General features: G+C 61.2%; 51 protein-coding genes (2 of these 51 cut by a window edge). 23 read left to right on the forward strand and 28 right to left on the reverse strand.

Annotated elements, in window-relative coordinates:
• From A4A58_RS05850 to A4A58_RS05870, 6 genes are all read right to left on the reverse strand, one after another.
• Window positions 1–107 carry the start of a tripartite tricarboxylate transporter TctB family protein gene (locus A4A58_RS05850; RefSeq protein ID WP_068730530.1) on the reverse strand. Its footprint begins 391 nt before the window's first position, so 107 of the gene's 498 nt are visible here — the first part of the coding sequence; the start codon lies at window positions 105–107; the stop codon falls past the left edge of the window.
• A 90-nt stretch (window positions 108–197) separates the two neighbouring features.
• A complete protein-coding gene (locus A4A58_RS05855) occupies window positions 198–1211 on the reverse strand; it encodes a Bug family tripartite tricarboxylate transporter substrate binding protein (RefSeq protein ID WP_081421748.1) in 1014 nt (337 codons plus the stop codon).
• Window positions 1212–1710: 499 nt separating this feature from the next.
• Complete coding sequence (locus A4A58_RS31060; RefSeq protein ID WP_192855889.1) at window positions 1711–1848, reverse strand: hypothetical protein; 138 nt, start codon at window positions 1846–1848, stop codon at window positions 1711–1713.
• Between the two features lie 234 nt (window positions 1849–2082).
• Window positions 2083–3360 carry a formyl-CoA transferase gene (gene frc, locus A4A58_RS05860; RefSeq protein ID WP_068730531.1) on the reverse strand — a complete coding sequence of 426 codons (1278 nt, stop codon included), beginning with the start codon at window positions 3358–3360 and terminating at the stop codon, window positions 2083–2085.
• Between the two features lie 82 nt (window positions 3361–3442).
• Window positions 3443–5182, reverse strand: a complete 1740-nt coding sequence (oxc, locus tag A4A58_RS05865) for an oxalyl-CoA decarboxylase (protein WP_068730532.1) — start codon at window positions 5180–5182, stop codon at window positions 3443–3445.
• Window positions 5183–5267: 85 nt separating this feature from the next.
• Window positions 5268–5999, reverse strand: coding sequence for a GntR family transcriptional regulator (locus A4A58_RS05870; RefSeq protein WP_068730533.1), 732 nt, complete (start codon window positions 5997–5999; stop codon window positions 5268–5270).
• A 187-nt stretch (window positions 6000–6186) separates the two neighbouring features.
• Between A4A58_RS05870 and A4A58_RS05875 the strand changes: the two genes are divergently transcribed.
• Window positions 6187–8349 (forward strand): acetate--CoA ligase family protein, encoded by a 2163-nt coding sequence (locus A4A58_RS05875; RefSeq protein WP_068730722.1) that lies wholly within the window; start codon window positions 6187–6189, stop codon window positions 8347–8349.
• A 75-nt stretch (window positions 8350–8424) separates the two neighbouring features.
• Here the strand turns inward: A4A58_RS05875 and pncB are convergent, their stop codons facing one another.
• On the reverse strand, window positions 8425–9726 hold the full coding sequence (gene pncB / locus A4A58_RS05880; RefSeq protein WP_068730534.1) for a nicotinate phosphoribosyltransferase: 1302 nt from the start codon (window positions 9724–9726) through the stop codon (window positions 8425–8427).
• Between the two features lie 295 nt (window positions 9727–10021).
• On the opposite strand from pncB, the gene A4A58_RS05885 reads away from it, so the two are divergent.
• On the forward strand, window positions 10022–10870 hold the full coding sequence (locus tag A4A58_RS05885; RefSeq protein ID WP_158005655.1) for a cyclase family protein: 849 nt from the start codon (window positions 10022–10024) through the stop codon (window positions 10868–10870).
• Between the two features lie 173 nt (window positions 10871–11043).
• Here the strand turns inward: A4A58_RS05885 and A4A58_RS05890 are convergent, their stop codons facing one another.
• From A4A58_RS05890 to A4A58_RS05900, 3 genes are all read right to left on the reverse strand, one after another.
• A complete protein-coding gene (locus A4A58_RS05890) occupies window positions 11044–11826 on the reverse strand; it encodes an ABC transporter ATP-binding protein (RefSeq protein ID WP_086936991.1) in 783 nt (260 codons plus the stop codon).
• Window positions 11823–12566, reverse strand: coding sequence for an ABC transporter permease (locus A4A58_RS05895; RefSeq protein WP_158005656.1), 744 nt, complete (start codon window positions 12564–12566; stop codon window positions 11823–11825). Before A4A58_RS05895 ends, A4A58_RS05890 begins: the two co-directional genes overlap by 4 nt.
• Window positions 12567–12627: 61 nt before the next feature.
• A complete protein-coding gene (locus A4A58_RS05900; RefSeq protein ID WP_081421749.1) occupies window positions 12628–13608 on the reverse strand; it encodes an ABC transporter substrate-binding protein in 981 nt (326 codons plus the stop codon).
• A 186-nt stretch (window positions 13609–13794) separates the two neighbouring features.
• Between A4A58_RS05900 and A4A58_RS05905 the strand changes: the two genes are divergently transcribed.
• From A4A58_RS05905 to A4A58_RS05945, 9 genes are all read left to right on the forward strand, one after another.
• Entirely contained in the window at window positions 13795–14655 is an 861-nt protein-coding gene (locus A4A58_RS05905; protein WP_068730538.1) for an alpha/beta fold hydrolase, read from the forward strand.
• 3 nt (window positions 14656–14658) lie between these two features.
• Window positions 14659–15447: an enoyl-CoA hydratase-related protein gene (locus A4A58_RS05910; RefSeq protein WP_068730539.1), complete on the forward strand. Its 789-nt coding sequence runs from the start codon at window positions 14659–14661 to the stop codon at window positions 15445–15447.
• A 52-nt stretch (window positions 15448–15499) separates the two neighbouring features.
• Window positions 15500–16309 (forward strand): SDR family NAD(P)-dependent oxidoreductase, encoded by an 810-nt coding sequence (locus tag A4A58_RS05915; protein ID WP_068730540.1) that lies wholly within the window; start codon window positions 15500–15502, stop codon window positions 16307–16309.
• 305 nt (window positions 16310–16614) lie between these two features.
• Window positions 16615–17835, forward strand: a complete 1221-nt coding sequence (locus A4A58_RS05920; protein ID WP_068730724.1) for an ABC transporter substrate-binding protein — start codon at window positions 16615–16617, stop codon at window positions 17833–17835.
• A 70-nt stretch (window positions 17836–17905) separates the two neighbouring features.
• Window positions 17906–19804: an ABC transporter permease gene (locus A4A58_RS05925; RefSeq protein WP_068730541.1), complete on the forward strand. Its 1899-nt coding sequence runs from the start codon at window positions 17906–17908 to the stop codon at window positions 19802–19804.
• A complete protein-coding gene (locus A4A58_RS05930) occupies window positions 19801–20568 on the forward strand; it encodes an ABC transporter ATP-binding protein (RefSeq protein WP_068730542.1) in 768 nt (255 codons plus the stop codon). Before A4A58_RS05925 ends, A4A58_RS05930 begins: the two co-directional genes overlap by 4 nt.
• Window positions 20568–21296, forward strand: a complete 729-nt coding sequence (locus A4A58_RS05935) for an ABC transporter ATP-binding protein (RefSeq protein ID WP_068730543.1) — start codon at window positions 20568–20570, stop codon at window positions 21294–21296. The genes A4A58_RS05930 and A4A58_RS05935 overlap by 1 nt, the downstream gene beginning before the upstream one ends.
• A 69-nt stretch (window positions 21297–21365) precedes the next feature.
• Entirely contained in the window at window positions 21366–21827 is a 462-nt protein-coding gene (locus A4A58_RS05940) for a MarR family winged helix-turn-helix transcriptional regulator (RefSeq protein ID WP_068730544.1), read from the forward strand.
• 228 nt (window positions 21828–22055) lie between these two features.
• A complete protein-coding gene (locus A4A58_RS05945; RefSeq protein WP_068730545.1) occupies window positions 22056–23120 on the forward strand; it encodes a hypothetical protein in 1065 nt (354 codons plus the stop codon).
• 1 nt (window position 23121) lies between these two features.
• Here the strand turns inward: A4A58_RS05945 and A4A58_RS05950 are convergent, their stop codons facing one another.
• The 5 genes from A4A58_RS05950 to A4A58_RS05970 form a co-directional block, all read right to left on the reverse strand.
• Entirely contained in the window at window positions 23122–25437 is a 2316-nt protein-coding gene (locus A4A58_RS05950) for a xanthine dehydrogenase family protein molybdopterin-binding subunit (protein WP_068730546.1), read from the reverse strand.
• Window positions 25434–25913 (reverse strand): (2Fe-2S)-binding protein, encoded by a 480-nt coding sequence (locus A4A58_RS05955; protein WP_068730547.1) that lies wholly within the window; start codon window positions 25911–25913, stop codon window positions 25434–25436. The genes A4A58_RS05950 and A4A58_RS05955 overlap by 4 nt, the downstream gene beginning before the upstream one ends.
• The gene (locus A4A58_RS05960) at window positions 25910–28264 is read right to left on the reverse strand and encodes a xanthine dehydrogenase family protein molybdopterin-binding subunit (RefSeq protein ID WP_068730548.1); all 2355 of its coding nucleotides are present in this window, start codon (window positions 28262–28264) and stop codon (window positions 25910–25912) included. The genes A4A58_RS05955 and A4A58_RS05960 overlap by 4 nt, the downstream gene beginning before the upstream one ends.
• Window positions 28261–29118, reverse strand: coding sequence for an FAD binding domain-containing protein (locus tag A4A58_RS05965; protein WP_068730549.1), 858 nt, complete (start codon window positions 29116–29118; stop codon window positions 28261–28263). The genes A4A58_RS05960 and A4A58_RS05965 overlap by 4 nt, the downstream gene beginning before the upstream one ends.
• A 157-nt stretch (window positions 29119–29275) precedes the next feature.
• Window positions 29276–30568, reverse strand: coding sequence for an NAD(P)/FAD-dependent oxidoreductase (locus tag A4A58_RS05970; protein WP_081421750.1), 1293 nt, complete (start codon window positions 30566–30568; stop codon window positions 29276–29278).
• A gap of 276 nt (window positions 30569–30844) precedes the next feature.
• Here A4A58_RS05970 and serA point away from each other — a divergent pair, with 276 nt between their 5' ends.
• A complete protein-coding gene (gene serA / locus A4A58_RS05975) occupies window positions 30845–32113 on the forward strand; it encodes a phosphoglycerate dehydrogenase (RefSeq protein WP_433993611.1) in 1269 nt (422 codons plus the stop codon).
• Window positions 32114–32186: 73 nt separating this feature from the next.
• Entirely contained in the window at window positions 32187–33182 is a 996-nt protein-coding gene (gene dusA / locus A4A58_RS05980; RefSeq protein ID WP_081421751.1) for a tRNA dihydrouridine(20/20a) synthase DusA, read from the forward strand.
• 109 nt (window positions 33183–33291) lie between these two features.
• Here the strand turns inward: dusA and A4A58_RS05985 are convergent, their stop codons facing one another.
• The 5 genes from A4A58_RS05985 to A4A58_RS06005 form a co-directional block, all read right to left on the reverse strand.
• Window positions 33292–33804: a GNAT family N-acetyltransferase gene (locus A4A58_RS05985; protein ID WP_204378166.1), complete on the reverse strand. Its 513-nt coding sequence runs from the start codon at window positions 33802–33804 to the stop codon at window positions 33292–33294.
• Between the two features lie 220 nt (window positions 33805–34024).
• Complete coding sequence (locus tag A4A58_RS05990) at window positions 34025–34537, reverse strand: TIGR02281 family clan AA aspartic protease (RefSeq protein ID WP_068730552.1); 513 nt, start codon at window positions 34535–34537, stop codon at window positions 34025–34027.
• 10 nt (window positions 34538–34547) lie between these two features.
• A complete protein-coding gene (locus A4A58_RS05995; protein ID WP_068730727.1) occupies window positions 34548–34766 on the reverse strand; it encodes a DUF1289 domain-containing protein in 219 nt (72 codons plus the stop codon).
• Window positions 34767–34811: 45 nt separating this feature from the next.
• Window positions 34812–36413, reverse strand: coding sequence for a sensor histidine kinase (locus A4A58_RS06000; protein ID WP_068730553.1), 1602 nt, complete (start codon window positions 36411–36413; stop codon window positions 34812–34814).
• A 184-nt stretch (window positions 36414–36597) separates the two neighbouring features.
• Window positions 36598–37467 carry an NAD(P)-dependent oxidoreductase gene (locus A4A58_RS06005; RefSeq protein WP_068730554.1) on the reverse strand — a complete coding sequence of 290 codons (870 nt, stop codon included), beginning with the start codon at window positions 37465–37467 and terminating at the stop codon, window positions 36598–36600.
• 313 nt (window positions 37468–37780) lie between these two features.
• On the opposite strand from A4A58_RS06005, the gene apbC reads away from it, so the two are divergent.
• The 4 genes from apbC to A4A58_RS06025 all read left to right on the forward strand — a co-directional run bounded on the left by apbC (window position 37781) and on the right by A4A58_RS06025 (window position 42387).
• The gene (apbC, locus tag A4A58_RS06010) at window positions 37781–38962 is read left to right on the forward strand and encodes an iron-sulfur cluster carrier protein ApbC (protein ID WP_068730555.1); all 1182 of its coding nucleotides are present in this window, start codon (window positions 37781–37783) and stop codon (window positions 38960–38962) included.
• 204 nt (window positions 38963–39166) lie between these two features.
• A complete protein-coding gene (locus A4A58_RS06015) occupies window positions 39167–40255 on the forward strand; it encodes a TRAP transporter substrate-binding protein (protein ID WP_068730556.1) in 1089 nt (362 codons plus the stop codon).
• A 165-nt stretch (window positions 40256–40420) separates the two neighbouring features.
• Entirely contained in the window at window positions 40421–41509 is a 1089-nt protein-coding gene (locus tag A4A58_RS06020; protein WP_068730728.1) for a TRAP transporter substrate-binding protein, read from the forward strand.
• Between the two features lie 134 nt (window positions 41510–41643).
• Window positions 41644–42387, forward strand: coding sequence for a 2-keto-4-pentenoate hydratase (locus A4A58_RS06025; RefSeq protein WP_139069788.1), 744 nt, complete (start codon window positions 41644–41646; stop codon window positions 42385–42387).
• A gap of 14 nt (window positions 42388–42401) precedes the next feature.
• Here A4A58_RS06025 and A4A58_RS06030 read toward each other — a convergent pair whose 3' ends face one another.
• The 5 genes from A4A58_RS06030 to A4A58_RS06050 form a co-directional block, all read right to left on the reverse strand.
• Window positions 42402–43811: a TRAP transporter large permease gene (locus A4A58_RS06030; protein WP_068730558.1), complete on the reverse strand. Its 1410-nt coding sequence runs from the start codon at window positions 43809–43811 to the stop codon at window positions 42402–42404.
• Between the two features lie 75 nt (window positions 43812–43886).
• A complete protein-coding gene (locus tag A4A58_RS06035; RefSeq protein ID WP_068730559.1) occupies window positions 43887–44423 on the reverse strand; it encodes a TRAP transporter small permease subunit in 537 nt (178 codons plus the stop codon).
• Window positions 44424–44657: 234 nt separating this feature from the next.
• Entirely contained in the window at window positions 44658–45689 is a 1032-nt protein-coding gene (gene moaA / locus A4A58_RS06040) for a GTP 3',8-cyclase MoaA (RefSeq protein WP_068730560.1), read from the reverse strand.
• Between the two features lie 112 nt (window positions 45690–45801).
• Window positions 45802–46011: a hypothetical protein gene (locus A4A58_RS31745; protein ID WP_349509571.1), complete on the reverse strand. Its 210-nt coding sequence runs from the start codon at window positions 46009–46011 to the stop codon at window positions 45802–45804.
• A gap of 383 nt (window positions 46012–46394) precedes the next feature.
• Window positions 46395–47108 carry an HAD-IA family hydrolase gene (locus A4A58_RS06050; RefSeq protein ID WP_244499685.1) on the reverse strand — a complete coding sequence of 238 codons (714 nt, stop codon included), beginning with the start codon at window positions 47106–47108 and terminating at the stop codon, window positions 46395–46397.
• A 170-nt stretch (window positions 47109–47278) separates the two neighbouring features.
• Here A4A58_RS06050 and rpiA point away from each other — a divergent pair, with 170 nt between their 5' ends.
• Genes rpiA through gor form a run of 3 tightly spaced genes read left to right on the forward strand, consistent with a single transcriptional unit; the run spans window position 47279 to window position 49980 of the window.
• Complete coding sequence (gene rpiA / locus A4A58_RS06055) at window positions 47279–47977, forward strand: ribose-5-phosphate isomerase RpiA (protein WP_068730562.1); 699 nt, start codon at window positions 47279–47281, stop codon at window positions 47975–47977.
• A 23-nt stretch (window positions 47978–48000) separates the two neighbouring features.
• Window positions 48001–48540 (forward strand): DUF2059 domain-containing protein, encoded by a 540-nt coding sequence (locus tag A4A58_RS06060; protein WP_068730563.1) that lies wholly within the window; start codon window positions 48001–48003, stop codon window positions 48538–48540.
• Between the two features lie 54 nt (window positions 48541–48594).
• Window positions 48595–49980 (forward strand): glutathione-disulfide reductase, encoded by a 1386-nt coding sequence (gene gor, locus A4A58_RS06065; RefSeq protein WP_068730564.1) that lies wholly within the window; start codon window positions 48595–48597, stop codon window positions 49978–49980.
• Between the two features lie 128 nt (window positions 49981–50108).
• Here gor and A4A58_RS06070 read toward each other — a convergent pair whose 3' ends face one another.
• The gene (locus tag A4A58_RS06070; protein WP_068730565.1) at window positions 50109–51029 is read right to left on the reverse strand and encodes an alpha/beta hydrolase family protein; all 921 of its coding nucleotides are present in this window, start codon (window positions 51027–51029) and stop codon (window positions 50109–50111) included.
• 159 nt (window positions 51030–51188) lie between these two features.
• Between A4A58_RS06070 and A4A58_RS06075 the strand changes: the two genes are divergently transcribed.
• Genes A4A58_RS06075 through A4A58_RS06085 form a run of 3 tightly spaced genes read left to right on the forward strand, consistent with a single transcriptional unit; the run spans window position 51189 to window position 54727 of the window.
• Window positions 51189–52577: a class II 3-deoxy-7-phosphoheptulonate synthase gene (locus A4A58_RS06075; RefSeq protein WP_068730566.1), complete on the forward strand. Its 1389-nt coding sequence runs from the start codon at window positions 51189–51191 to the stop codon at window positions 52575–52577.
• Between the two features lies 1 nt (window position 52578).
• Window positions 52579–52932 (forward strand): diacylglycerol kinase, encoded by a 354-nt coding sequence (locus A4A58_RS06080; protein ID WP_068730567.1) that lies wholly within the window; start codon window positions 52579–52581, stop codon window positions 52930–52932.
• Window positions 52933–52975: 43 nt separating this feature from the next.
• Window positions 52976–54727 (forward strand): NAD+ synthase, encoded by a 1752-nt coding sequence (locus A4A58_RS06085; RefSeq protein ID WP_068730568.1) that lies wholly within the window; start codon window positions 52976–52978, stop codon window positions 54725–54727.
• 97 nt (window positions 54728–54824) lie between these two features.
• Here A4A58_RS06085 and A4A58_RS06090 read toward each other — a convergent pair whose 3' ends face one another.
• Both A4A58_RS06090 and A4A58_RS06095 read right to left on the reverse strand, forming a co-directional pair.
• Window positions 54825–56840, reverse strand: a complete 2016-nt coding sequence (locus A4A58_RS06090) for a DUF1217 domain-containing protein (RefSeq protein ID WP_068730569.1) — start codon at window positions 56838–56840, stop codon at window positions 54825–54827.
• 110 nt (window positions 56841–56950) lie between these two features.
• On the reverse strand, window positions 56951–57671 hold the 3' portion of the coding sequence (locus A4A58_RS06095) for a DUF2865 domain-containing protein (RefSeq protein WP_068730570.1). Its footprint extends 464 nt past the window's final position; only the last 721 of its 1185 coding nucleotides appear in the window; the start codon falls outside the window, past its right edge; the stop codon is at window positions 56951–56953.

The following is a 57671-nucleotide window of genomic DNA, read 5'->3' on the forward strand; positions in this document are numbered from 1 at the left end:
ATGCTGCCATAGACGACGATGGCGCCGAACAGGCCGATGACAGTGGTGACGCCGGCTTCGACGGATTTGTGAGACGGGCCTGCGGCGCGCGTGTGCTGAGTGGTCATGAAAAGCTCTGTGTGAGAGTTCTGCGTCGGTCAGCGTGCGATGTGCGCCGGACCTGATGTGCGATCAGGTCCGGCGTCGTTGCGCCAGCGTCAGTTGCCTTGCGCGAGGAAGCCCGCTTCCTTCATCAGCGTCTCGTGGCGCTTCTCTTCGGTGCCAACCCAGCCGGCATATTCGCTGCCGGTCATGAAGGTCGTATTGAAGGCGCCGCTCTTCATCAGGTCCTGCCACTCGGGTGTCGCGCGGACCTTCTTGAACAACTCGACATAATAGTCGATCTGATCCTTCGTCGCTTTCGGCCCCATGAAGATGCCGCGCAGCATCACATATTCGATGTCGAGCCCCTGCGACTTGCAGGTTGGAATGTCCTTCCAGCCCTTGCCGTCGGCGACCTGTTCGTCATAGGCCATCGGTTTGCTGTCGAAGACGCAGAGCGGACGCACCTTGCCGCCGCGCCACTGCGCAACAGCCTCGATCGGATTGTTCACGGTTGAATCGACGTGCTGACCGACGAGCTGCACGGCGACTTCACCGCCGCCCTTGTAGGGGATGTAAGTGAACTTGCTGCCGATCGCCTTCTCCAGCGCGACCGTGATGATCTGGTCTTCCTGCTTCGAGCCCGTGCCGCCCATCTTGATCGTGCCGGCCGGTGCGGCCTTCACGGCGTCGATATATTCCTTCACCGTCTTGTACGGTTTGTCGGCATTTACCCACAGCACGAACTCGTCGAGCGCCAGCATCGCGACCGGGGTGAGATCCTTCCAGTTGAAGGGAATGCCGGTGGCGAGCGGTGTCGTGAACAGGTTTGACAACGTGATGATGATCTTGTGCGGATTGTTGTTCGCCGACTTCACGTCGAGGAAACCTTCACCGCCCGCGCCACCCGACTTGTTGATGACGACAAGCGGCTGCTTCATCAGACTGTGCTTGGTGATGATGCCCTGAATGGTGCGCGCCATCTGATCGGCGCCGCCGCCGGTGCCCGCGGGAACGATCAATTCGACGGGGCGCGTCGGCTCCCATGCAGCAGATGCCGGGAGAGACGCTCCCAGGCAGAGAATGGATGCAGCGGCGGCCAGCGTGAGACATGAACCTAGGTGTTTCATTGTTTCTCTCCCATTCGTTTTGATAGCGTCGATCGTTCGTCGACTTTGAAATCGTCAGTGCGTGGTCGGGTCTTCCTTCGAATGTCCTGACTGCAGATGTTCAAACGCGCCCTTGCGCGCGCCATATGCGCACGTCAGACTGTCGAGCAACGAAGCGGCTCGCCTGCAAAAAGGATGGGTGGATCTGGATCGCTTTGTCATGGCGCGTACGGCATTGCGTGCCCGCGAGGGCAGCGCAGCCTTTGTCCTCCCCAGGTATGCTTTCTGTTCAAACGTGAAGCATTACCCGTTCGCGCATTTTGGTATGCGATATGCCAAGCGGCAAGCGATTAGAGCCGTTAAAAGCCGGGGAGGCTGAAATGTCGCAGGGAGCGCGAGACGTCGCTGCGATGCAACTACACAAACAAAAAAACGGCCCCGGAAATCCGGGGCCAGTCGTCGGGAGGAACGCAGAGAATTTTGCGCGGGCCGGCCGCGCAAAAGTAGTGAAGTCGCAGCCTTACAGGCCGAAGCGGGGCAGGTCGCCGTTGCGGGCCGAGATGCGTGCGCTGGCCATCAGCGCGCGATCGAGCGAGGCCATGAAGCGAGCGAAGAAGCTGGTGGACGTGGTGAGGCCGAGAGAAGCAGTCTTCGACATGATCTGATCCTTTGCTGGAGGCCGCCGCGTCTTGGCGCCTCATCATCTGGGATCAATTTACGTATACCAGATGCCAAGGACAATTGTCTTGTTTGCATGGCAGCATGAGGATTCTGCAGTGCGATATGGATCGATTTGATTTTCTTATTAAAGTTCCGCATTGGCCACCGTAAATGAAAAAAGGCCGCCAATCGGCGGCCTTTCGCATCTAATTATATGAAATCGCTTCCGAAATTACTCAGCTGCGACCTTCCGCGGCGGATCGAGTGCGCCGGAGTCGTGGATTTCGGCCACCTGATGATCGCTGAAGCCCAGCACTTGCCTGAGGATTTCGTCGGTATGTTCGCCGAGCAGCGGCGAGCGCGTCACTTCAGTGGGGCTGGCCGATAGCTTAATCGGATTACCAACCGACAGATACTTGCCGCGCTCGGGGTGATCGACCTCGACCACGGTGCCGGTGGCGCGGAGCGACTGGTCTTCGGCCAATTCCTTCATGGACAGGATCGGGCCGCACGGGATGTCATCCTTGTTGAGGATTTCCATCGCCTCGAACTTGGTCTTGGTCATCGTCCACTGTTCGATGCGCGCGAAGATCGCGTTGAGCTTGGGCAGGCGCACCGCCGGCTTGGCATAGGCCGGGTCGGTCTTCCAGGTCGGTTCGCCGATCACGTCGCAGATCTTCTCCCACACCGGCGCCTGAGTGATGAAGTAGATGTAAGCGTTCGGGTCGGTTTCCCAGCCCTTGCACTTCAGGATGCGACCGGGCTGGCCACCGCCGCTGTCGTTGCCGGCACGCGGCACGGCATCGCCGAACGGAATGCCTTCGCCGAACTGGCTGTATTCCTTGAGCGGGCCATGGGCGAGGCGCTGCTGGTCGCGCAGCTTGACGCGCGCGAGATTCAGCACGCCGTCCTGCATCGCGGCGGTGACCTTCTGGCCCTTGCCGGTCTGCGTGCGCTGATACAGCGCGGTAACGATGCCGAGTGCGAGATGCAGACCAGTGCCGCTATCGCCGATCTGTGCGCCGGTGACGAGCGGCAGGCCGTCGCGGAAGCCGGTGGTGGAAGCTGCGCCGCCGGTGCACTGCGCGACGTTCTCATAGACCTTGCAGTCCTCATAGGGACCAGGACCAAACCCCTTGATCGAGGCGACGATCATCTTCGGGTTGATCTGCTGAATCTTCTCGAACGGGAAGCCCATGCGGTCGAGCACGCCGGGTCCGAAGTTCTCGACAAGAACATCGCACTCTTTCATCAGCGCGGTGAGGACTTCCTTGCCCTTCGGGTTCTTGGTGTCGAGGGTGATCGAACGCTTGTTGTGGTTCAGCATGGTGAAATACAGGCTGTCCACATTCGGCACGTCCTGTAGCTGGCCGCGGGTGATGTCGCCAACGCCGGGCCGTTCGACCTTGATCACATCGGCGCCGAACCATGCCAGCAACTGCGTGCAGGTTGGGCCGGATTGAACGTGGGTGAAGTCCAGAATGCGAACGCCTTTGAGCGCTTGTGTCATTGTTTTGCTCCCGTAACTATTTTTTGCCGGCTCGGCACATGGAGAAAAGGGGCGGGGCCTCACGACCCCGCATGGTCAGGTGTTATTTCTTCTTGCTCAGAACGCTCTGCGGATTGAGGTTGCCGATGCGGCCGCTCTCGCTGCCGGCCGCCGGATCGATCACCGCATTGATGAGCGTCGGCTTGCCGGAATCCATCGCCGCATTGACGGCGCGCTTGAGTTCGTCGGGCGAGGTCGCGTTGGTGCCGACGCCGCCGAAGGCTTCCATCATCTTGTCGTAGCGCGAACCCTTGACGAAGACCGTCGGTGCCACGTCGGAGCCGCCGGTCGGATTGACGTCGGTGCCGCGATAGATGCCGTCATTGTTGAAGACGACGATGCAGACCGGCAGATTGTAGCGACAGATCGTCTCCACCTCCATGCCGGAGAAACCGAACGCGCTGTCACCTTCGATCGCGAGGACAGGCTTGCCGGTTTCGACGGCCGCGGCGATGCAATAACCCATGCCGATGCCCATGATGCCCCAGGTGCCGACATCGATGCGCTTGCGCGGCTGATACATGTCAACGATGCCGCGGGCGAGGTCGAGCGTGTTGGCGCCTTCATTGACGAGCATCGCGTCGGGACGTTCGGCGATGATGGTGCGGAGAACGCCGAGCGCGCCGTGATAATCCATCGGAGAGTTGTTGTTCATCAGGCGCGGCGCCATCTTGGCGACGTTCTCTTCGCGCTTCTTGGTGACCGCATTGGCCCAGTCCACCGGCGCCTTCTGCCAGCCCTTGCCCATGCCATCGAGTAGAGCGGCGACGCAGGAGCCGATGTCACCGACGACAGGTGCGACGATCTCGACGTTGGAGTCCATTTCCTTCGGCTCGATGTCGATCTGGATGAACTTCTTCGGTGCATCACCCCAGCTCTTGCCCTTGCCGTGCGACAGCAGCCAGTTCAGGCGTGCGCCGATCAGCATGACGACATCGCTGTCTTTCAGGACCGTCGAACGTGCAGCACCCGCACACTGCGGATGGGTGTCAGGCAGAAGACCCTTGGCCATGCTCATCGGCAGGAACGGAATGCCGGAGGTTTCGACCAGCGCCTTCACCGCGTCGTCAGCCTGTGCATAAGCGGCGCCCTTGCCGAGGATGATCAGCGGCTTCTTCGCCGATTTCAGCACGTCGAGCGCGCGCTTGATCGAGTCCGGTGCAGGGATCTGCGCCGGTGCAGCATCGATCACCTTGACCAGCGACTTCTTGCCGGCGTCGGCATTCATCACCTGACCGAACAGCTTGGCGGGCAGATCGAGATAGACGCCGCCCGGACGGCCGGACACCGCAGCGCGGATCGCGCGCGCGAGACCGATGCCGATGTCCGCCGCATGCAGCACGCGGAACGCGGCCTTACACAGCGGCTTGGCGATCGCGAGCTGATCCATTTCTTCATAGTCGCCCTGCTGCAGGTCGACGATCTCGCGCTCGGATGAGCCGGAGATCAGGATCATCGGGAAGCAGTTGGTGGTGGCATGGGCCAGCGCCGTAAGGCCGTTGAGGAAGCCGGGTGCCGACACGGTCAGGCAGACGCCAGGCTTTTTGGTGAGATAGCCGGCGATCGATGCGGCATAGCCGGCGGCCTGTTCGTGACGGAACGACAGCACCCGGATGCCCTCGGCCTGCGCCATGCGGCCGAAGTCGGTAATTGGAATGCCCGGCACGCCATAGATTGTGTTGAGGCCATTGAGCTTGAGAGCATCGATGATCAGATGGAAGCCATCGGTCAATTCCTGCTCGGCGGCTGCGTTGGTATCGATGCTCTGGACTACTGCGGACATCCCGCTCTCCCTGACTTTTCTTGTGACGGTTGGTCGTTGCTCAATTGGACGTGGTGCGGAGTAGTGAACCGTCGCGAGACGGCGCTTACGTAAACAATTCCTGGCCGTGGGCTTCGACATAAGAAGCCAGACCCAGTGTGTGATCGCGTGCGCGCTTCTCGGCGAGCTCGGTATTGCGCTCCTCGAGCGCTTCGATGATGGCCAGATGCTCGGGCAGGGACGTCGCGGTACGGTCGGTGCGTCCGATCGTCAACTGACGATAGCCACGCACATGCAGCAGAATATCGTTGGTCATATCGACCAGTACCGGCGACTCGCTGAGCGAGATCAGCGCCTGGTGGAAAGCGATATTCGCTTTCGAATATTCCTCAACGTGGTCCTGCGGCAGACGGTCCTTGTTGAAGTCCTTGAAGAAGTCGCGCAGCGCCGAGATATCTTTCTTGCGTGCGGTAGTCGTGATCAGACGCGCGGCCATGCTTTCCAGCGCCGCCCAGGCGCGGATCATGTCGACGATCTCGACCTTGGTCTTTCTGACAACGACGATGCCGCGGCGTGGCACGGTCTTTACGAAGCCATCCTGCTCCAGCATCGCAATGGCTTCGCGGATAGGTGTGCGGCTGACACCAAGTCGTTCCGACAGCGCGCGCTCGTCAAGCATCACCGGATCGGGCGAGGTGTAGATGTCCATCTTAAGAATGGCTTCTTTCAAGGCTTCATAGGCCTTGGTCTTGAAGCTGGTCTCCGGTGCAATCCGAACGATCGCGATATCGGCTTCAGACATGACGGACGGCGCCTTGGTTTGTTTTCGCGTGGGCATGAATCATCTCCAGTCGAGATGTCCTACCACAGAAATAACGTCAAGAATTTTTGGCATACCAGATGCCAGCATGTCAAGATGACAGCTATTTCAGCAATTTTGCGCTGCAACGCGGCTTGACAATCAAGTTTCTGGCATACCAAATGCCATCAATCCGTCTATTGGAAAAGACGTGAAGGAGGAAGCCATGTCCCAATCGAATCTTGCCGTCAAAGAAGCAACACCATCGGCGAAACAGGCCGTCCGCAAAGTTCTCGATGCGGTCAAAGCCGACAAGCGCACCAGCCTGACCGCCCCCGAGGGCAAGCTTGTGTGTGACGCCTACGGCATTCCCGTGCCGAAGGAAGGCGTGGCCACCTCAGCCGCTGACGCTGCCAAGATGGCAAGCGGCATGGGCTTCCCGGTCGTGATGAAGATCGTCTCGCCGGACATTCTCCACAAGACTGAAGCGGGCGGCGTCATCGTCGGCGTCAAGACCGCCGAAGACGCGCAGAAAGCTTACGACACTATTCTGGCCAATGCCAAGAAGTACAAGGCCGACGCCAAGATAGAAGGTATCCAGGTTCAGCAAATGCTGATGGGCGGCACCGAAGTGATCATCGGTTCGATCACCGATGGTTCGTTCGGCAAGCTGGTGGCTTTCGGCCTCGGCGGCGTGCTGGTCGAAGTGCTGAAGGATGTGACATTCCGTCTCGCCCCCGCGACCAATGAAGATGCGCTGTCGATGCTCGATGGCATCCAGGCCGCCGAGATGCTGCATGGCGTGCGCGGCGGCGATCCCGCCAACCGCGAAGCGCTGGCCGACATCATCGTCAAAGTATCGCAGCTTGTCAGCGATTTCCCGGAGATGGTCGAACTCGATCTCAACCCTGTCTTCGCCACCAAGAAGGATGCGATCGCCGCCGACGTGCGCATCGTCGTCGATTTCGACTACCAACCGCGCCCGGCGCCGCGCTCCAACGCCGAAATCGTCACGGCGATGAACCGCATCATGATGCCGAAGGCCGTCGCTGTGATCGGCGCCTCCGCCGAAGATGGCAAGATCGGCAATTCGGTGATGAAGAACCTCATCAACGGCGGCTACAAGGGCGACATCTACCCGATCCATCCCAAGGCGGAAGAGATCATGGGCCGCAAAGCCTATAAGAGCGTCAAGGATGTTCCGGGTGTGATCGATACCGCGGTATTCGCGATTCCCGCCAAGTTCGTTGCAGGTGCGCTGATCGAGTGCGGCGAGAAGAAAATTCCGGGCGCGGTGCTGATCCCGTCGGGCTTTGCCGAAGCCAATGAGCCTGCGCTGCAGGAAGAGATCGTCGAAATCGGCAAGAAATACGACGTCCGTCTGATGGGGCCGAATATCTATGGCTTCTATTATACGCCGGCCAATCTCTGCGCGACTTTCTGTACAGCCTATGACGTGAAGGGCTCGGCGGCATTGTCGTCGCAGTCCGGCGGTATCGGCATGGCGATCATTGGTTTCTCGCGCTCTGCCAAGATGGGCGTGTCGGCGATCGTCGGCCTCGGCAACAAGTCGGATATCGATGAGGACGATCTGCTCGCCTTCTTCGAGCAGGATCCCAACACCACGATCATCGCGCAGCACTGCGAGGACCTGAAGGATGGCCGTGCCTTCGCCGAAGCCGCCAAGCGCGTCTCCAAGATCAAGCCGGTTGTCGTCCTCAAGGCTGGCCGCACCTCGGCCGGCGCCAAGGCGGCGTCGTCGCATACCGGCGCACTCGCCGGCAACGACAAGATCTATGAGGACGTACTGAAGCAGTCGGGGGTCATTCGCGCCCGCTCGCTGCGGCAATTGCTCGAATTCGCCCGTGGCATTCCCGTGCTGCCGACGCCGAAGGGCGAGAACGTGCTGATCATCACCGGTGCTGGTGGTTCGGGCGTGCTGCTGTCGGATGCGGTGGTCGATAACGGCATGTCGCTGATGGCGATGCCGCCGGATCTCGATGCGGCGTTCCGCAAGTTCATCCCGCCGTTCGGTGCCGCCGGCAACCCGGTCGACATCACCGGTGGCGAACCGCCCATCACTTACGTCAACACTGTGAAGCTGGGCCTCACCGATGATCGCATCCACTCGCTGATCCTCGGCTACTGGCACACGATCGTGACGCCGCCGATGGTGTTCGCGCGCAACATGGTCGAGATCAAGAACGAGATGAAGGCCAAGGGCATCGAGAAGCCGATGGTGGCTTCGCTCGCGGGCGACGTGGAAGTCGAGGAAGCCGCCGAATATCTCTACCAGAACGGCATTCCGGCTTACGCCTATTCGACCGAATTGCCGGTCGAAGTGCTTGGCGCCAAGTACAAGTGGGCGCGCGGAGCAGGCCTGCTGTAAGCAGCCTCGATCTATACACAAAGCAAAGCGCCGTCCGGGAAACCGGGCGGCGCCTTTTTGCGTCTGCAGTTTTGATTAGACGATCACCGGTTGCTCAGCCACGCCCTCGCGGCCGAAGATGCGCAGATAGCGTTCGATCTCCGCAGGGCTGCTACCGGTGGTCTTGGCCGGATTGTCCGACAGCTTCACGGCCGAGCGGCCGTTGGCATAGGTGACCTTGCAGACCAGACTGATCGGGTCGAGTGAATCGAGCCCGCGCGGATGCGCGCCGCGGAAGTCGTTGGTGGCCATGGTGCCCCAGCCGAAGCTCTCGCGGATGCGGCCGCGGAAGCGCTGATGCAGATCGATCATCAGATCGACTTCGAGACCGTCGCTGAACATTGCGCGCTTCTTGCGCGGATCTTCGCCACGCATGGCATACCAGGCGATCATCTCTTCGCCCGCCGCAACCGGTTCCTTGCTATCCATGCGCATACCGGTCCATTTCGAGGCCCAGGCCGGCGCATCGCGCAGGAACTGCGTCATGCCGAATGTGTCGGGCAGGATGATCAAGAGCTCGCCGTCATAGACCTCCTGCCACTTCGCCAGCACGTCATATTGTGCGGTCTTCAACTGGTCGTCGTTTTCGGCGAGGCAGGCGAACACCATCGGCAGTTCGTGCGAATTGGTGCCGATGGCCTCGAATGAATGCTTGAAGGCGAGCAGGGCGTTCGACGTTCCGACGAAGCTGCGGCCAAGCTCGTTGGCCATCGCGTCCGTCACCCATTCCTGCCACAGGAAGCCGTGGCGGCGACGGGTGCCGAATTCCGCGAGCCGCATGTCCGGATAGGATTTCAGCTTCTTGATCTTGTTCCAGATCTTGGTCTTGGTCTGGGCGTAGAGAATATCCAGCTCGAACTTGTCCAGCGTGGCCATGGCGATCCGCGACCGCAATTCGCTGACGATGGCGAGGGCGTAGATCTCCCACATCGTGACTTCGGCCCAGTCACCTTCGAAGGTGAGCACATATTGACCATCGATGGTCTCAAGCTTGTAGTCAGGCAACCTGAAACTGCGCAGATATTCGATATATTCCGGACGGAAAATGTCGCGGCGGCCATAGAAGCGGTTGCCGGCCAGCCAGATCAGTTCGTTCTCTCGGAATGAAAGCGTGCGGGCATGATCGAGCTGCGCGCGCAGCACCGCCTCCGGAATGATCTCGGCAAGGCGGACGGTCTTGGTCCGGTTGATCAGGCCGAAGGTCACGGGCACCTTCGGATAGAGCATCCAGATGAACTGATGCATCAGGAATTTGTAGAAGTCGGTGTCCAGCAGCGACCGGATGATCGGATCAAGCCGGTAGTTGTGATTGTGGACTCGGGTGGCGAAATCCATCATGGCAACGCCACTCCTGGTAACGTGCCTGATCGTGGCACCTGCACCGAAACGGCTGTGGCCGCATCGCTGACGCTGTCTTTGCAGCAGTTCATTAAATTGGCGTATCCGCCGGGTTTATCGATGTCAACGCAAGCGCTGAACGGCGCTTTCACAATCGAGGATTGTCGTGGCAGCCCAGCGTTTGCCGGTCTGTTTCTGGCCCTGATCCTGCATCTGCGGGCATTGCGCAGAATTGTTTGTATGCTTACGATTTCCACCTGCCGGTGGGCGCCCCGAAACGATGAAGGATAGCACCATGAAAGTCGTCGATCTCTCCCACGTCATGAACATCCACACGCCCGGCTGGGTCGGCTATGCCGGCAACAAGATGTATTATGCGCAGAACCTGCAGACACAGATGATCGTGGCGCAGCGGATCGAGACGGCGCTGCATGCCGGCACCCATTTCGACGGCGCGATGCACGCCACCGACGGGCGCAAGGGCGACATGGCCTCACTGCCGCTGGATTACCTGTTCAATCGCGGCGTGGTGGTCGACATCTCCAGCCAGATGCATGACTGGGCGGTGATCACACCGGAGATGCTCGAGAAGTCCGGCGCGGATATTCGCGAAGGCGACATTCTGATCCTGCACACCGGCTGGCACAAATATTACGAAGGCCAGGCGCAGCAGGATCTGGTGAAATATTTCTGCTATCACCCCGGTCCGAATCTCGACACGCTGCACTGGATGCTGGAGAAGAAGATCAAATGGTTCGGCATGGACACCGGCTCCTGCGATCACTCGATGAACACCTCGATCCGCAATATGCGGCCGGACATCGCTGCGCAGTTCACCAAGAAGCACGGCAAGACGCCGGCTGAATTCTTCGGCACCTTCGAATACACCCACAAGCTCTCGGGCCGGCATGTCTCCGCCGACATGTTCCCGTTCCACAACTACGCGTTCCAGGAAGGCCTGTTGCATGCCGAGAATATCGGCGGCGACATCGAACTGATGCTGAACCAGCGCTGCCTGATCGGTGCATTCCCGTGGCGCTATGATGGGCTTGAGTCATGCCCGTGTCGTATCCTGTGCTTCACGGATACGGGCGATGCCTCGGTGGAAGCCATGGGCAATGCCGCCAAGGCGATCATGGGATGATGTAGTTTAGGCTCGCAGCCAGCGCTCCCTCGCCCCGCGCTTGCGGGGAGAGGGCGGGGTGAGGGGCTCTTTCGATCCGCAATGTTGTCGTTGATGAGAGGACTGTGCCATGCCCCTCACCCGACCGACTTCGCCAGTCGACCTCTCCCCGCGCAGAGCGGGGAGAGGTTAGATCAGCGTTTCAACCGCGCATCTGGCGCGTTTGCCTGCAGCGTATTCTGAATCGCCTCGCGGAGCAGGGGATAGTCCGCGCGATCCCAGTCTGACGTTCGCACGTCCGCCAAAAGCGCCGCCGACTTGCCGAACACAACAATGCGATCGCCCACGGCCATCGCTTCCTCGAGCTGATGCGTAATCAGGATCGCGGTGGATTTGAACTCCCGTGCCAGTTCTACAAAAGTCTTTCGCAGCTCATTGGCCGTAACTTCATCGAGCGCGCTGAAGGATTCATCCGCCAACAGGATCTCCGGCTGTACGGCAAAGGCGCGCGCAATCGCCACGCGCTGGCGCATGCCGCCGGAGAGTTCGCGCGGATAGGCATTGGCGAACTTCTCCAGACCGAGCCGTTTCAGCCACGTCAGCGCGCGCTCCTGCTGAACATCTTCGGCGATGCCGATCAGTTCGAGCGGGAGCTTGACGTTGTCGAGGGCCGAACGCCATGGAAACAGCCGGTCCTGCTGGAAGATCGTGGCGATCTTGCCGCGGAAGGCGTTGAAGTCGTCATAGGGTGTTTTTCCGCCGATGGTGATGCTGCCGGCGGTGGGATGTTCGAGCCCGATTAATAGATCGAACAGGGTCGATTTCCCGCAACCGGTCTTGCCCACGATGGCGATGAGTTCGCCGGGCTCGATCCGCAGCGACAACTGATCGATGGCTGTGATCGACTGGCCGGATGTGGTCTGGCGAAACACTTTGCGCAACTGCGCGATCTCGATGGGCGCTGAAGCTCCGGTCATGCCCGCCACCGCAATACGTGCGTTTCGAGCCTGACGAGCAATGCTTCGAGGAAGAACAGCAGCACGACCAGCACCAGCGTCCAGGCAAATACGTCGGCCACCGAGAACAATTCCTGGGCCACCGAGAGCTGATGCCCGATGCCCGTGACTGCGCCGACGAGTTCAGCGATGGTCACGACGCGGATGGCGAGGCTGAGAGTGATCTTCCAGCTCGTGATGATGCCTGGCGTGATCGCGGGCAGCATCAGCTTGTGAAAGAACTGGAAGGGCGTCGGCCGAAAGGAACGGATCATCTGCTTCAGGTCGCGTGAGACCTCGCGCATATTGTCGAGGGCATCGACGGTGAAGACCGGCGCGCAGACCACCACCAGCACGAAGACGATGCGGAATTCGACGCCCTTGAACCACAGCACCGCGAACAGGATCCAGGAGACGACCGGCACGGCCATCAGGATACGCACCATCGGACGCAGATATTTCTCGACGCTTTCGGACAGATACATCAGCACCGCTACCAGCAGTCCGATGACGAAGGAGACAACCAGCGACAGCAGCACGCGGCCGAGCGTCACCGCGACGTCGAGCAGGGTGATCTTGGTCAGGCTTTCGGCAATACGGCCGAGGCCCGGGATCGCGAAAGCGGGAATGCCCAGCGACGGCGCGAGATAGGACATGACCTGCCAGACCGCTGCGAAGAGGACGATCGATATGATCGTCTCGCGCGGCAGGCTGGAGATCATCAGGCTTCGCGGTGACCTTTCGAAGATCGGTTCTTCGAATGGCGTGGCAGGTCTCGGCTCGTCAGGGGGCATAGATGATCGCTTCGTCAGGCAGCTTTGGATGGAAGCCGGCGGCGACGGCGCGCTCGAACGTATCCCAGATGCTCTTGCGCTCGGTGGCGTCCCAGGCTGGCTTGGCGTCGAAGTCCCAGCGCTTGGCGAGCACGGCCTCCTTCAAAATGCCGGGCGGCAGCTTCACGGTCTCGACTGCGATCTTGTCGGCACCGTCAGGATCGCTGCGCAGATATTTGGTGACGTCCGCAAGCGCCGCGACGAACTTCTTCGGCGCATCCGGGGCTTTCTTGATGGTATCCTCGCGCATGGCATAGACCAGCTCCCAGCCGGTGGTGCCTGCTATCTCTTTCCATCCGTCATTGGCGTTGAAGATGATCTTCAGCGACGGATCGTCCTTCATCATCATGGTGGCGATCGGCTCGATGATCATCGCGGCATCCACGCGGCCGGCGGCGAGCTGGGCGCGCGCCACCGCGAAGTTGGCATTGACCAATGTCGTGTCTTTGGCCAGGTCCATCTTTTTGGATTTTGCGTAGATCGACAGGATCTGGAATTGCCCGCTGCCCATGTCGGCGGCGAGTTGCTTGCCTTTCAGGTCGGCCAGCGACTTGATGGCCGGGTCCTTGGTGATGATGACGAGATCGGCGAGCGTGGCACCTGTTGCGACGATTTGCAGCGGCACGCCTTCGAGGCGCAGCTTCTGGAAGTAGGTGGGCCCGCCGATCAGCGTGTCGATTTCGCCGGTGGCGAGGCCCGCATAATAAGAGGAGAAAGAAGGGTAGACCTGAACTTCGGCCTCGAAACCGTTCTTGGTATCGAACTTCTGCGCCTTCATGATGTTGACGATGATCGGCGCGAAGACGGGAAGTGTCAGGCTACCCACGCGGATTTTTGTCGACGCCTGCGCCGGCGAATTTGTTGCGAGCGCGCTGCTCATCAGCGTAGCAGCGGTGCCCATTGTGAAGGCGCGTCGCGAAAGTCCGGTCATGACATCTCCTCAAGAAACGTTGTGGCGCGTGGCTTTTCGATCGGTTTATGCGGCGGTGCGATATTTGTTTGTAAGCAAATGATATGCCAAAATTGAATCCACTAAATCCTCTTGCAGTCCCGAAATAACGCTACTAGCATTTCGTTTGTGTGCAAATGAAATCTGCTCTGACTGCAGGAGGCAACGATGCCGCACGTGACGACAGCCGACGGCGCGAAACTCTATTATGAGGAAGTCGGCACCGGGAGTCCTGTGGTTTTCGTCCATGAGTATGCGGGGGATTACCGCACCTGGGAGCCGCAGCTTCGTTACTTCTCGCGCTCCTATCGTTGCGTCACCTACAGCCAGCGCGGTTATCCGCCATCGGACGTGCCGACCGATCCAGCACGCTATGGCCAGGATATCGCGCGCGACGACGTCGTCGCACTGATGGACGCACTGAAGATCGATAAGGCGCATATCGTCGGTCATTCCATGGGCGCGTCGACGGCGCTGCATGTCGGTATTCATTATCCCGATCGTTGCTTGTCGGTGACGGCTGCCAGTTGCGGCTATGGCTCAAGCCCGGATCCTGCTTTCGTCGAACAGGGCCGCGCAGCCTCGCGCGAAACCGCGAAGATGTTCGAGACGGTCGATTTCCCGACCGCTGCGGCGCGTTACGCTGATGGTGCGACGCGTCAAACCCACAAGAACAAGGATCCGCGTGGTTTCGCCGAGTTTGCGCGGATGCTGGCGGATCACTCCCCGGTCGGGCACGCGCTGACCATGCGCGAGCTGCAGGCCAAGCGGCCGATGCTGTGGGAGATGAAGCCGCAACTCGAGAAATTCACGCCGCCACTGCTGATCATCGTTGGCGACGAGGACGACTGGTGCCTCGATCCCAGCATCTTTCTCAAGCGCACGGTGCCGACGGCAGGTCTTCTGGTATTGCCGCGCGCCGGCCATACCATCACCAGCGAAGAGCCGGCGGCATTCAATGCGGCGCTGGCTGAGCTTTTCCCGGCGGCCGAGTTCGGTCGCTGGATGTCGCACAAACCGGCGGCCTGAGCGATGAGCACGCCCGGCGATATCGTCATTGATATTGCGGACAGCATCGCGACGCTGCGTCTGGCCAATCCGGCACGACGTAACGCGATCTCCACGGCGATGTGGAACAAGATCGCCGCCTTTGCCGGCGACGTCGCCACCCGCAAGGACATCGGTGTCGTGGTCATCCGCGGCGAGGGCGACCTGATGTTTTCCGCGGGCGCAGACATTTCCGACTTTGCTACGGCGCGCAGCGGCGAGGGCAATGCCCGTGCCTATGACGACCTGGTCGAGAATACCTGCCTGGCGATCGAGGCGATCCCGCAGCCGACCATCGGCCTGATCTATGGAGGCTGCATGGGTGCTGGCTCGTCTGTGGCGGCGAGTTGCGACATGCGCGTTGCTGCGGATGATGCCTTCTTCGCAGTACCCGCCGCCAAGCTAGGTCTGGGCTACGATCCGCGCGGCATTGCGCGCTTCATCCGCGTGTTCGGCGCCGGTGCGACGCGACAAGTCTTGTTTACGACCGATCGTCTGCCTGCCATGCGCGCTCATGCGCTGGGCGCGGTGCATGTCATCGCACCGAAGGCTGACATTGAATCGCTGGCTGGCGAGCTTGCAAGGAAGATCGCCGGCAATGCGCCGCTGACCATCAAGGCGGCCAAGGCTGCCATTCGTGCGCTGAGCACGAGTAATGCCGAACTCCTGGCTGAAGCCGAGCAGTTCTATGCCGCGGCCGACGCCAGCGCCGACTACGCCGAAGGCCGCAAGGCCTTTGCCGAGAAACGACCCCCGCGCTTTACAGGAAGCTGATCTACCGACGAATTTTCGTTTCCATTTTCGCCAACCTCAGAAGGACACGCACATGGATCTCCAACTCAAAGGCAAATGCGCTCTCGTCACCGGCGGTAGCGAAGGTATCGGCAAGGCGATTGCCATGACGCTGGCCAAGGAGGGCGTCAATGTCGCCATCTGCGCCCGCCGCATGGAGCCGCTGGAGAAAACCGCTGAAGAAATCCGCAACGCCTACGGGGTGACGGTGGTCGCGATTACCGCCGACCTCACCAAGGATGCGGATGCCAAGGCTTTCGTCGAGAAGGCTGCCAAGGAACTCGGTAGCGTCGACATCATGATCAACAATGCCGGCTCGGCGCCGGGCGGCGTGATCGAGACGCTCACCGAAGCCGACTGGGAACAGGCGCTCCAGCTCAAATTCATGGGCTATGTGCGCTGCCTGCGCTACGCGCTGCCGATCATGGTCAAGCAGGGCGGCGGCCGTGTCGTCAACCTGATCGGCAATGATGGCGTGAAGCCGTCCTATTGGGAAATCGCGCCGGGCGCGGCGAACGCTGCCGGTCAGAACATGACGCTGTCGCTCGCCGGCCAGTATGGCCGCCACAACATCTCGTTCTGCGCAGTCAATCCGGGCCCGGTTCGCACCGAGCGCTGGGCTGGCCTCGTCAACGCCATGTCGCGCGACATGAAGATCTCCTACGAGGAAGCCGACAAGCTTGCGCCGGCCTCGATCCCGCTCGGCCGCATCGCCGAAGTCGAGGAAGTTGCAAACCTCGTGGTCATGCTCGCGTCACCACTGGTGCAGATGGCGAACGGCACCATGATCGAAATCGATGGCGGTCAGGACAAGGCGCTGATGGATCGCTTCCGCGACCGGTAGTCGTCAAAACAGAACGCGCGGCGGCGGAATATCGCTGCCGCGCAGCTCTGCGAAATTCGGTCGCAGATGCGCGTGCATTGGCCGACATCAGATGATCAAAACTTCGGCGATGTGCTAGGCATGTTGCACCAAGACCGGTCTTGACAACGAAGAGGGTGCGCCGGACTATTTGCGTACAAACTAATTCGCGTTGCAAACATGGGGCTGCAAGCGACGCAAGGGCGAACGGTTGATCCGTTTCTTGCGAAGGCTTCGGCGAGAATCACTTCTATCGCAAACGTCGATCACAACGGAGTTCGATCATGATGACGGCTCGTTCCCTTCACTCACTCGCGATTGCCGGCACAATGGCCGGCGCACTGACATTGTCGTTCGGCCACGCGGCGCGCGCGCAGGACACGATCAAGATCGGTGAGCTCAACAGCTACAAGACACAGACCGCGTTCCTCGATCCCTACAAAAAGGGCTGGGAGCTGGCGATCGAACAGATCAATGCCAAGGGCGGCGTGCTCGGCAAGAAGCTTGAAGTGATTTCGCGCGATGATGGCTCCACGCCGGGTGATGCAGTGCGCGTGGCCGATGAGCTGGTGACGCGCGAAGGCGTCAACATCATCGCCGGAACGTTCCTCTCGCATATCGGTCTCGCGGTGACCGAATTCGCCGGCAAGAAGAAAGTGTTCTTCCTCGCTGCCGAGCCGCTGACCGACAAGATCACTTGGCAGAACGGCAACAAGTATACGTTCCGCCTGCGTGCCACGACCTATATGCAGGTCGCGATGCTGCTGCCGGATGCGCTTGCTGCCAAGAAGAAGCGTTGGGCACTGGTCTATCCGAACTTCGAATACGGGCAGGCCGCGGTCGCGACCTTCAAGGAAATGATGAAGGCCAAGCAGCCTGACATCGAATTCGTCACCGAGCAGGCGCCGCCGCTCGGCAAGGTTGACGCCGGCGCCGTCGTGCAGGCCATCGACGATGCTAAGCCGGACGCGATCTTCAACGTGCTGTTCGGCGCGGACTTCTCCAAGCTGGTGCGCGAGGGCACTACACGCGGCGTGTTCAAGGATCGCACCGTCGTGAGCCTGCTGTCGGGCGAGCCGGAATATCTCGATCCGGTGAAGGAAGAAGCGCCGGTCGGCTGGATCGTCACCGGCTATCCCTGGGACAAGATCAAGACCCCGGAATACCTGGCCTTCCTGACGGCCTATCAAAAGAAGTACAATGACTATCCGCGTCTCGGTTCGATCGTCGGCTATGTGACCATGACCTCGCTCGCGGCCGGCATCGCTAAGGCAGGCTCCACCGACACCGACAAGCTGATCGCGGCCTTTGAGGGCTTGAAACTCGACAGCCCGTTCGGCCCGTTCATGTATCGCGCTAGCGACCATCAGGCGACGATGGGTGCCTATGTCGGCAAGATCGCGCTTGAAGGCGGCAAGGGCACCATGAGCGACTTCAAATATGTCGATGGTGCATCTGTGCTGCCCAGCGACGCTGAAGTGAAGAAGCTCCGTCCCGCGACCGAGTAAGAGGAAGTACGACGATGATCGCCGTTGATACTCTCCCCGCGCGCCCGTTGCGGGGAGGGGGATTCCTCCGATGAGTTTCAACGCGTTTCTGTTTCAGGCGCTGAACGGCCTGTCTGCCGCCTCCGGCCTGTTCTTCGTGGCTGCCGGGTTGTCGCTGATCTTCGGCGTCACCCGGATCGTCAATATCGCCCACGGGTCCCTCTATATGATCGGGACCTATATCGCTTACAGCATCGCCACCAAGGTCGGCGGTGCCGTGGGTTTCTGGGGCGGCATTGTTCTGACCGCCTTGCTGGTGGCCCTGATCGGCGCTGCCATCGAGATCCTGCTGCTGCGGAGGATCTATAAGGCGCCCGAACTGTTTCAATTGCTCGCCACTTTCGCGCTGGTGCTCGTTATCAACGACGCGACGCTGTGGATCTGGGGTCCTGAGGATTTGCTTGGCCCGCGCGCGCCAGGCCTGACCGGCTCCATCGAGGTGCTCGGCCGCCGGCTGCCCACTTACGATATCTTCCTGATTTTCGTCGGCCCGTTCGTGCTGTGGATGCTGCATCTGGCGCTGGCCAAGACCCGCTTCGGCCGTCTGATGCGTGCGGCCACGCAGGACCGTGAGATGGTGGGCGCGCTCGGCGTCAACCAGGCCATGCTGTTCACGGGCGTGTTCGCGCTCGGCGCATTGCTCGCTGGCCTTGGCGGCGCGCTGCAGATCGCGCGCGAGCCGGCGACGCTGGCGACCGATCTGATCGTGATCGGCGACGCCTTCGTCGTCGTCGTGGTCGGCGGCATGGGGTCCATTTCTGGTGCCTATCTCGCTGCAGTCATCATCGCCGAGGTCAAGGCGCTGTGCATCGGCCTCGGCGTCGTGAATTTTGGCGGCTTCACGGTGAATTTCTCCAAACTGACGCTGGTGGCGGAATTCCTCGTGATGGCTGCAGTGTTGATTGCGCGACCATATGGTCTGCTCGGTCGGGAGCAGGTAGCCGTGCGCAGTGTCGCCGAGCCTGAAGAGCCGCTACGTCCGGCGACTGCGGCCACGAAGATCGCTGGCCTCATCCTTCTTGTCGTTCTCGTGTGCCTGCCACTGATCGCCAAGAACTCGCCCTATACGCTGGTGTTGGGTATCGACGTGTTGATCGCCGTGCTGTTCGCGACCAGCCTGCATTTCATCATGGGGCCGGGCGGTATGCATTCCTTCGGCCACGCGGCCTATTTCGGCCTCGGTGCTTACGGCGCAGCGCTGCTGGTGAAATGGTTTGCTGCGCCGATGGGACTCGCACTGGCAGCCGCGCCAGTGCTGGCGCTGTTCGGCGCGCTGCTGTTCGGCTGGTTCGCTGTGCGACTGTCCGGTGTCTATCTGGCGATGCTCACGCTCGCCTTCGCCCAGATCGTATGGGCGGCCGTGTTCCAGTGGGAAACACTCACCGGCGGCTCCAACGGCGTACTCGGGGTGTGGCCGTCGGCGCCGTTCGACAGCCGTGGGGCATTCTATTTCCTGACACTCGCACTGGCGGTGCTCGGCGTGTTTCTGCTCCGCAAATTCCTCTTCGCGCCATTCGGTTACGCGATGCGGGCAGGGCGTGACTCCCCCTTGCGCGCTGAAGCCATCGGTCTCGACGTCAAGCGCGTGCACTGGCTCGCTTTCGCTATTGCCGGTGCAGTCTGCGGCATCGCCGGCGGGCTGTTCGCCTTCGCCAAGGGCTCGATCTCGCCGGAAACCATCGGCGTCAGCCGCTCCATTGATGGTCTCGTCATGGTTCTCCTCGGCGGCATCCAGACCCTGACCGGCCCGATCGTCGGTGCGTCGGTCTATGCGGTGCTGCAGGATTTCATGATGCGTTCGACAGAATACTGGCGGGCCTTGCTCGGCGGCATCATCCTGCTGCTGGTACTGGCGTTCCCGAGTGGCATCGTCGGCGGTTTCGTCAAGCTGATCTCGCGACGAAAGACAACATCGAAGGCCGCATCATGAGCGACCTCGCCATTCGTTCCCTGTCGAAAACCTTCGGCGGCGTTCGTGCCGTCAACGAGGTCTCGTTCGACATCAAGCGTGGTGAATTCCTCGCGCTGATCGGCCCCAACGGCGCCGGCAAGTCGACCTGCTTCAACATGATCAACGGCCAGCTGCCGCCGGATTCCGGCGAGATCTTGTTCGAGGGCGCCAAGCTCAACGGCAAGAAGCCACGCGATATCTGGCGCCTTGGTATCGGTCGTACCTTTCAGGTGGCCGCGACGTTCAATTCGATGACGGTCATCGAGAATGTGCAGATGGCACTGATCTCTCACGCCAATCAGGTCTATCGGCTGTGGAAGCCGGCGTCGTCGCTGCATCGTGAACGCGCGCTGGAGCTGCTCGCGCAAGTCGGCATGCAGGATGCGGCCGACCGGCCGAGCCGTGAACTGGCTTATGGCGACGTCAAGCGCGTCGAGCTGGCGATTGCGCTCGCCAACGATCCCCGCCTGCTGCTGATGGACGAGCCGACGGCCGGCATGGCGCCCAAGGAGCGCAACGACCTGATTGCGCTGGTGAAACGTCTGGTGATCGAGAAGGGCATCTCCGTGCTGTTCACCGAACATTCGATGGATGTGGTGTTCGCCTTCGCCGATCGCATCATCGTGTTGGCGCGGGGCCGGCTGATCGCCGACGGTGACGCCAAGTCGATCCGTGACAATCCGCAGGTGAGGGAAGTGTATTTCGGCACCGGCAAGACATTCCAGAAATCGGGGGCCCACTGATGAGCGCTCCGATGCTCTCGGTCGAAAATTTCGGCGCCTCCTATGGCGCCGCGCAGATCCTTTACGACCTCAGCCTGCAGGTCGGGCGCGGCGAAGTCGTCGCACTGATGGGCCGCAACGGCGCCGGCAAGACCACGACCATGAAGGCCATCATGGGCCTGATGGCGCAGTCCACTGGCAAGATCCGGTTCGACGGCCACGATATCTCCGGCAAGCAGCCTTACGAGATCGCGCGGCTCGGCCTCGGCTTCACGCCGGAAGACCGTCGTATCTTCTCCGATCTGACGGTATTGGAAAATCTCGACATCGGTCGCCAGCCGCCGCGCAAGTTCAGCGACGGCGTGCCGGCGCCGGTCTGGACCGAAGAGAAGCTGCTGGCGCTGTTTCCCAATCTCGGCGAAATGCCGAACCGTCCGGGCGGTCGGATGAGCGGTGGCGAACAGCAGATGCTCACGGTGGCGCGGACGCTGATGGGCAATCCGCTGCTGATGCTGTTGGACGAGCCGTCCGAGGGCGTCGCCCCCCTGATCGTCGAGTTGATGGCCAACACCATTCTCGAGCTCAAGAAGGCGGGCGTATCGATCCTGCTGTCCGAGCAGAATGTTCATTTCGCCGAACTGGTGTCCGACAGAGCCTATGTCCTGGAGAAGGGACAAATCCAATGGAACGGAACTATGGCCGAGCTCGCGGAGAATATTGACATTCAGCGGGCTTATTTGACGGTGTAACGATCAAAACTTCATCTGTCGCAACAACCGAAGATCGTCCATAACTAGCAAGAGATCATCGGGGACGACATGGCGCAGAAACCGAGCAAGCTGAAGGCCCTTCCGGCCGTGGAGCCGTCGCCGGACTATGTCCTTGACGCCCAGGTCGGCTTCCTGATGCGCGTGGCGATGCAGCGCCACACCTCCATCTTCATGTCCAACATGATCGAGGATCTGACCCAGACGCAATTTGCCGTGCTGGCGAAGCTGCATGAGGTCGGTCCGAGTTCGCAGAACCATCTCGGCCGCCTGGTCTATCTCGATGCCGCCACCATCAAGGGTGTGGTCGATCGGCTGGGCCTGCGTGGTTTCATCACCACCGGTAGCGACCCCACGGATCGCCGTCGCCGTGCGGTGTCGCTGACCGAGAAGGGCGCCCGCGTGGTCGAGGCCGCCATCCGCGTCGCCGCGGAAGTCAGCGCCAAGACGCTTCGGCCGCTGACGGCCGAAGAGCAGCGCACGCTGACGCGATTGCTGAAGAAGATCACGTAGTTCGCCCGGGTATTCATCGCACAACGTCAGATTTTAGTCAGCTTGACCTGCCTTGCAGCGTCTGAGCGGAGTTTGCGCTCGACGTGGATAACGTATAGACTAAAATTACAATTTTAAATTGTTTTCCAATTTCGTTAATTTATATGTTTCATCAAGCGCCAGTTGTCATGCATGTGCATCCCACGATGAAGCCCTGCTACTGGATCGCTGCACTGTGGGACACTTGGCATGTTTGGCGCATGGATCTCGTCGGCTATCAGAGGCATCGGCGAGCATTGGCAACTCGTTCTGATCGCAGCATTGTTGGCTTGTCTAATTCTGCAGCCTCTTGGAAACTTCTTACTTTACGGCTGGAGTCGCAAGGCAGAGGAAATCAACAGCAGTTTGCGAACGGAAGCTAAGAAGACTTACTTGAGTGTCTTCTGGGACCGGACCGTCGAATTGCCCAAAGTGGAGAGTGAATTTTCAGAACTCTACTACACTTGGTACGGAAGAAGGCGCTTTCTCATTCCGCTACTTCTTATTTTTTGCGTTGTTGTAGCCGTGACGCTATTTTTGGGATCGGAGTTAGTGGAGATTGCTAACGGTAGAAGCCAAAAATTCAGCGCCGCCTGTGCCGCAGTAGCCGGAGCATACACATTTGTAGCTTGGGACTTCCTCGGTCGGGCACAGCGCCGAAATGTCACGACCTCTGCAATTATGCGCGGCGCGCTACGCTTAAGTATGGCCGTCCCCGTTGGATTTGCTTTCGCTGCGGTCGTTAGCGCTGACTTAGGGCTTTTCATAAGTTTCGCAGTTGGCGTTTTCCCGTTGGAGACTATCAGTACAATATTGCGCCGGTTGGTGAATGATAAATTGAAAATTGAACTCGGTGCGAATAGCGCGCCTGATCAGGTTGCGACGCTCTCGGGAATTGATCGATCTATAGCTGATCGCATCGAAGACGCGGATATTACGACGATACCGCAGTTGGCTTGGTGCGATCCCATTCTTCTGACCATGCGGACGAATCTGTCGTTTGATTATGTGGTTGATATAGTGGGGCAGGCATTGGCTTGGGTCTATCTGGGCGAGAAATTGCAGATATTAAGAATGTTTGGGTTGCGGAGCGCGTACGAAATTAAAGTCTTCATGGATGAGTTAGAGGGATCCGACAAGAATTTGAAGAGCAACGCATCAAAGGTTTTAATTGCGGCTTCGTTAGCTTCGCAAATCCCTGAAGAAGGACTAAAGTATGCCTTTGAGCAGATAGCTGGAGATAAGGCGACCCAGTTTTTGTACGAGGCCTCTTGATCTAGATATTAGTTCGTTTGACAAGCGCCTTGATCCTCTGCGGCGAGACCGGCAGCTGCGTGATGGCGCCGGGCTGGCCGAGCGCGTCGTCGATGGCCGCTGCAATCGCTGCGCCGACGGCATTGGTGCCGCCTTCGCCGGCGCCCTTGAGCCCCATCGGGTTGAGCGGGCTCGGCGCATCCTCGGAAATGATCACTTCCACATCAGGTACTTCGCGGGCCGTCGGCATCAAATAGTCGGCGAAGGTTACCGCCAGCGGTTCGCCGCGGTCGTCGTAGGTGAACTCTTCATAAAGCGCACCGCCGATGCCTTGGGCCACGCCGCCAACGATTTGGCCATCGACCAGCATCGGGTTGATCGCTTTGCCGATGTCATAGGCGACGAGATACCGCTCGACGCTGATGCCGCCTGTATCGCGCGCCAGCGAGACGACGGCGACATGGACGCCGTATGGGTAGGTCATATGCTTGGATTCGAACGATGCTTCGGCGAACAGGCCAGGTTCGCCATCACCAACCAGATTGCTTCCCGGTTCGAGCGCTTTCGCGATCTCGGCAAGTGTCATGGACGGGCCGGTGCTGCCATCAAGGCGGACAATCTCGCCATCCACGATATCGAGTTGATCGGCCGTCAACTGCATCAATTCAGCTGCGGCCGCGAGAGCCTTGTCGCGCAGCTTCAGCGCGGCTTGCCGCGTCGCTTCGCCCGTCATCACGGAGACGCGCGAGGCGAAGGCGCCGAGACCTCTGGCGATACGGTTGGTCTGGCCGTGGATCACGCTGACATTGGCATAGCTGGCGCCGAGTTTCTCTGCGCAAATCTGAGCGATGACAGTTTCGACGCCCTGGCCGACCGAAGCGGCGCCGGTGACGACTTCCACGAGCCCGTCGGTCCCGACATTGATCCGCACATCGTCGAACGGGCCAAGACCGCTTTTCTCGACGAACATGGCGACGCCGGAGCCGACCAGTTCGCCCGCCTTGCGACGCGACGTAATCTGCGTCTGCAGGTCGTCCCAGCCGATGCCATTCAGCGCCTTGTCCAGCAGCTTCGGATAATCGCCTGAATCCAGCACGATGTCGGTGCCGAGCGTTTCCAATGCACGCGTGACCGGCATCTCGCTGGTCGCGATGAGGTTACGGCGGCGGACCTCGACGCCGCTGATCCCCACTTTGGCCGCGACCGCATCCAGCAAGCGTTCGCGCACGAAAGTGCTCTCATAGCGGCCGGGCGCGCGATAGGTGCCGCCAGGCGTCTTGTTGGTCAGGCGGATATGGCCGAGCACGCGATAGGCGGGAATGCGATAGGGGCCGGGCAGCATCGCAGCTGCTAGGTCGGGCACGGTGGCGGCATGCGTGCGCATGTAGCCGCCCTGATCGTGAAAGAACTCGTTGTCGATCGCCAGAATATTGCCGTCGCGATCGATCGCCGCGCGGATGTGATGGGTCTGCTGCCGCGAGTGATTGGCCGCGATCAGATGCTCGCGGCGATCCTCTATCCATTTCACGGGACGTCCGAGGCGCAGCGCGGCGAGGCAGACGAGAACGTCTTCGGGATACATCTCGCCGCGAATGCCGAAGCCGCCGCCGACATGGCCTTCGAACAGATTGGTGTTGGCAGCGGTGCGGCCAAACATCTTGGCGAGTTGGTCGCGATTCCAGTGCGGGACCTTTGCCGCACCATACATTTCCAGCATGTCGGTCTCGGCGATATAGTGGCCGATCGCACCGCGCGTTTCCATGGGGACGCCGGAATGGCGACCGATGGAGAGTGAGAGGTTGACTACGGCATGCGCCGTGGCAAAGGCGCCATCGACGTCGCCATAACCCTTCTTGATGAGCGCTGTCTCAGTGGGAAGCCCATCGCGGAATTCGCCGATCTCGCCATCGGCATGCAGGATGACCGGGAGTTCCTCGATCTCGACCACGACATGCTCGGCGGCGTCTTCGGCGAGATAGGGGTCCTCGGCGAACACGACGGCGACGGGATCGCCGACATAGCGTACCTTGTCCTTGGCCAGAATGGTCTGGCGATAGGCGGCGAGTTGTTCGAGCCGCGTCAGACGGAAATCGATCGGCGGAATCTCAGCGACATCGGCAAAGCTCCAGGCGGCGACCACGCCCGGAATCGCCAGTGCCGGCGCGAGATCGACGGAGACGATGTTGCCGTGGGCATAGGTCGAACGCACCACGCGCATATGGAGCTGGTTCGGGAAATTGATGTCCGCAGCAAACTTGCCCTGGCCGCGCAGCAGCGGGCCGTCTTCCTTGCGGAGGACGGACTTGCCGACCAAGGTCGCTTTCGCGGCAGCACTCACGACTGACGCATCTCCACCGCGGCAGCGCGCACCGCCTTGATGATGTTCTGATAGCCAGTACAGCGGCACAGGTTCGACGACAGCACGTCGACCAGATCGTGGTCGGAAATATCCGGTTCGCGTTCCAGTACGCCGACGGCGAGCATCAGGAATCCGGGCGTGCAGAAACCGCATTGCAGGCCATGGTTTTCCATGAAGGCGCGCTGCATCGGGTGCATCTCGTCGCCATCGGCGAGGCCTTCGACGGTGCGGATCTGCTTGCCGTCCGCCTGCTGGGCGAACATCAGGCACGAGCGCACCGGTTCGCCATTGACCAGCACGGTGCAGGCGCCGCAGACGCCGTGCTCGCAGCCGATATGCGTGCCGGTCTGGCCGCAATCCTCGCGGATCGCGTCGGCGAGGGTCCGGCGCGACTCCACGCGAATGGCGTAGGACTGGCCGTTGATGATGAGGGTGATGTCGGTCTTGTCGCTCATGCAGTTTTTCCGTTGCTTGGCAATTTTCCGCTGCTGCGCAGGGCCGCCCGAATGCGCTGCGGCGTTGCCGGCATTTCGTCGATGGAGATTCCGAATGGCGAGAGCGCATCGTTGATTGCGGAGATCACCGCTGCCGGCGCGCCGATGGCCCCGCCTTCACCGAGGCCCTTGGCCTTGGTGATGGAGTTACCGGTCAGGGTCTCGACGTGATGCAGCTCGATTTCGGGAATTTCGCGCGTTGTCGGCGGCAGGAAATCAGCCAGTGTGCTGGTCAGGATATTTCCGGTCTCGTCATAGATGATCTCTTCCAGCAGCGCGTTGCCGATGCCCTGCGCGACACCGCCATGGACTTGACCGTCAGCGATCATCGGATTGATGATCAGCCCGGCATCCTCCGCGACCAGAAACTTCTCCATCTCGACACGGCCGGTCTCGATATCGACCTCGACAATCGCGACATGGCAGGCATTGGAGAAGGTTCCGGATGGATCGTAAGTGCCGGTTTCGGTGAGACCCGGTTCGATCTCGCCCTTGAAGATATGGGTTTGGTGATAGGCCGCACGGGCCATTGACGCGATAGTCACCGAGCGGTCGGTCCCGATGACATGCGCCGAGCCGGACTGCAGCGTGATGTCTTCGGGCGCTGCTTCAAGGAAATGGCTCGCCATCTTCAGCAGTTTGGCGCGGATTTTTTGCGCGGCTAGCAGGCTGGCGCCGCCCGACAGCACCAACGAACGGCTGGCAAAGGTGCCCCAGCCATAGGGCGAGCGATCGGTGTCGCCATGAACCACCTTGATGAATTCCGGATCGATTCCGATCTCGTCGGCAATGATCTGCGCCAGCGATGTGCGCAGGCCCTGACCATGCGGCGACGAGCCGATCCGCGCTTCGACGAAGCCCGAGGGATCGATGGTCAGATACACGGTCTCGAAGCCCGGAGTGATCTCCATGCCGCGCGCCGCGAAAGCGGGGCTGCCATAGCCGGTGCGTTCGGAGAAGGTCGCAAAGCCGATACCGAGATAGCGGCCGGCATCGCGTGCAGTCTTCTGGCGCTTGCGGAATGCGTCGAGGTCGATGGCCTTAATGGCCATCTCCATGGTTTCCTTGTAGCTGCCGTCGTCGAAGACGAGACCGGTCGCCGATGTGTAGGGAAATTTGTCGATGAGGTTTCGGCGACGCAATTCAGTCGGTTCAATGCCGAAGGCTGCGGCAGCCTTGTCCATGAGCCGTTCGAGCACGAAGGTGATCACCGGTCGCGAGACGCCGCGATAGGGGGCCATCGGACAGGTATTGGTCATCACGCCGCGCGAGCGACAATCATAGGCGCGCACGTCATAGGGGCCGGGAAGTTCGGCCAGTGCCATCAAGGGTTCGACGCCGCAGGTCGTGGGAAAGCAAGAGTAGGCGCCGATATTGGCGACAATGTCGCCGCGCAAAGCGAGCAGCTTGCCGCTCTTGTCGAACGCGCCTTCGAGCTGGACGTGTTGATCTCGGCTGTGGAAGCTTGCGATCAGGTTTTCGCGACGATCCTCGGTCCAGGCTACGGAGCTCCGCAGTTTGCGCGCCAGCCAGACCAGCAGCACATATTCCGGCGCGAGCGACATCTTCTGCCCGAAGCCGCCACCGACGTCGGGGGCGACGACGCGTAGGTCGGATTCGGGAATGCCGAGGATATCGCACACCGCCGTGCGTGTCAGATGCGGCATCTGCGTGGTGCAGGTCAGCGTCACGCGGCCGGTCGAACCATCATAGGCGGCATGGCCGGCGCGGGCCTCCATAGGCGTCGCATTCTGACGGTGCGAGCGCGCTTCAACATGCAGCACCTTGTGTGCGGTCTTCCAAACATCCTCGAAGCCGGGTGTCGCGATGCGACCCTCGACGATCACGTTGTGCTTGGTGTCGGCGTGAACCAGCGGAGCGTCTCCAGCAAGCGCATCCATCGCATCGATCAGCGGCGCACCTTCGGATATCTCGACCTCGATCTGATCGGCGATGTCCTCCGCCTGATCCTTGCTCGGCGCGTAGACGGCCGCGATGGACTCACCTGTGAACCGCACCACGCCATCGGCAAGGATTGGCTGACCCACGGCGACATAGTTGAACTTGCTCAGCATGGGCCGGATCGGCTTCAGCTTTGCGAGGTCCTTGGCCGTGACGATGCTTGCGCCCTCCGGCGCCGTGATGTTCTTGATCGTTCCTGCAGCCACGCCGCTGCGGACGAAGCGCACCCAGTGCGTGGCCGGCATATCCGCGGTGAAGCGGCCGCGGCCGGTGACGAGGGCGGGGTCCTCGAGTCGGCGGATCGAGCGCCCGACCCAGGTCGTGCCGGAGCCCTTGGTGTGGACCGTCATTGCAATGACCGCTCCAGCGCACGGCGCGTGACAGCGCGGACCAGATCGCAGCGATACTCCGCAGTGGTCTGGATATCCTCCAGCGGCTCGATAGCATTTGCTGCAGCTTCACCCGCGGCGACGAACAGTTCCGGCGAAGGAGCCTGACCGTTCAACACGTCTTCGGCTTCAGTAATCCGCCGTGCGCGATCTTCGGCACCGCCGATGCCGACATGGGCGTCGGCGATCACGCCGTCGACGAGACGATAGGTGACGAGTGCCGCCGACATCGCGAAATCGCCGGCGCGGCGGCTGAACTCGTAGAAGCCGAATTTGGTATCGTCGGGTAGCAGCGGCAAGCGTGCTTCGGCGAGGAATTCGTCCTCGGCCAGCGATGTCGACATGATGCCTTCGAGGAAATCGGTGACAGGCACGATGCGTTCGCCGCGCACACTCTTCACGACCAGTTGGGCGTCCAGCGTTGCCGCGACGAGGCACCACTCCGATGCAGGATCGGCATGGGCGAGGCTGCCGCAAAACGTGCCGCGCATCCGGATCGGATAATGCGCGATGTGGCTGACAACGAAAGCAAGGAGCTTACCAAGCGGACCGTCAATGACAGGCTTGTGGAATGCGCCGTGGCGCACCCGCGCGCCAATCGAGAGGTAGTCGCCGTCGACAGCGAGGCGGTCGAGCCCTTCGACCTCGTTGATATCGATTAAGTGTGCTGGCCGCGCCATGCGGAACGCCATGATCGGCACCAGGCTCTGGCCGCCCGCCAGAATGCGGCCATCGAGCGGCGCAAACTCGGCCAATGCACTCACAACTTCATCCACGGTGCGTGGGACGTGTCGCGTGAACGGCGCCGGCTTCATATGGAAAAACCCCGAGCAGGAGTGCCAAAATTCACTTGTATGCTAACAATCGTCTTTTGGAAGTCAATCAGTGTCGCTGACGCAAAACGGGGCGTTCGCCGCCTGCGTTTTGATCACACGGGGATAGCTGAATTCGTCGAGTCGAGCGCGCTAAGTTTCAGGCGATATCGCGCTGCAGCGCGAAGTCATCCAGCAATGGCGAGCGTTTGCCCGCGATCATCCCGCCGATCAGTTGCGCTGCGAGATAACTGAAGGTGATGCCGTTCCCGCCATAACCATAGGCGGCATAGAGATGCGGATGGCCGGGGACAGGGCCGATCAGCGGCAGGCCATCGCGCGTGGTGTCGAAAGTGCCGGCCCAGCGATAGTCGATGGCAAGTTCGGCGCGTGGCCAGAGTGATGCGAGCTTCTCCTTCAGCGCACGTGCCTTGGCAGGGATCAGGGCATCGCGTGCATCGGGATCAATGATCTCGTCGCTGTCTTCGCCGCCGATGATGATGCGGCCGGATGTGGTGGTTCGGGCGTAGAGATAATCCTTGCTGTCTTCCCAGATCAGCACACCGTCGCGCCAGAGTCTGTCCGGCTGCGGCTTCGTCGCGATCGCCCAGCTCGATGACGGCTTTTGCACGGTCGTTTTTACGATGTCGGGCATCACATAGCCGGTCGCCAGCACGACATGGCGCGCCTCGACGGTACGGCCGTCCATCAATTGAACGCCGACGGTGTGGCCTGCGGAGTCGAACGTGGCCGTCTCCGCCTCGAACAATCGCGCGCCGCGCGCCGTCGCGACATTCAGCAGTCCCAGTGCCAGTTGCAACGGATCGGAATCTGCCGAGTCCGGCGACACGATGGCACCCGCCCGGGCAATGTCGTATTCGGACAGGAGGGCCTTGTGATCGAGGAGTGTGCCGGGCAGGCCGGCGCGCTCGCGAAGCGCGTGTTCCTCGATCAGCCCTTTGGCACTCTCGTCTGCGGCAAGATAGAGCGAGTCCTTCGCGCGCATGTCGCATCGCAGGTCGAGCGTCCGGACCAGTGCCTTCAATCCATGGACGGCGTCATAGCTGGCGCGATAGGCACGCGCGGCGCGCTCATAGCCATAGAGATGTGTCAGCTCCTGCAGCGAGCGATCGATCTCCCATAGCAGCATCGACGTGCTCGCTACCGTACTGCCGCGCCCAGGCAATTCGCGATCGACGATGACCACATCCAGTCCCTGCCGCGTCAGTTGCTCGGCCATCAGGGCGCCGGTGATGCCCGCGCCGACGATCAGCGCATCGCATGTGGTGTCTTCGGGGAGGGGCTGACGGGAGGCATGCTGCAGGCCAGCAAACCACGGCGAATGTCCGCCGCGCAAATCAGCATGCTCGGTGGTATCGGGATCGAGATCGGAAATGGGGCACCTTGAAGTCGGGGGAGGAAGGCGCTCCGGCGCCTCACGCTGAATTCGCATGACAATTTCCCGGGCCCTGTTCCGTTCCTTGCGAGATCGCGCGGGCGGGCCAGCTACTCCAGATTCTCGCAGGCCACGGCGCGGTCCCGAGCCGGATTCTCTATGACCTTGGATCAGAGATAAGTGATTTCAAAGGGTTAGATACCCGTAGCAAGATCGCCGCGGTGACGTTAAACAGGCGCCAAACCAAACCAGACGATGTGAGCCGGACCAACCGGGGCTTTACCGCTCCAGCGTGGTTTCTATCTCATTCATTGCTCAAAGGACGCCGCGACCGTGACCAAGAACAGCCTGCCTTTGCCGCAGCTTTCCCTCCCGAAAGACAAGATCAAAATCCTTCTGCTCGAAGGCGTGAACGACAGCGCGGTCGAGCTGATCGAGGCGGCGGGCTATTCGAGCGTGACGCGCCTGCCGAAGGCGCTCGATGGCGAAGCCCTGAAGGAAGCCATCAAGGGCGTTCATATTCTGGGTATCCGGTCGCGCACCCAGATCACGCAGGACGTGCTCGATGCCGCAGACCGGCTCATCGGCGTCGGCTGCTTCAGCGTCGGCACCAACCAGGTGGATATCGATGCTGCGCGCCGCAGCGGCATTCCCGTGTTCAATGCGCCGTTTTCCAACACCCGCAGCGTCGCCGAACTGGTGATCGGCGAAATCGTCATGCTGTTGCGTAGGATCGTGCCGCGGTCCAATGCTGCGCATGACGGGCGGTGGGACAAGTCGGCGAATGACAGCCACGAGGTCCGAGGCAAGACGCTGGGCATCATCGGCTACGGCAGCATCGGCTCGCAGCTTTCCAATCTGGCGGAGGCTCTGGGTATGCGCGTGATCTTCTACGATCACACCGACAGGCTCCGCCATGGCAATACCGAGCCGGTCGCGAGCCTGCAGGAATTGCTGGCGCAGAGCGATGTCGTCAGCCTGCACGTCCCGGAGACGCCAGCCACGCAGGGGATGATCGGCCGCGATGAACTGGCGGCGATGAAGGACGGCGCCTATTTCATCAACAACAGCCGTGGCACCGTGGTCGATCTCGACGCGCTTGCCGAAGCGCTGCGCAACGGCAAGCTACGGGGCGCCGCAGTGGACGTGTTTCCGGTCGAGCCCGGCTCCAATCAGGAACGTTTCGTGACGCCGCTTCAGGGACTGCCGAACGTGCTGCTGACGCCGCATATCGGTGGCTCCACCGAAGAAGCGCAGGAGCGCATTGGCGCTGAAGTCGCGCGCAAGCTGATCGACTACAGCGACAGCGGTTCGACCATGGGCGCCGTGAATTTCCCGCAGGTGCAGCTGCCGGCGCGTCCGTCGGGCACGCGTTTCATTCAGGTCCAGCGCAATGTGCCGGGCATGCTCGGGCGGCTCAACGAAGTGCTCGCGCGTCACGCCGTTAACATTGCTGCGCAATACTATGAGTCTTACAGCGACGTCGGCTATGTCGTGCTCGATGCCGACGCGTCCGCCGCGGACAGTCAGCGGGTGCTCGCGGATATCCGGGCGCTCGAAGGCACGATCCGCGCGCGCTTGCTATATGAATACAAGGGTTAAACCCGGCAGGCTGAACTTGATGGCTGTTTCTGATATGGTCGGAAACAGCTTATCTCGATGATGGATTGGACGATTGACGTATCAGGACATCCGTTTTTCCGTTGCGCCCATGATGGACTGGTCGGATACCCATTGCAGGGTATTTCACCGGATACTGTCGAAGCGCGCGCGGCTCTATACGGAGATGCTGACGACGGGCGCCGTGATCCATGGCGACCGTGCGCGGTTGCTTGGCTTTGACGCCAGCGAACATCCGGTGGCGCTGCAACTCGGTGGCTCTGAGCCGGCGCATCTTGCGGAAGCGGCGAAGATCGGCGTGGATTTCGGCTATGACGAGATCAACGTCAATGTCGGCTGCCCCTCGGATCGCGTGAAGGACGGCCGTTTTGGGGCCTGCCTGATGGCCGAACCGGATCTGGTAGCTCGCGGTGTGGCCGCGATGAAGCAGGCGGTGGACGTGCCGGTCACCGTGAAGTGCCGCATCGGCATCGACGATCAGGATCCCGAAGTCGCTCTTGATACGCTGGCGCGCGCGGTGGTCGCCGCCGGCGCCGACGGTCTGATCGTCCATGCGCGCAAGGCGTGGCTCAACGGCCTGTCGCCGAAAGAGAACCGCAACATTCCGCCGTTGAACTACGACCGCGTCTATCGGCTGAAGGCGGCGATGCCCGACGTGCCGATCGTCATCAATGGCGGCATCGTCGGTGTCACTGAAGCCGCTGCTCATCTCGCGCATGTGGATGGCGCGATGCTCGGTCGCGCCGCCTATCAGGAGCCTTGGCGCTTGCTGTCGGTCGATCCCGAATTGTTTGGCGAGCCGGCGCCGCATGCGACGATGAAAGACGCCTTCGAAGCGATGATGCCCTATATCGAGGATCAGCTCGCGCAAGGCACGCGGCTGCACTCGATCACCCGGCATTTTGTCGGCGCATTCCACGGCGTGCGCGGCGCACGCGCCTTCCGGCGACATCTTGCGGAGAACGGCGTCAAGCATGGCGCCGGCATCAATGTGTTGCGTGAGGCGATTGCACTGGTCGAGGATGAACCGGCGGTTTCCGAAGCGGCATAACTCTGCAGGATACTAACAAGCGCAGCCAGATTGAGAGAAGCGACAGATGTCTCCTCTCATCGTTCTGGCTAGGCATGTTGCTTCGCGCATCCCGGCTACGTGCAGGCAATTATATCTTTGACGAGCTTGGCTCCTCGGAACAGATTCGCAGCGATTTCTGCATCTCGATGTTTTCGATTGGGCTGTTGCATTCGAAACCTGGGTAGCGCCTGAATTCGGACCAGCCACGGCTTTGATAAAAGCTAATCGCACGTTCGTTGAATGTACGAACTTCGAGCCGGCCTATCGCATGGTGCTTCGCAATCTGATGTTCAGCATACGTCATCAATTGAGAGCCTATGCCGGCACCCCAAGTCTTGTGATCTACGTGCAGGGTTTCGATGCAATCACCCGTGACATGGAGAACGCCGACCAAGTCTGTATCGATCGTGGCCACCACGAAAGATCTCCATATCGTCTGAACATGATTGGTGACCGGGTCGGCGGCGGCAAATGCTTGTACGGCTTCAAATGGGAGCTCTGGTGCCCAAGCCACAAGCCAGGAGCGGCGTATCAAGCAAATGAGTGCGGGAATGTCGTTACAGGTCGCGTCACGAAGGATAGCACGGCTGCGTACTGCCATTTTGGTCGCTAACCTGGAAGGTGCGCGCGTCATCGCTCGGGCTTCCATTCTACGTTTCACTTTTGCAATTTCGTCGGATTCCCGTCAAGATTGTTGGTCAGCACGGCCTGAATGAGCGCAACGATATCTTTTTTCTCGGTGTGCCGCAGCCCGCCTGCCTCTCCACCAACGCGTGCCGGAGTTGCCGGCAGCACAAACTAAGAGCGATGAAGCGGCTTAGTTACGGATAACCGCGCAGCATCAGCCTGTCGGCACGCACTTCCCAGCTTTCCAGGCGGTCGAGAAAGCTCATGCCGAGCAGGTTGGTCTTCATCTGGCCGCGCGGCACTACCAGTGCCGGGACGGATCGCTCGACCAGCTTGCCGACGGCGAGGCGATCCAGCGTCAATCGTGCTGCCTTGGTGCGGCCGCCGGCAGTCTCGACGTCGACATTGTAGTCGAGCAATTCGAGCGGCAGACCCGCGGCCTTTGCGGTTTCATAAGTCAGCACCACCGAGGTTGCGCCGGTATCGATCACCATGGCTGTCTTGACGCCGTTGATCTTGGCCTCAAGTCCGAATTCGCCCGTATTGCCGCGCGGGACGTCGACCAGCCGCAGTGGCGGCGGGCTCTGCTTGCGCAAGATTTCCGTGACGAGATTGCCGGCTTTGGAGATCTGCTTGGGATCGCCATAGGCGAGGGCGGCGCCCGCAGTCGCGACAATGACGATGACGAGAAGAAAGACCCGGCTCATGGCGAGCCTCTCAGGTGGCCGCGGATGTCCTCTTCGCTGCGTATGTCGACGAAGGCTCCAGCCCCGCCTCGGCCATGCGGGCCGGCAGCAGTGCCATCGTGTCCAGACGCTCCGCGCTGTCCATTTTTCCCCAGCGCGCGATCTCCGGCAGCGTGCGTCCGCAGCCGAGGCAGAGCTTGGTCTTGGGGTCGATGAAGCAGACGGCGATGCACGGTGTTTCTTTGCTCATCCAGTAATATTGAAGCGGATCGGCTTGCTTGCGCAAGCGTCGAAATCACAGCCCGGTTCCTGCATTCATGATGGGTTTGTTACGGGCCCGACGCTTTTCGTCGGCGACGTTCATCTCGTAATCGGGCTGCAACGGTGGCCCATCGGGCGCCATCGGCGCAAGCGCGGACATCACACGCTCCGGCGGGAAAGTGATGATCACTTCGGTGCCGACTCGCAGCTTCGATTTCAGCGTGAACGTGCCGCCATGCATGTCGACCAAGCTCTTGGCGATCGGGAGACCGAGACCCGCGCCCTGTTCGGCAGATTTGATCGAGTTCGATCCCTGACCGAACGACGCCAGCACGATCGGAATCTCTTCTTCGGCGATGCCCGAGCCAGTGTCCTTGCAGCTCAAATACTGCCCGCCGGAGGCGGTCCAGCCAACCTTGAGCCAGATCTCGCCGCCCTGCGGCGTGAACTTGATCGAATTGGACAGCAGGTTCAGCACGATCTGCCGGCAGGCGCGCTCGTCGCCCCAGACCCGCGGCATGCCGTGTTCGAACACTTCGTGGATGGTGATGCCGCGGCTCGATGCGCGCAGCTTCAACAGGTGATGGCAGTCTGCGACGACATGCACGAGCGAGACGGCTTCTTCGTTGAGTTCGTAGCGGCCGGCTTCGATGCGTGACAGATCGAGGATCTCGTTGATCAGATTCAATAGATGCACGCCGGAATTATGGATGTCGGCGGAATAGTCCTTGTAGACCGGCACGGCATGGCCGCCGAAGATCTCGCTCTTCATCACTTCCGAGAAGCCGAGAATGGCGTTCAGCGGCGTGCGCAGTTCATGGCTCATCTGCGCGAGGAAGCGCGACTTGGCGACATTTGCGGCTTCAGCGCGGTGGCGCGCTTCGTCGGAGATCGCCTTGGCCTGTTCGAGTTCGCCGATCAGCGCGTCTTTCTCGGCGCGGGCTTCCAGCGTCGCGAGCGTGGTCGAATGCAGGCGCTGCGCCAGCAGAGCGAAATAGCCTTCGGCGGCGACAGCCAGAACGGCCAGCACGTAGTTGTCGAAGGTGCCGCGCAGGATGAAGCTCAGCGCCACGCCGAGGGTCACCGGCGCGGTGGCGGCAAAGGCGGCAATCGGCAGGCTCGCGGCGAGCATGCTGGAGACCGCGACCACCAGCAGCATCAGGAACATCATCAGCGAATTGGAGACGACGTCGACGCCGGTTGGATGCACCAGGATCACCGTCCACGACAGGCCGTAGAGCAGGTCCAGAAAGATAAAGCGCAGCCGCCATTTATGCGTGCTGCTGGGTGTCGGTGTTTCCGCCAGATAGCGATTGCAGGTGCGCAGGATCACCGCGTGAATGCACAGCATTCCACAAGACCATGCGGCGGCCGGCAGCGGCTGCATCCAGAACCCGAACAGGATGCCTGTGCCGACCACCAGCAGCGTGATGACGAGCGAGGCGGAGAGGCGGGTCTGGGCGTATTGGCGGAGCAGTTCGCGATCGAAAGCGGGGCGCGTTCCCGATGTCGAGGTCAGCCGGTCGCGCGCTTCGCGCACCCGCTGTTGTGCCGCCCGGCGGTTGCGCGGCGGAACAGCGACGGGCGTTTCAGCCGGAAGCTGGACGACCTCGGGCCTGGCGGCGGGCTCACTCATCACTCGTACACAAATCCTGCACGCAAACGCGCGCGGTTTTTCACAGACCCTATCTGTGCCGCACAATCATTAAGAGGTGCCTTAAAGAACGAAGTAATCCGGTTAATATTCAATAAAAATGGTATCGACGGAGGGCGCCTGCAGGGCGCCGCTCCGCCGTGATTTGTTCAGGAAACCTAGATGGTTACCGGGGCAATCTTGCCAAGAGGCTTGAAGTGTCCCACCGCTTGCCGCCGAGCGCTTCGACCTCGCCGTAGAACTGATCGACAGTGGCCGTGACCGGCAGGCTGGCGCCGTTACGGCGGGCTTCGGCGAGACAGATCGAGAGGTCCTTGCGCATCCATTCGACGGCGAAGCCGAAATCGAATTTTCCGTCATTCATGGTCTTGTGACGGTTCTCCATCTGCCACGACTGCGCGGCGCCCTTGGAGATCACCTCGACCACCGCATTGACGTCGAGACCGGCCTTCTTGGCGAAGTGGATGCCTTCGGACAGCGCCTCGACGAGGCCGGCGATGCAGATCTGATTGACCATCTTGGTGAGCTGGCCGGAGCCGGCGGGGCCGAGCAGCTTCTGCATCTTGGCGTAGGCGGTGATCACCGGCTCGACCTTGGCATAAACCTTCGCGTCGCCGCCGCACATCACGGTGAGGGCGCCGTTTTCGGCACCTGCCTGTCCGCCGGACACCGGCGCGTCGATGAAGTGAAAGCCGGCCTTGGTCGCAGCCGCATCGAGTTCTCGCGCCACTTCGGCGGAGGCGGTGGTATGATCGACGAAGATCGCGCCCTTGGTCATGCCGGCGAAGGCGCCGTCGGGGCCGGTGGTGACCGAGCGCAGGTCCTCGTCATTGCCGACGCAGCACATCACGAAGTCCTGGCCTTCAGCAGCCGCTTTCGGGGTTGCTGCGGACTTGCCGCCGAACTTCTCCACCCATGCCTTCGCCTTGGCTACGTTGCGGTTGTAGACGGTGACCTTGTGGCCGCCCTTGGTGGCAAGGTGGCCGGCCATGGGGAAACCCATGACGCCGAGACCGATGAATGCAACTTTGGCCATGTCCGTACCCTTTGGATGCTGTCGGCTGTGCTGCCGAACGTCGACTATTGGGAAGTGAGGCGCCGCCCTGGTTCGTGGCGGCGAGATCGCTGGTGATGAGGAGCGCCAGCATAGTCGCTGCACAGGACGCGGCAAAGCCCCCGTTACCACTCATGGCTGCAGCCGCTTATGGTGCGCTGCAAAAGAAAAACTGGTGCCGGTCTTGTGCCAGAGCAATCTCGGAATTCTCAACATAGCCTAGAAACAGCATGGACTTAGGGCGGAAGTTCTCTATCTGTGCGGTCTAGTTCGTCCGTCGATCGGGAGACACGCATTGAGCGTTTCGCAGCAGCAGGTTCTGGATGGTCTGGCCAAGGTGACATCGCCGCGCGGCGTGCCGCTGATCCATGCGGATGTTTTGTCCGAGATCGTCGTGACCGACGGCAAGGTGCTGTTTTCGATCAATGTGGACGCCGCTGAAGCGCGCGCCTGGGAAAGCGTGCGCGCGCAGGCGGAAGCCGCAGTGCGAGCGATCCCTGGTGTCACCGGTGCAATGGTCGCGCTGACCGCCGAGCGCAAGCCGGGCAGCGCGCCGCCTGCGCCGCAGCGCCACGACCACGCAGGACATTCCCATGGTCCCGGTGGGCATTCGCATGGTCCGCAGTCCGGCGGCGTACAGCCGGTCTCGGCGCATCGCCCGCACGCCAACCCGGCCAACTCGCCAATGTCAAAACAGGCTGAGATTCCTGGCGTTGCCGCGATCATCGCCGTGGCTTCGGGGAAGGGTGGTGTCGGCAAGTCCACGACGGCACTCAATCTGGCGCTGGGGCTGCGCGATCTCGGCCTGAAGGTCGGTTTGCTCGACGCCGATATCTATGGTCCTTCGGTGCCGCGGCTGACCGGCATCAATGAAAAGCCGACCCTGGACGACAACAGGAAGATGATCCCGATCGAACGCTTTGGTCTGTCGATCATGTCGATCGGCTTCCTCGTCGAGGAGGAAACCGCGATGATCTGGCGCGGGCCGATGGTGATGTCGGCGATCACCCAGATGCTGCGCGATGTCGCATGGGGCACGCTCGACGTCCTCATCGTCGATATGCCCCCCGGCACCGGCGATGCACAGCTCACGCTGGCGCAGAACGTGCCCCTTAAGGGCGCCGTGATCGTCTCGACGCCGCAGGATCTGGCGCTGATCGATGCGAGGCGCGGCCTTGCGATGTTTACCAAGGTCAATGTGCCCGTGCTCGGCATCATCGAGAACATGAGCTATTTCCAGTGCCCGGAATGCGGCACGCGCTCCGACATTTTCGGCCATGGCGGCGCCCGTCATGAGGCCGAGCGGCTCAAGGTGCCGTTCCTCGGCGAAGTGCCGCTGCATATGTCCATCCGCGCTATGTCGGATGCCGGCACGCCGGTGGTCGTGAGCGAGCCCAACGGCCCGCACGCGGCGATCTATCGGGCCATCGGCACGCAGATACGCGACCGGTTGCAGGGCGTTATTGCGGCAGCGTAAGCCGGCCGATGGCGGGGGCCGAGATGTGGCATAGAACTTTCGTTCAATTGGGCAGGCAACGACGTTCGTCGTGTTTTCCGCGGCTGAATAACCGTGTTAGACAGCCTCTGCACCAGAGCGTCTTCGGTTGAATCGCGCAACGATTTGCCGCTGAATATGCTCAAAGGAATTCTAGGGAAAACGCCCGCAAAAAGGAGAGCTTGAATGAAGCGTCGTGAGTTTTTGAAGGTTTCGACGGCCGGTGCCGCGGTGGCCGCCGTTGCCTCGCCGGCGATTGCGCAGTCCGCGCCCGAGATCAAGTGGCGCCTCGCATCGAGCTTCCCGAAGTCGCTCGACACCATCTATGGCGGCGCCGAGATGATGGCGAAGCAGGTCGCCGAAATGACCGACAACAAATTCCAGATCCAGGTCTTCGCGGCCGGTGAACTTGTCCCCGGTCTGCAGGCGCTCGATGCAACCTCGAACGGCACTGTCGAAATGTGCCACACCGTGTCCTATTACTATGTCGGCAAGGATCCGACCTTCGCGATCTATGCGTCGGTCCCGTTTGGCCTGAACGCGCGTCAGCAGAATTCCTGGTGGTACCAGGGCGGCGGCGAGCAGCTCGGCAACGAGTTCTTCAAGAAATTTGGCGTCATCGGTCACCCTTGCGGCAATACGGGCACGCAGATGGGCGGTTGGTTCCGCAAGGAGATCAAGACCGTTGCCGATCTTTCCGGCCTCAAGATGCGCATCGGCGGCATTGCCGGTCAGGTGCTGCAGAAGGTCGGCGTCGTGCCGCAGCAGCTCGCGGGTGGCGACATCTATCCGTCGCTTGAAAAAGGCACCATCGATGCTGCCGAGTGGGTCGGTCCCTATGACGACCAGAAGCTCGGCTTCCAGAAGGTCGCGAAGTACTACTACTATCCAGGTTTCTGGGAAGGTGGCCCAACGGTCCACGCCTTCACCAACCTCGAGAAGTACAACGCGCTGCCGAAGAGCTATCAGGCGATCCTCACCAATGCCTGTGCCAATGCCAACAGCTGGATGGCCGCTCGTTACGACATGCAGAACCCGGCGGCGTTGAAGCAGCTCGTCGCCGGTGGCACGCAGCTGCGTCCGTTCACCAATGAAGTTCTGGATGCATGCCTCAAGGCCACCAACGAACTCTGGGCTGAAATCTCCGCGAAGAACGCCGACTTCAAGAAGTCGATCGACGCGATGCAGGCCTATCGTTCGGACGAATATCTGTGGTGGCAGGTCGCCGAATACACCTTCGACAGCTTCATGATCCGCTCGCGTACCCGCGGCTGATCTTAAGCCTCGATCAAACATGAAGCCCGGCCTTCGCGAGAAGGTCGGGCTTTTTGCATTGCGTCACTCAAATCGCCGTGGCTTCTCGCTGGAACCTGGCCCATGCTGCTCCCCAACGCCCTCGCCAAGAAGGGCGCCGACACATTCACATCCAGGGAGCACATCATGAAGCGTCGTGAGTTCATCAAGGCTGCCGGTCTGGGCGCTGCCGGTGCGGCCATTGCCGCGCCGGCTATCGCGCAATCTTCGCCGGAAATCAAATGGCGGTTGACGTCAAGCTTTCCGAAATCGCTCGATACGATCTATGGCGCCAGCGAGGTGTTCGCCAAGGCCGTTGCCGAGGCCACCGACAACAAATTCCAGATCCAGGTGTTTGCTGCCGGTGAGATCGTCCCCGGTCTGCAGGCGCTGGATGCGGCCTCCAACGGCACCGTGGAGATGTGCCACACGGCGGCCTACTATTATGTAGGCAAGGATCCAACCTTCGCGTTCGGTACTGCGGTTCCGTTCGGACTCAACAGCCGGATGCAGACCTCGTGGCTGCAGGTGGGCGGTGGCGCCGAACTCTTCAATGAATTTCTCAAAGGCTACAACGTCATCGGATTCGCGGCCGGCAACACCGGCTGCCAGATGGGCGGCTGGTTTCGCAAGGAGCTGAAGGAGCCATCCGACCTCAGTGGTCTCAAAATGCGCATCGGCGGCTTCGCCGGCCGTGTGCTCACCAGGCTCGGGCTCGTTCCGCAACAGGTGGCCGCCGGCGATATTTACCCGTCGCTGGAAAAGGGCACCATCGACGCTGCCGAATGGGTCGGACCTTACGATGATGAAAAGCTCGGTTTCCAGAAGGTCGCCAAATATTACTACTATCCCGGCTTCTGGGAGGGCGGTCCGACACTGCACAACATGGTCAACCTCGCGAAGTGGGAGCAGCTTCCTGCCAGCTACAAGTCGATCATCAGGACCGCCTCGTCGCTCGCCAACGAAACCATGCAGGCACGCTACGACGCCTACAATCCGCCGGCGCTGAAGCGCCTGGTGGCCGGTGGCACGCAGCTGCGGCCGTTCCCCGCATCCATCATGGATGCGTCGCTGAAGGCTGCCAACGAGGTTTATGCCGAGACCTCGGCCAGCAATGCGGCGTTCAAGAAAGTCTATGACAGCATGGTGGCCTTCCGCGGCGACCAGTACACTTGGTGGCAGGTCGCCGAGTACAGCTTCGACAGTTTCATGATCCGCTCGCGCACCCGCAGCTGATCGAAGACTGTTTCGGAAAAGGGAGCCTGACCTTCGTGAGAAGGCCAGGCTTCTTGTTGAAGCGGTCTCCCTTAGCCGGTGCGCGGACCGCGAATCCGCTAAGTGTTTTGTTCCTGGAGGGAGCCGAATTTGCCATGACCGAACCTGAAATCGAAACGGCCGCCGACATTCTCGCCGAAGCGCGCCGCGGCGGAACGCAGATCGAAGCGCTGCCCGTCACACCATCTTCGGTCGCGGAGGCGCACGAGATTCAGGATCGGGTTGCTGCGCGGGTCGGACAGCCCATCGGTGCCTTTAAGGCCGGTGCACCGCCCGAGGGCGAACCGACACGCGGTCTGATCGAAGCACGGATGGTCCGTTCAAGCCCGGCGCATATGTCTGTGGCTGAAGTTCCGCATCTCGGCGTCGAGGGCGAGGTCGCCTTCCGCTTTACCCGCGATCTGCCGGCGCGCAGCGTGCCCTACACGCGCGACGAGGTCGCGAAGGCCGTCGCGGTGCTTCCGGTGATCGAAGTGGTTTCAAGCCGCTTCCGCAATCCGCTCAGTCGACCGAAGATGGAACAGCTCGCCGATTGCGGCATCAATGCCGGGTTGGTCACCGGTCCCGAACTCGCCGACTGGTCGCATCTCGATCTGCCGAACCTGCAGATGACCTTTATCGTGAATGGCGAGACGCAGATCGCGCGCAAGGGTGGCCACCCCACCGACGATCCGATCGCAGGCGCTGTCGCGCTGGTGAACATGATGCGCGACGGCGTGAAGGCTGGCCAGATCGTGACCACAGGCAGCTGGACCGGACTGCCGTTCTTCAAACCGGGCGATCGATGCACCGTCCGGTTCGAGGGGCTGGGCGAAGCCGAAGTGGTGTTCGACGGCTAAGCCCCGACTTCCAGTTACTTCGCTGGTCCGAAGTCCGGCATCGCCGGCATCTCGATCTGCGGAATCTCGATCTTCACGTTGGACGTATCCACAGCCGTGTTGTCGATCCAGTAGGTCACGAGACCGGGCCAGTAGATCACGATGATCACCAGGATGATCTGCATCCCGACCCATGGCAGGGCGCCGAGATAGATATCGCGGCTCTTCACTTCGGGCGGCGCGATGCCGCGCAGGTAGAACAGTGCGAAGCCGAACGGCGGATGCATGAATGACGTCTGCATGTTCACGCAGAGCAGCACGCCGAACCAGACGAGATCGATGCCGAGCTTGGCGGCCACCGGCGCCAGCAACGGAATGATGATGAAGGCGATCTCGAAGAAGTCGAGGAAGAACGCCAGGAAGAACACGAAAATGTTCACGAAGATCAGGAAGCCGATCGCGCCGCCGGGCAGGCCGGTCAGCAGATGCTCGATCCAGCGCGCGCCATCCATGCCCTGGAAGACGAGGCTGAAGCAGGTCGAGCCGATCAGGATGAACACCACCATCGACGTCAGGCGCATGGTCGAGGTCATCGCCTGTTCGACCAGCGGCCATGTCAGGCGGCGATGCAAGGCGGCGAGCACCATGGCGCCGACCGCGCCCATGGCGCCGGCTTCGGTCGGTGTTGCCAGGCCAAGACCGATGGTGCCGAGCACCAGGAAGATCAGAACGATTGAGGGGATCATGCCCCACAGCACGCGGCTGATGAGCTTCCAGTTCATCGGCTCGCGCGCATGTTCCGGAATCGGCGGCATCGAATTCGGACGCAGGAACGACAGCACGGCGATGTAGAGGATGAAGATCACGACCTGGATGATCGAAGGACCGATCGCGCCGAGATACATGTCGCCGACCGAACGGCCGAGCTGGTCGGCGAGCACGATCAGCACCAGCGACGGCGGGATCAGTTGTGTGATGGTACCGGATGCGGCGATGACGCCGGTGGCCACCTTCATGTCGTAGCCGTAACGCATCATGATCGGCAGCGAGATCACGCCCATGGCGATGACCGATGCCGCGACCGTGCCGGTGATGGCGCCGAGCACGGCACCCACGATGATCACCGCATAAGCGAGACCACCGGGGATCTTGCCGAACAACTGGCCGGTGCCCTCGAGCAGATCTTCAGCAAGGCCGCAGCGCTCGAGGATCGCGCCCATGAAGGTGAAGAACGGGATCGACAGCAGCAGGTCGTTCGAGATCGTGCCGTAGAAGCGGAACGGCAGCGCCTGCAGGAAGGACGGATCGAAGTGGCCGGTGAAGATGCCGAGAATGCCGAAGAACAGGCCGACCGCGGCCAGTGAGAAGGCGACCGGGAAGCCGAACACCATGAAGCAGATCATGGTGCCGAACATCAGCGGGGGGAACACGCCGTACGAAAACATCGGTGGTCCTGACTATCGAACTGGTTCTATCGAACGGATTGGTCGAAATGCGAGAGGCTGAAAAAGCAAACGCCGCTATTGCAGCGGCGCTTCGTAATGGGTGTCGATCTTGACGACGCCGGCGAGCGCGGCGATGCGCTTGGCGAGTTCGGCCAGACCCTGCAGTAGCAGCAGACCGAAGCCGAGCGGCAGCACCAGCTTCACCGGCCACAGGATCAGGCCGCCCGCATTGCTGGAGACCTCCTGCGAATTCCAGGAATTCAGGAAGAACGGCCACGTCATGTAAGTGAGATAGGTCATCGCCGGCAGCAGGAAGACGCATAGGCCGATAATGTCGATCCACAACCGCGCACGGTCGGAGACCGCCGAATAGAGCAGATCGACGCGCACATGCTCATTGAGGCGCAGTGTCTGCGCCGCGCCGAAAAACACGATGCCCGCGAACATGTACCACTGGATTTCGAGCCAGCCGTTCGACGAATAGTTGAAGAGATAACGGATCGTGGCATTGCCGGCGCTGACGAGGCAGGCGAGCAGCACGAGCCACTTGGCGATGAAGCCAAAGACATCGCTCAGGCCGTCGATCACACGTGTGATTTTAAGTAAGTCCACCGGTTTCCCCCGTCGTCGCTCCAGCGCGTGCTCGTCTCGGCTTTCCTACTGAGAAAGCGCAGCTTTTTCCGCTGGGCGAAGTAACGCGGCGGCACCATTTCAGCGCGTCATGCAATCGTCAATCGGAAAATCGACAAATTGACGCACGGGCTAAAACATGGGTGGGACAGGGGAATCCTGCTTTGCGCTGGATCGGGGGAGGCTTCAGACGATCTCGCAGCGCAGCGTTATCGGCTATCCGCCGGTGACGCTCATATGCCGGCTGACGCTCGGCCGGTTGTGGCGTCGATCGATGATGAAATCGTGCCCCTTGGGCTTCAGGCCAATGGCGCGGTCGATGGTGGCATTGAGCAGTTCATTGCTCTCGGAAGCCCGCAGCGGCTTGCGCAGGTCGGAGGCATCCTCGTGTCCGAGACAGGTATGGATCGTGCCGGTGCAGGTAATGCGGACACGGTTGCAGGATTCGCAGAAATTGTGGGTCATCGGCGTGATGAAGCCGATCTTGCCGCCAGTTTCGGCAACGCGGACATAGCGGGCGGGACCGCCGGTATCGTCCGGCAAATCCGTCATCGTGAACTGCTGGGCGAGACGCGTACGCAGCATAGACAGCGGCACATACTGGTCGATGCGGCCTTCGCCGATATCGCCCATCGGCATCACTTCGATCAGCGTCAGCGCCATATCGCGGCCGTGGGCCCATTCGATCAATGAGGGGATCTCATCCTCATTCATGTTCTTCAGGGCGACGGCATTGATCTTCACGGCGAGGCCCGCAGCCTGCGCCGCGTCGATCCCGGCCAGCACCTTGTTGAGGTCGCCCCAGCGCGTGATGGTGCGGAATTTCGCAGGGTCGAGCGTGTCCAGGGAGACGTTGATGCGCTTCACGCCGCAATCCGCGAGCTCAGCGGCATATTTGGACAACAGCGAGCCGTTGGTGGTCAGCGTCAGCTCTTTCAGCGCGCCGGTCTTGAGGTGGCGCGACAGCGAACGCACCAGACCCATCACATTGCGCCGGACCAGTGGCTCGCCGCCGGTGAGCCGCAGCTTGGTGACGCCCTTGGCGATGAATGCGGAACACAGCCGATCAAGTTCTTCCAGCGTCAGCAGGTCAGCCTTGGGCAGGAAGGTCATGTCTTCCGACATGCAGTAGAAGCAGCGCAGATCGCAGCGATCCGTCACCGAGACACGCAGATAGCTGATCCGCCGGCCGAACGGATCGGTCATGGCAGAGGAGGCCAGGGCGGGGCTCAACTCGGAGACGGTCATTCAGATGCCTGACTGCAAAACATGAATTGCTCGCGCGGCGAAAAACGCCGCACGTTCAATCTAGTCACGTGTTGCAGCTGGCACAATCACGCCAACGTATATGTTTGGTGGATCAGCGAGGGGCGGGGAACGGTGAGCCCGCCGCAGATGCGGCGGCGGCCGGGGCCGCGGCAGGCGCTGCTGCACGCTTGGCAGCCTTGCGGGCGCGGCGTGGCGGCGTCGCAGGCTGCAACTCGGCGACGACCGGGCTCGGATCGACCGTGGTCCGTGCCGGCGAGGTGAAATCCCCGGGAACGCGGGTGATGGTCACTGGAACTGTCATCGGCTGGAATTTTGCAAGGGTAAAGGTTGCACTGAACCCGGTTTCCGTCGCCAGAGGCAGCGAGCACGGGGTTTTGCAGCTCGGGCCAATCGACGTGACCACCTCTGCGCCGGGCGGAACCGAGTCGAATTGCACGGTAACCGGTTCCGGTGCTGACTTGAATGCGTCCATGGAGAACGAGGTGCAACCGGCCAGGCTCAGGCCTGCCGCTGCCAAAACTATTACTCTACGCATGGGTATATCCGTCACGTTTTGCGGCTAGCCGCCATCCCCGGGCAACCATAGGAGCGTCGCACATATGACGCAACACGCAGGGCGTTTATAGTTAATTGATGGTTAATGGTTCTGCCGAAGAACCTGAGAAGCTCAATTAAATGAGAGGGCTAGGAGGGGCGTTTGGGCATCAGGCGCTCAACGGTGGCCGGCAAATCGCGGAAATGGTCGATCACGATGTCGGGCTTGAGCTCGATAATCGGGACATCAGTATAGCCGAATGTAACGCCGATTACCGGGACATTGGCCCGCCGCGCCACACCGACATCGGGGCCGGCATCGCCGACCATGACAACGGACGACATCACGCCACCGGCACGCGCTACCGTTTGCTGCAAGATGACCGGATCGGGCTTCGCGACGCCGAACGTGTCAGCGCCGCAGATCGCCGCGAATCGGTTGGTCAGCTCCAGCTTTTCGAGCAGCAGCTTCGACAGCCATTCCAGCTTGTTGGTGCAAACCGCGAAGCGGTAGCCGCGCCCTGCCATCTCGTCGAGCGCGCCAATCAGCCCCTCGAAGGGGCGCGACTCGTCAGCGATATGCTCCGCGTAATAAGCGATGAAATCCTCGGTCAGGCGTGTGACCTCGTCCGGGGTCATTTCCCGCCCTTCAAGCTCGAGCCCGCGTTCGATCAGGCGCCGGGCGCCCTGGCCGATCATTTTCCGCGCGGATTCCAGCGGGACGGGGGCCAGCCCCTCCTGGTGGAGCACGTGGTTCAGCGCGCTGATGAGATCGGGGGCGGTATCGACGAGGGTGCCGTCGAGGTCGAAAACGACGAGGGGGGCAGGGGAAGCATCTGTCATGCAGGGATCGCTACCGGTCATCGGCCGATCCCGCAAGGGGGCCCGGATGCGGTCCGGCATCCCTTGAAATGCAGGCCTGCATTCCCCGGGAAAGCACGCCCTTCGCCCTGTTCCTTCCCCCCAAACGTCGCTAGATATGCGGCGCATCCCGTCCGCGGGACCGATTGTGAACCGCAAGGACCGCTGCGCCGATGAATATGGACGAGCTGAAACGACAGGCTGCCGCAAAGGCGCTCGAACATGTGCGTGATGGTATGAAGCTCGGACTCGGCACGGGATCGACAGCGAAGCACTTCGTCGAGCTGCTTGGCGAGCGCGTGGCGGGCGGTCTCAAGGTTATTGGCGTTCCGACGTCTGAGACCACGCGGGCCGATGCGCAGCGTTGCGGCGTGCCGCTGACCACACTCGACGAGGTCGATCGGCTCGATCTCACGGTCGACGGTGCCGACGAAGTCGATCCGGCGCTGAATCTCATCAAGGGCGGCGGCGGCGCATTGTTGCGCGAGAAGATCGTGGCGGCGGCGTCCGACCGCATGATTGTCATTGCCGACGATTCCAAATGGGTGCCGACCCTCGGCCGCTTCCCGCTGCCCGTGGAAGTGATCCCGTTCGGCCTGTCGGCCACGCGCCGTGCGATTGCCGATGTGTTCGCGAAGTGCGGGTTGCACGGCGAAATGGCCATTCGCAGCGGCAAGGACGGCCATGCTTTCGTCACCGATGGCGGCCACTGGATCATCGACGCCCGGCTCGGGACCATCACCGATGCGCCCCGACTGGCCGGGCTGCTCGGCGCCATTCCGGGCGTGGTCGAGCACGGTTTGTTTATCGGTCTGGCAAGCACCGCCATGCTGGCAGGATCGCAGGGAATTCGCGTTTTCGAGCGTCCGTAACGGCGCAATCAAGGAGAATTGGAATGAAGAAGCTTTCGCACATGCTGCTGTCCGCTGGTCTAGCGCTCGGCGTTGCAGTCACCGCGCTGCCGGTCTCCGCGCAGCAGGCGTCTCCGGAAGGACAGGCTCGTCCGATCAAGCCGGCATCGCCCGCTGCGATCGCTTACGCCAAGGAGATCCTGGCGATGAAGAACGCCAGCGCGATGTATGCCAATGCCGTGCCGAATATGGTTCAGCGCGTCAAGGATTCGCTGCTGCAGAGCAATCTGAACTATCAGAAGGATCTCAACGAGGTCGCCATCACCATCGCGCAGACGATGGCCGGGCGCGACAAGGAGATCACCGAGCAGATGGCGAAGATCTATGCCAGCGACTTCACCGAGGCGGAGTTGAAGGATCTTGCGACCTTCTACAAGTCGCCGCTCGGCCAGAAACTTCTGGTGCAGGAGCCCCAGTCGATTTCCGCCAGCATGACCTATATGCAGCAGTGGGCGCAGCAGTTTTCGGAGCAGGTCAATGGCCTGTTCCGCGCTGAAATGCGCAAGCGCGGCAAGGAAATCTAGGGGCGTAAGCTGAGGCCCGTCATCCCGGGCCTCAGTCCGCAGTTCGGAGCGATCATGGCTGACGTCGACGTCGATCTGTTTGTCATTGGTGGTGGTTCTGGCGGCGTGCGCGCCGCCCGTATCGCGGCCGGCTACGGCGCGAAGGTCATGGTGGCCGAGGAATATCGCTTCGGCGGCACCTGCGTGATCCGCGGCTGCGTGCCGAAGAAGCTGATGGTTTATGCCTCGCATGTCCGGCGCGAGATCGACGATGCCGCCGGCTTCGGATGGACCATTCCGACGGCAACATTCGACTGGTCGACCTTCATCGCCAACAAGGACAAGGAGATCGCCCGGCTTGAGGGCATCTATCAGTCCAATGTCGAGAAGTCCGGCGCGACCACCGTCAAGACACGCGCAGTGTTCGAGGATCCGCACACGCTGCGGCTCGGCACCGGCGAGATGGTTCGCGCCAAACACATCCTGATTGCGACCGGCGGCGCGCCCAATCATGGGCCGGCGATTCCCGGCATCGAGCATGTGATCTCCTCCAACGAGGTGTTTCATCTGCCCGAACTGCCGAAGCGCATCGTGATCCAGGGCGGGGGCTATATCGCGCTTGAATTCGCCTGCATCTTTGCGGGACTCGGCTCCGACGTGACGGTGGTCTATCGCGGCGACAACATCCTGCGCGGCTTCGATGAAGACGTGCGCGCCCATGTTCGCAGCGAGATGGAGAAGGATGGCATCACCATCCTGACCGGCTGCACGGTCACCAGGGTCGAGAAGCACCGGCACGAATTCACGACGCATCTGTCCAGCGGCGCAAGCATCGCGTCCGATCAGGTGTTGTTCGCGATCGGGCGTAATCCGAACACCGCCAATCTCGGCCTCGAAAAGGCTGGCGTTGTACTCAAGCCCGCCCATGGCGGCATCATCGTCAACGAGTTCTCGCAGACCAATGTGCCGCATATCTACGCGGTCGGTGATGTCACCAATCGCGTCAACCTCACTCCGGTGGCGATCCGCGAAGGCCACGCCTTTGCCGATACGGTGTTCGGCAAGAAGACCGTGAAGGTCGACCACAGCAATATTCCAACCGCGGTGTTTACTCAGCCGGAAGTCGGTACCGTCGGCATGAGCGAAGAAGAGGCGCGCGCCACTTTCAGCCACGTCGATATCTACAAGACCAATTTCCGGTCGATCAAATCGACCATCTCCGGCAGCGAAAGCCGGGTGCTGATGAAGCTGGTGGTCGACGGCGCGACCGATATCGTGATCGGTTGTCACATCGTCGGACCGGAGGCGGCCGAGCTCATTCAGGTGCTGGGTATCTGCGTGAAACTGAAGGCCACCAAGGCTGACTTCGACGCCACGGTGGCCGTGCATCCGAGTGCGGCCGAGGAGCTGGTGACGATGCGCACGCCCACTGCACGCTACGTGCGCGAGGCCGCAGAATAGTTTCGAGGGCGTCGCAGCCTTTGTAGCCCGGATGAGCGCAGCGACATCCGGGATCAGTCGATCGCCGCTGCAAAGCCCCGGATATCGCTGCGCTCATCCGGGCTACAATTGTGAAGCAGGGAAGTCGTTTAGTCCGGCATCTGGATCCATTCGGCTGCGCCTCGCCACAACGTGTCGCGGTGCTCCGGCCGGAAGAATCCAAAATGGCCGACCTTTTTCGAGCCGGCTTCGATGGGGCGGATACTGTCGATCTCCGGCTTGATCGACGTGAAGCCGGCACAGAGCATTTCGACGGCAGCGCGTGTGGCCCATGGATCGTCCGAAAAGCTGAGGGCCCGCAGCTCGCCGCGGTAGCGCGGAAAGTTCACCAGCGCCCGCAGCTTGCTGTCGTCGAAGAAGTAGCGATCGCTGGTGACCCAGCCCGCCCATTCCAGAAACACGTCGCGTGGCAGGTCGTAGCCGAGGCCTATCCTGCCGGGCGCATAGCCGATGAAGCGCGCCAGCGGCGCGCCGACGAATTTCATCAGCGCATAGATGCGGTAACCCTCAGGAGGCGTCATCAGTCGCCAGGTGCCGGCCTGTGCCGCGATGAGCAGGGCGCGTGACACCTCGGAATTGTTGGGGATCAGGCCGAGCGCCTGACCGCCGAAGGAGTGACCGACAAAGGCGAGTGGCATCGTCTTGTAGCGCTCGCGCATCCAGTTCACCGCGGCGGTGACGTCGAGCGCCGCCCAATCGGTCATGGACGCCTTGAAGCCGACCAGCGCGTTCGACCGGCCGGACAGGGGATCGGCCTTGGGCCGCGAATCCCCGGTGCCGCGGTAGTCATAGGTCAGTACGGCACAGCCGCGGCTTGCGAGGTAGCTGGCGAAGCCTCTGTAGATTTTGCGGGGAACGGCGGTTGCGGAATTGATCAGAACCGCGTGGGTACGGGCGCCGCGGGGCAGGTACAGCGTCGCGCCCAACGAATAGCCGTCGGTCGCCTGGAAGGTGATGTCATCGGCAAAAGCGTCGTCCAGTGCAGCCTCCGACACCGCAGTTTCTCCCATGGTGTCCCATATGTTCCTTACCCGAGCCTAGCAAATGCGAATTCAGCTTTGACTGCAAGGGCTTGGGGCGCAATGTGGATTTCGAACTGGCGATCCCCATCTGTGCTGTGTATAACGCGGCCTCCGCAGCCATAAAGCGCGGTTTTCAGGAGAGAAGTGATGTCCGAGCGGTGGACGCCCGATAGCTGGCGCGGCAAGCCCGTGCTGCAAATGCCGGAATACCCGGATCTCAAGGCCCTTGGCGATGTCGAGGCGCAGCTTGCCACGTTTCCGCCGCTGGTTTTTGCAGGCGAAGCCCGCAATCTGAAGAAGTCACTCGCCCGCGTGGCTGCCGGCGAAGCCTTCCTGCTGCAGGGCGGCGATTGCGCCGAGAGCTTTGCCGAGCACGGCGCCAACAATATCCGCGATTTCTTCCGCGCCTTCCTGCAGATGTCGGTGGTGCTGACCTATGCCGGCGCGCTGCCCGTGGTGAAGATCGGCCGTATCGCCGGCCAGTTCGCCAAGCCACGGTCGTCGCCGATGGAGAAGCTCAACGGTGTCGAACTGCCAAGCTATCGCGGCGATATCATCAATGACATCGCCTTCACGCCAGAATCGCGCGTGCCCGATCCGCAGCGCCAGCTAATGGCCTACCGCCAGTCGGCGGCGACGCTGAACCTACTGCGCGCTTTCGCGACCGGCGGGTTCGCCAATCTCGGCAGCGTGCATCAGTGGATGCTGGGCTTCCTGAAGGATTCGCAGCAGTCACGCCGTTACAAGGAACTGGCCGACCGCATCTCGGACGCGCTGAACTTCATGCGCGCCTGCGGCCTCAATCTGGAAAGCCATCCGGAACTGCGCTCGACGGATTTCTATACCAGCCACGAAGCGCTGTTGCTCGGTTACGAGCAGGCCTTCACGCGCGTCGATTCCACGACCGGCGACTGGTACGCGACCTCCGGCCACATGATCTGGATCGGCGACCGTACGCGGCAGCTCGATCATGCCCATGTCGAATACTTCCGCGGCATCAAGAACCCGATCGGCCTGAAGTGCGGCCCGTCGCTGAAGCCCGATGAACTGATCAAGCTGATCGACGTGCTCAATCCGGACAATGAGCCCGGTCGCCTGACGCTGATCAACCGCTTTGGCCACGAGAAGGTTGGGGAGCATCTGCCGGGCTTCATCCGCGTGGTGCAGAAGGAAGGGCGCTCGGTGGTATGGTCGTGCGATCCGATGCACGGCAACACGATCACGTCGAATTCCGGCTACAAGACCCGGCCGTTCGACCGCATCCTGTCCGAGGTAAAGTCGTTCTTCCAGATTCATGCCGCCGAAGGCACTCATCCGGGCGGCGTGCATCTGGAGATGACCGGCCAGAACGTGACGGAATGCACCGGTGGCGCGCGCGCCATTTCGGACGAGGACCTCAACGATCGTTACCACACGGTCTGCGATCCGCGCCTGAATGCCGAGCAGTCCATCGACATGGCGTTCCTGATCGCCGAACTGCTGAAGACGTCCCGCGTCGACCGGGCGGAGCCGCTGCCGGTGGCATCGGGTCTCTGACTTGTCGCGCCTCTGGCGGGCCACCATCAACACCTGGAATGGCCTGACCTTCGCGACGCGATCGGAGCAGGCCATTCGCGAGGAGCTGTTTGCACTGCTCCTCGCGGTGCCGCTGTCATTCCTCATCGGCACCACCGCAGTGCGCCGGCTCGAGCTGGTGGCGGTGGTTTTGCTGCTGCTCACCGTCGAACTCCTCAACACCGCTATCGAGAAACTGGCCGACCGGCTCACCACCGAACACGATCCGCAGATCGGGCGTGTGAAGGATATGGGCTCGGCGGCCGTCGGCGTCGCGCTGGTGATCGCTGGCATGACCTGGTTGTACGCGCTCGGTGAGCGCATAGGGCTCCTTTAAACACGCAGTTGCGAAGGGTGGGCCGGTAGGCTTGGATGTTTCCATGACAGAATCTGCCCGCTTCACCATCACGCTCGCTCAGCTCAATCCCATTGTCGGCGATATCACCGGCAATGCCGCCAAGGCGCGCGCTGCGCGGGCGCAGGCCAAAGCCGACGGCGCGACGCTGATCGTGTTTCCTGAATTGTTCATCGCCGGCTACCCACCGGAAGACCTGGTGCTGAAGCCGGCCTTCCAGGCGGCTTGCCGCGCGGCCATAGAAGAGCTGGCGCGCGAGACCGCAGACGGTGGTCCCGCCGTCCTGATCGGTTCGCCCTGGGTCGATGGCGGCAAGCTCTACAATGCCTGTGCGCTGCTCGACGAAGGCCGCATTGCCGCCATCCGCTTCAAGGTCAACCTGCCGAATTACGGCGTGTTCGACGAGAAGCGCGTCTTTGCGCGTGGTCCGGTATCCGGACCGATCACCATCCGCGGCCTCCGCGTCGGCGTGCCGATCTGCGAAGACACCTGGATGGAAGAATCCGCCGACTACGAGAACGTGGTCGAGTGCCTCGCGGAGACCGGCGCTGAAATCCTGATCGTGCCGAACGGCTCGCCTTACGCCCGCAACAAGAACGATCTGCGTTTGTCGGTGCAGGTCGCGCGTGTCACCGAAAGCGGTCTGCCGCTGGTCTATCTCAATCAGGTCGGCGGTCAGGACGAACTCGTGTTCGACGGCTCGTCTTTCGTGCTTAATGCCGACCGCTCGCTCGGTGCGCAACTGCCCGCCTTCGCCGAGAGCATCACCACGCTGACGTTCGAGAAGGCCGATGGCCACTGGCGCTGCGACGGTCCGATCGCGCCTGTCTTGGAAGGCGACGAGGGCGATTACGCAGCTTGTGTGCTCGGTCTGCGCGACTACGTCCAGAAGACCGGTTTCCCCGGCGTGCTGATGGGCGTCTCCGGCGGCATCGACTCGGCACTCTGTGCGGCTATCGCCGTCGATGCCCTCGGCGCGGATCGCGTTCGCGGCGTCATGTTGCCGTTCCGGTTTACGGCGCAGGTGTCGCTCGACGATGCCGCGCAACTCGCAAAGGCGCTTGGTATTCGCTACGAGGTGTTACCGATTGCCGAAGCCGTCAACGGCTTCGAGAACATTCTCGCCGGCACGTTCAAAGGTCTCGAACGCGACATCACCGAAGAAAACCTGCAGGCGCGCACCCGCGGCACGCTCCTGATGGCGATCTCCAACAAGACCGGTGCGATGGTCGTCACGACAGGCAACAAGTCGGAAATGTCGGTCGGCTATGCCACGCTCTATGGCGACATGAATGGCGGCTTCAATCCGATCAAGGACATCTACAAGACCGAGGTGTTCCGGCTGTCGACGCTGCGCAATTCGTGGAAACCGGAAGGCGCGCTCGGTCCCGATGGCGAGGTGATCCCGGTCAATATCATCGTGCGACCGCCGACCGCGGAATTGCGCGAGAACCAGACCGATCAGGACTCGCTACCCCCATACGATATTCTCGATGGTATTCTCGAACGTCTGGTCGAGCGCGAAGAGCCGCTGTCGGAGATTGTCGCGGCCGGCTTTGAGAAGGACGTCGTGACGCGCATCGACCGTCTGCTCAACATCGCCGAATACAAGCGCCGACAGGCGGCACCGGGCGTGAAAGTGACGCGGAAGAACTTTGGTAGGGATCGCCGCTATCCGATCACCAACAAGTTTCGCGATCTGGCCAATCCATTGCCGAAGCCCGATGAGGACTTGGTGACGCGGCCCGGCAAGGGCACCAGCGAAGCGTTTGAATGAAGCTGTAGGGCGAATGACGCCCTACAAACCCGTCGTGTATCAGCGCGTGATCCCGTCACCGCGCCGTTTTGGCCACCGCCGCAAAAGGTCGATTGGCTCAAAGGCCACCGCGTTGAAACAGGGTAACGACGGATGAGGATGCGGCGCTGGTGTCGTTCTTGATGTCATACAGCGCCGAGAAACGGTTCAGCAGTTTGGCCAGCTTGGCGGGATCGGCGAGGTCCTTCAGATTGAGGTGTTTCTCCACCACCTTGGCCTGCTGATCGATATCCATCGCGCCCACCTCGTCCGGCAGGCTGAAGATGGTGCGGAACACTTCCGCCAGCGCCTTGTCCGCAAGCAGGTCATAGGCCGAGGTGATGCTCGGCGCCTTGCGCTCGAAGTAGAGCGCGAGCCGCACGCCGGGATTGCTTTCGCCCTGCTGCGTCTCCAGCGTCTGCTGCAGATATTTGTGCTGGGTTTCCATGAACTGGTCGCGGGTCTGCGGCCCGAATTTCGGTAGCCGCGCGATCTCGCCGTCGTCGTCGAAATTGAACGAGGCCACCAGCTCCGCGAAACGCGGATCCTTCTGCGTGTTGACGAAGCTCTTGGGGTCGTTCAGGTCGGAATCGAACATCTTGCGCAGATCGGCGGTGGTCACCTTGGCGGGGTCGAGGTCCTTGGCGACGAGCGCGATGTCGATGAGCTTCCTGTCGGCAAGCAGGTCCTTAACGCTCTCGATATTGGCGATGTTCTTCTGATAATAGACCGCGTCCTTGTCGGCCGCCTTGCGCAGCTCGGCCTGTTCCTTGTCCTTCGTGAAGCGGGTCTTGGCGATGATGTAGTCCTTCATCACCAGGGTGACTTCCGCCGCGTCCTGCGCCACGACAGGCGTCGTGATATGTCCGCTGCTGTCGAAATTGAATGCCCGAGCGAGCTGAACGTATCGGTCGTCGTGCAGCTTGTTCACGTAGCTCGTCGCATCGTCCGGATCGCTTTTGAGCACGTTCTTGATGATTGTCGGCGACACCTCTTCGGGATCGAGGCCAAATGCTTTCAGAGCAAAATTATAGACGTTTGGCGTCTTGAGAAAGGCATCGACCGTAGTCACATTGGCGATGCCCGCGCGATACTGCTTGATCAGCGATGCCGCGTAATTTTCATCCGCTGCGAGATAGGCCGCGCCCTGGCTGTTGACATATTTGGTATGGGTGTCGCTCAGCTGCGCGGCTGTCTGGGCAGACGTTCCGGTGGGCAATGTGCCGTCGGGCGAGAACTCGAAAGCGCCGGCAAGCGCCACATAGCTGTCGATCGTCTCGAGTGCATCCTTATAGCTGAGGATGCTGACCTCATTCATCGATCCGCGCGTGCGCTCCAGATCGATCTTCCGGCGCAGATCGGCCATATCGGCGCCCGGCTGTTTCAATGCCGCCATGTATGTGTCGATCTTGCCGGCGGCATCGAGCATCGCTGCCTGGGCCTTGGTGATATTCGCATTGATGTCGTCCTTCTGCGACACCCAAACGGAATTGACATAGCTGTTCGGATCGGACGGATCGCTGCTCAGCACCTTGCTGATCGTGTCGTGGGACCAGCGATTCTTGTCGATGCCGAAGGCCGAGAAAACATAATCGCGCAGCTTGTCGTCGGCGAGCAGGTCATTGACGTTGGTGATTTTTCCGATCGCGAGATTGTAGTAGTTCTTGTTCGCGTCGATAGCATCGACCCCGCGCTTCGCTACGGCCGTGTACAGACCGATCATGTCGTCGGTCTGGTTCTCGGACTGGGCAGCGTTGGTGCTGCTGCCGGTGGTCCCGAAGGGGAAGGCCGCCGCGAAATCCCGGTAGCGCTTGTCGCTCAGCTTGTTGGCGAAACTGTTGGCGTCGGAGAGATCGCTTTCCAGCACCTTGCGCAGGAAGGCCTTGGCATAGGCCATGTCCTCCAGACCATAGGCCGTCGTTGCATAGGTATAGAGCCGATAGTCGTTCAGGAGATCATCGACGGTTTTCACCTTGCCGATGTTCTCTTTGTAATAGGCCGTATCCCGGGAGACGGTGGCCTGTTGCGAGACCCGCGTCAGCGATTGGGTGAGATTGCGGGAGACGATATTATAGTTGAGATAAGTCGAGACCATCCGAACACCCTCGCGGTTTGGCGTGAGCCTACCGTTCGGAGGTTGTCCGAAGCTGGACGCAAGAGCTGCGTGCCGTCCTCGCCCCGCCTGGCCGGGCGAGGACACGAGGCTTAACGCGGCGCGTTGTTCGGCAGGAATTGCGGGCCGACGGTCCGGATCTGGCCAGGAGCGGACGGTGTCGCCGGTTGCGCGGGAGCCGCCGCTGCAGGCGCCTCCGGTGTTGCGCCCTTCTTCAAGGCGGCAGGCGTGCCCTTTTGCGGCTGCGACATCCGCTTGGCACGTTCCTCGGTGACGATGATGTCGCCATTCTCCGCTGCCGATTTGTCGTCGACATTCTTCAACGCCTCGGACCAGGTCTGGCCCTGCGCCTTGCAGGAGCACGACGGATTGAATTCGGTGCGATACTTGAAAGCGTTCGGCGACGACGAATAGGGCTGTCCCGAAACCGAGACGGCCGAGTTCATGTCCTCGCCGGGATTGCGATAGGTGAACAGGTTGGCGTCGGAGGCCGGGCAGAGATTCTTGCAGGTCCGCTCGTCATCGCCGAAACGCGCCGGGATCGTCGCGAACGAGATCGGGAAATAGAAGCCGTCGCAGGTCCGCACGCAGACGGTGCGATAGGTGCCCGACGGAACGGGGGTCATATTGCCGTCCAGCGGCGGCGCGCCGGGGCTCGGCTCATTGTTACCGAACAGGTTGCTCAGGAAACCGCCGGGGCCCGAGTTCTGCGGCGCGGCGCGCTGCGCAGCGGCGGCGTATTGCGGGCCGCAATTGTTCTGCGCGAGGGCCAGCAGCACCGAGCGGCGCTGGGTATCACGGTCCGAACTGCCG

The sequence above is a fragment of the Tardiphaga robiniae genome (genome assembly GCF_001618955.1).
Taxonomy (GTDB): domain Bacteria; phylum Pseudomonadota; class Alphaproteobacteria; order Rhizobiales; family Xanthobacteraceae; genus Tardiphaga; species Tardiphaga robiniae_A.

Coding starts and splice junctions, on each gene's coding strand:
- A4A58_RS05960 (WP_068730548.1), bottom strand. CDS start 28,264: ATGACGGTCCACACCAAGGGCTCCGGCACGACCTGGGTCGGGCGCTCG.
- A4A58_RS05870 (WP_068730533.1), bottom strand. CDS start 5,999: ATGCCCACGCGAAAACAAACCAAGGCGCCGTCCGTCATGTCTGAAGCC.
- A4A58_RS05930 (WP_068730542.1), top strand. CDS start 19,801: ATGAGCGACCTCGCCATTCGTTCCCTGTCGAAAACCTTCGGCGGCGTT.
- A4A58_RS05920 (WP_068730724.1), top strand. CDS start 16,615: ATGACGGCTCGTTCCCTTCACTCACTCGCGATTGCCGGCACAATGGCC.
- A4A58_RS06085 (WP_068730568.1), top strand. CDS start 52,976: ATGACAGAATCTGCCCGCTTCACCATCACGCTCGCTCAGCTCAATCCC.
- A4A58_RS06015 (WP_068730556.1), top strand. CDS start 39,167: ATGAAGCGTCGTGAGTTTTTGAAGGTTTCGACGGCCGGTGCCGCGGTG.
- A4A58_RS05885 (WP_158005655.1), top strand. CDS start 10,022: ATGAAAGTCGTCGATCTCTCCCACGTCATGAACATCCACACGCCCGGC.
- A4A58_RS05925 (WP_068730541.1), top strand. CDS start 17,906: ATGAGTTTCAACGCGTTTCTGTTTCAGGCGCTGAACGGCCTGTCTGCC.
- gor (WP_068730564.1), top strand. CDS start 48,595: ATGGCTGACGTCGACGTCGATCTGTTTGTCATTGGTGGTGGTTCTGGC.
- A4A58_RS05965 (WP_068730549.1), bottom strand. CDS start 29,118: ATGAAGCCGGCGCCGTTCACGCGACACGTCCCACGCACCGTGGATGAA.
- A4A58_RS05855 (WP_081421748.1), bottom strand. CDS start 1,211: ATGAAACACCTAGGTTCATGTCTCACGCTGGCCGCCGCTGCATCCATT.
- frc (WP_068730531.1), bottom strand. CDS start 3,360: ATGACACAAGCGCTCAAAGGCGTTCGCATTCTGGACTTCACCCACGTT.
- A4A58_RS05890 (WP_086936991.1), bottom strand. CDS start 11,826: ATGACCGGAGCTTCAGCGCCCATCGAGATCGCGCAGTTGCGCAAAGTG.
- A4A58_RS05970 (WP_081421750.1), bottom strand. CDS start 30,568: ATGCGAATTCAGCGTGAGGCGCCGGAGCGCCTTCCTCCCCCGACTTCA.
- A4A58_RS06030 (WP_068730558.1), bottom strand. CDS start 43,811: ATGTTTTCGTACGGCGTGTTCCCCCCGCTGATGTTCGGCACCATGATC.
- A4A58_RS05945 (WP_068730545.1), top strand. CDS start 22,056: ATGTTTGGCGCATGGATCTCGTCGGCTATCAGAGGCATCGGCGAGCAT.
- moaA (WP_068730560.1), bottom strand. CDS start 45,689: ATGACCGTCTCCGAGTTGAGCCCCGCCCTGGCCTCCTCTGCCATGACC.
- A4A58_RS06090 (WP_068730569.1), bottom strand. CDS start 56,840: ATGGTCTCGACTTATCTCAACTATAATATCGTCTCCCGCAATCTCACC.
- A4A58_RS06060 (WP_068730563.1), top strand. CDS start 48,001: ATGAAGAAGCTTTCGCACATGCTGCTGTCCGCTGGTCTAGCGCTCGGC.
- A4A58_RS05990 (WP_068730552.1), bottom strand. CDS start 34,537: ATGAGCCGGGTCTTTCTTCTCGTCATCGTCATTGTCGCGACTGCGGGC.
- A4A58_RS31060 (WP_192855889.1), bottom strand. CDS start 1,848: ATGTCGAAGACTGCTTCTCTCGGCCTCACCACGTCCACCAGCTTCTTC.
- A4A58_RS05955 (WP_068730547.1), bottom strand. CDS start 25,913: ATGAGCGACAAGACCGACATCACCCTCATCATCAACGGCCAGTCCTAC.
- A4A58_RS05985 (WP_204378166.1), bottom strand. CDS start 33,804: ATGGCAGTACGCAGCCGTGCTATCCTTCGTGACGCGACCTGTAACGAC.
- A4A58_RS06075 (WP_068730566.1), top strand. CDS start 51,189: ATGTCCGAGCGGTGGACGCCCGATAGCTGGCGCGGCAAGCCCGTGCTG.
- A4A58_RS31745 (WP_349509571.1), bottom strand. CDS start 46,011: ATGACAGTTCCAGTGACCATCACCCGCGTTCCCGGGGATTTCACCTCG.
- A4A58_RS06050 (WP_244499685.1), bottom strand. CDS start 47,108: ATGACCGGTAGCGATCCCTGCATGACAGATGCTTCCCCTGCCCCCCTC.
- A4A58_RS05995 (WP_068730727.1), bottom strand. CDS start 34,766: ATGAGCAAAGAAACACCGTGCATCGCCGTCTGCTTCATCGACCCCAAG.
- oxc (WP_068730532.1), bottom strand. CDS start 5,182: ATGTCCGCAGTAGTCCAGAGCATCGATACCAACGCAGCCGCCGAGCAG.
- A4A58_RS05895 (WP_158005656.1), bottom strand. CDS start 12,566: ATGATCTCCAGCCTGCCGCGCGAGACGATCATATCGATCGTCCTCTTC.
- A4A58_RS06020 (WP_068730728.1), top strand. CDS start 40,421: ATGAAGCGTCGTGAGTTCATCAAGGCTGCCGGTCTGGGCGCTGCCGGT.
- A4A58_RS05910 (WP_068730539.1), top strand. CDS start 14,659: ATGAGCACGCCCGGCGATATCGTCATTGATATTGCGGACAGCATCGCG.
- A4A58_RS06000 (WP_068730553.1), bottom strand. CDS start 36,413: ATGAGTGAGCCCGCCGCCAGGCCCGAGGTCGTCCAGCTTCCGGCTGAA.
- A4A58_RS05940 (WP_068730544.1), top strand. CDS start 21,366: ATGGCGCAGAAACCGAGCAAGCTGAAGGCCCTTCCGGCCGTGGAGCCG.
- A4A58_RS05935 (WP_068730543.1), top strand. CDS start 20,568: ATGAGCGCTCCGATGCTCTCGGTCGAAAATTTCGGCGCCTCCTATGGC.
- A4A58_RS06025 (WP_139069788.1), top strand. CDS start 41,644: ATGACCGAACCTGAAATCGAAACGGCCGCCGACATTCTCGCCGAAGCG.
- A4A58_RS05875 (WP_068730722.1), top strand. CDS start 6,187: ATGTCCCAATCGAATCTTGCCGTCAAAGAAGCAACACCATCGGCGAAA.
- A4A58_RS06070 (WP_068730565.1), bottom strand. CDS start 51,029: ATGGGAGAAACTGCGGTGTCGGAGGCTGCACTGGACGACGCTTTTGCC.
- pncB (WP_068730534.1), bottom strand. CDS start 9,726: ATGATGGATTTCGCCACCCGAGTCCACAATCACAACTACCGGCTTGAT.
- A4A58_RS06005 (WP_068730554.1), bottom strand. CDS start 37,467: ATGGCCAAAGTTGCATTCATCGGTCTCGGCGTCATGGGTTTCCCCATG.
- A4A58_RS05900 (WP_081421749.1), bottom strand. CDS start 13,608: ATGACCGGACTTTCGCGACGCGCCTTCACAATGGGCACCGCTGCTACG.
- A4A58_RS05905 (WP_068730538.1), top strand. CDS start 13,795: ATGCCGCACGTGACGACAGCCGACGGCGCGAAACTCTATTATGAGGAA.
- rpiA (WP_068730562.1), top strand. CDS start 47,279: ATGAATATGGACGAGCTGAAACGACAGGCTGCCGCAAAGGCGCTCGAA.
- A4A58_RS05915 (WP_068730540.1), top strand. CDS start 15,500: ATGGATCTCCAACTCAAAGGCAAATGCGCTCTCGTCACCGGCGGTAGC.